We start from the raw sequence: 57,541 nt of genomic DNA, 5'->3' as shown, positions 1-57,541 counted from the left end.
GGCCACGAGCCGTTCTCGACTGCGTCCTCGTCGCCATGCATCTCGGATTCCTGTTCGATGGCGGCGTCGAAGACGTCGTTGTCCTTCATGATTCGCACGGCCAGCTCGTACAGGTCGATGACCAGCACGGCGGGCGCGGAATCGTCTGGCTCTGCGGGAGTCATGCCCTGCAGGCGGCTGACGAGCAGCGGTATGCGGCGCTCGACTTCCAGCTCCTTCTCCGGCAGATAGGCGTAGACATAGTTCGCCGGTTCGCCGCCGGTGTCCTCTCCGTTGCGGAAACGCCTGGACTGCATGTACCGGAACATCCCGTCGAAGTCACGTTCGATGCTGGCGGGACGTTTCCTCGCAGCATTGCCGACTGTCATTGTTCGCGCCCTCCTCTCGTCGCATGTCCGCTGCCTCTCAATGCTCGTTCGTCTCAATGCTCGTTCATCGGGAAGAACAGGAACGATTCCGGCCTGTGCTCAAGAATACCGGTCACGGTCCTTCCGAGCAGGGAAGGCAGGAGCGTGTTGTCGACGCCGTCCACCAGCTCGCCTTCGGCCATGGCCCTGAACACGTTCGAACGCAGCTTGAGCGCCGTGGTGCGGCTGACGTCCTCAAGCTCGGTATGCCACATGGCCTTGGCGAGGATGAACCGGTCGTAGTCGCCGTGGTCCACGGTCGACATGCCCAGCAGATACCGGTCGCGCAGCACCTCGTTCGCGAACTCCCCCACCAGCGCGTAGTAGCGGCACATCGCCACCCACATGAGCGCCTGGCAGTCCCTCGGCGGCGTATCGGCGTCGGCCAGATGGCGCAGCTCCCGCATGGTGAGCGCGCTCAGCCGCTTGATCGCCTCGCGCACCATGCGCACGTTCGCCGCCTGCGTGCGCACGGCCAGCACGTTCTCATCGACGGCGCGCCGGCGGACCTGCGCGATGCGATCCCCCAGCTCGTCGTCCGGCGCAGCATCGGCGCATTCGCCGTCGGCCATGAACAGGCCCGCGACGAGATGGCCCTGGGACGCAAGCAGGCCGCCGACCGTGAACGACAGACGATATCGCTCATTCCCCCGCGGCTCGGTTCCGTACGACGTATTCGTCATCGTCCGGGCCTCCTTCCATCATGCGTGCGACGAATGTTTCAGTCTAACCTTCCGGCACGATATTCCAGGGTCCGGCGCCCTCCATCACAATGGACAAGAGGGAGATGCAGGGGATTCAGCGCAGCGGCATGGCCGCATTGCCCTATGAGATGGCAACGTCCCAGAATCCGCCAATCCTTAAGACGAGGTTGGCGGCTGTGCCAGACCGGCTACGCGGTCGGCGAATCTGAGGCATTGCGCCCGCCGGAGGCCGTCGACCATGCGGGGGTACGCACGTCCGCCATTTCTCGCATATTTCTCGAACTGACGATTCAGTGTCCTGAAGAACACGGCCCTGTCCTCCGTCAGGGAACACAGGAACATGTCCGCCGTCATGACCTCATAGCCGAGTTCCGCCTGCTGCGCCTCGCTGAGCCAGCCGTAGATCCCCTTGTCGTTCGTCAGCAGACAGGTGCATTCCCCTCGTATCATCGCCGAGTGCAGGAACAAGTCGCCCCGATCGTGGCCAACGAAGCTGTCCCGTTCCAGACGGGAGTCCATACGAGGAAGGAGCTCTCCGATGCCCTTCAGCAGTTTATACACCTTTTGACTCTCCTCGGGCGGAATCTTCTTCAGCTGCTTCTGCTTTCCCTGCTTCCCCTTGTACCGTTCTTTGCGCAGACGAAACAGCACGTTTCCAGTCTCCTCCGCAAGCCAATGACTGACGTAGGGCTCGAACCGGGCATCTTCCCGATAGAAGGCGTAGACCCAGTCACGCTGGACCGGGTTGATGAGCACGTTCGTGTCGATCAACACCCTGCGCACAAGATCATCATGATTGCCGTAGTCGATCACAGATCCCACTCCTTCAGCATCCGGTCAAACTCCTCCAGCGCCTCCAGCTTCTTCCGCCGCAGCCGATTGCGCAGTTCCAATACCTCATCGACCGGATAGGACGGCTCGTCATCCCGCATGACCGGATCGATGCCGCGCTTCCGCATGCAGATGCTGATGGTATGACGCTGCAGACCGGTCATCTCGGCGGCGTCGGCAAGACCCACGAGGACCGGGCTCGGATGATGCTCAGTTCCTTCGAACCGTTCGGGACGAGGTCCGCCCCGATCGCGTCGCCGGCACATGGCGTATGCACCGGCGGCAAGCGATGCCACCCCTGCGGCCATGACCCCGATCAACGACAAACGTCTCATGCCCCGATGATAGGCCGACCGCAACCCGGCATTGTCGGTATCGGTAATCCGAAGCGGCGCGGTTTCGCAGGCCGCTTCACGGTGCCGTTTCACCGATTCGAGGGCTACTTCTGGTCGGCGTCTCTGATGACGATATCGAAGGTCTTGCCGAGCGCCGCGCAATAATCGGGCAGCAGATCAAGCAGCCCCGCACGCTGCAGATCGTTTTCGGCGCGCCAGAGGGCCGCGGCACTCAGACCGGTGCGTCTCGCCATCTCATCAAGGCTCACTCCCGCTTCCTTGCGCATCGCCTTCAACTTCCTGCAGACGCCCCAGTAGATGTTGCGGTTCCTCATGCCCAATGCCTCGGCGTCCGCGTCGTACCGTTCCAGTTCCTTCCAGCCGAGCATGTCGCTCAGCACGCTTTCGACGCTCTCCGCAGGCTCGTGGTCGCCGATGAGGCCACGCATATGCTCAGCGATCTCCTCGCGTGTGTAGCATACCGTCCAGTCGTTCGGTATGACACCTCGCTCCGCGGCTATCGAACTCCTCATATGTGTTCATCGGAACGTCCCGTCGTACAGGAGCGGAACGGTTGCCATTCTAGTGGGCGCGACGCCGGCAGAGGTATGTTGCCGCCGAGGAGCACGGCCGTGTTGATCGTGCGAGACGCGGCCGACGAATCCACCGCTTTTCACCGAGGCCGGCTCTGCCCCATACCCGCATCCATTGCCGGTCAGCCCCGGCCACCGGACATCCCGTCATATGATTTCATATGCCGAATGCCCCCGACGGCATATGAGAGTCATAGCTTGTGCGCCATTTCTGCGCCTTTTACAGTTTGTGAGCATGATCAACAACATGCATTCCACATTTGGCAACGGTTCCGAACACGGCGACGCACATGGCCACTCCCCCAGCATCGATGACCTTTATGCCCTGCTCTCCGGCTCATTTCCGCGAGGCGACGGCATTCCGCAGGAGGTAGAGATCGCGCAGGATCTCAGGGACGACGATTCCGCCCCCGCTCCCAGTGCCGAGGACAATGCGGGGTATGCGGACACTATCGCCTGGCTGCGTGAGGGCGACACGTTCGGCGATGCGCGCTCAATCGACTCGGTCGCCATATCCCAGATCATCCGCGAACAGGCCGAGATGCTGTTGAACGACAAGCTCGACTATTGGGCCTATCTGCTGGTCCGGTTCGCGAAAAGCCAGGGATTCCCTCTGGACGAACGACTCTCCCGCGTGTGGCTGTGCAGCCAGCTGACCGGCGTGATCAGGGACATGCTCGAGGAACTGGCGGGCGTAGCCCTTGGCGCCGGGCACACGCTGACCAACATCGCGCGCGCCGGCGGCACGTCCCAGCCAAACGTACGCACCAAATGGCCGCACATCCGCGACTACGCCGACGCGTATCGGGCGATGCGGCAGGACGGTGAAGCACATGCCGTCATGGTCGGCGACCGACTGGCGACGTTCCGCCCCTCGGGAAGCAAAGAATACATGGATCGCGCGGAACGGATCTTGGAGGAGCATCGGAAAGCCCACGAGAAGACGGACAAGGACACGGAACCGGCGTTCGTCCGTTCGCTCCCCGCACGGATGATCGATGGGCTGAAGGTACTGACCGATCTGGCAGACCCCGATCAGATGCTTCACATCGACGAAGCGGACATCAACGGACTGGTGAAGCAGGGCGACTGCCTCTGGTCCCATTGCGCGGAAGCGCATGGCGAAGACGCGCTTCGGCGGGCGTTGGAACAGACCGTGAAGGAGCTGGCGGCGGATCCCGACGTGGGCACCGTACACGGCATATTGATGACCATCGTCACATCTGCAGTGATGGATGGGGAGCAAATGACGAAGGACATCAATGCCGCCATGGGCAGGGTGAACGACAAATGGCCCGAAGCGACGTATACCTTCCGCTTGGAACCGGACGACGGGGAAAACGGTCTGATGGCACGCGTCACGCTGCTTGCGGCAGGCAGCAAATCCTGATGCACTGACGACAACGTCCGACGGCACGCATGGGCGTTCCTCCGGATACGTAAGGCGTCATGCCGCTATACTGTATAGCGGCATGACGCCGAGCGGAAGGAGCGGTCATGGCGATGGTGCAGATGAACGTGCGCATCGACGCGCGGCTGAAGGATGATGTGGATGACGTGCTGCGCCGCGACGGCGTCTCGGCGAGTGACGTGGTCAGGTCGGTGTGGGCGTACATCGCGGACCGCGGGCAGGTGCCCCACTTGGAGACGTCCGCCGAGGAGCGGGCGCGCGAGGAGGAGCGGCGGCGCAGGATGGCGCTCGTCGACGGTTCCGCGGGGCTGGTGCCGCGCGAGCTTGCGAAGGTGGGAATCATCGGGGAGCACAATGCCCAGTCCGCATCCACGCTCGGGGACGCGTCGCCTCGGCGGGAACGCGACGCCATGTACGACCAGCTGCTCGACGACTACCTCACCATGGAGCGGAGCGAATGATGCGGGACGTCGCAGATTCCGCAGCCTCCACCGTCTCCCCTGTCCCCGGCGCAGAACCCCGGTCCCCCGGTCACGTCGACAGTCCGAACCCGCCGCGCAGCGTCCTGCTCGACACCAACGTGCTGCTGGACCATCTCATGCGCCGGGACGGCAGGGCCGGCCATGCGACGGCGATGCTGAAGGCGTGCATCCGCCATGACGTCACCCTGCAATGCGCATCCACATCGCTGAAGGACATCGCATACATCTCGGCGGCGGCCCTGCGCAGGGAATTGAGCAGCCGCGAGGCACTTTCGCCGGACTCCCTGCTGGAAACCGCGACGATGCGAGAGCTCCTCCATCGGATCCCATGGCAGTGCGTCGAACAGGTCCGCGCCCTGTGCGGCATCGTCGCCGTCGACCGGGAGACCTGCGACCGGGCCATCGCACTGCGCGACCGCCACGACGACTTCGAAGACGATCTCATCGTCGCCGCGGCCCAACGCTCCGGCAGCGCATACGTGGTCACCTCGGACCGGCAGCTCATCAGCCACTTTCCCGGATACTGCATCACTCCGAGCCGTCTCACGGCACTGCTCGACGAAGACCGCTGACACGGCACGTCGCAAACGACTGCCGCCGCCGCATCCGCCAGACAACGGCAGCACAACGCCGCCCCCGCGCGTCCCGTCGCCGAGCCTGTGCTAGGCTCGCTGCCAACGGCGGCAACGGTGCCGCCCCAGCCGCGGGAGCGCCCGGCCGCAGCGGTCGCTGGCCGCCCCGCACGACAGAACGGAGGACCCTATGGCAGACGCCTCGATCTTCGACCAGTATCCGCTCGACCAGTGGAAGGATCCGACCCATCGCATCATGGACCGGTTCTCGCTCAAGGGCAAGAAAGGCTTCATCACCGGCGGCGCGGGCGGGCTCGGACGCAACGTGGCCGCCGCATGGGCGGAGGCGGGCGCCGACGTGGCGATCGTCGACCTGCCGCGCACCAAGGACACGCTCGAACCGCTCGCCGCCGAGCTCGCCGAACGGTACGGCACCGCCGTGGTGCCGCTCTACTGCGACGTGTCGGACCGCGAGCAGGTCGCCGCGCTCAAGGACGCGCTCGTCGAATCGCTCGGCACGGTGGACGCGGCGTTCATCAACGCGGGCGTGAACGTGCCCGGCGATGACGCGGACGAGCCGTACGAGGTGTGGCAGAAGACGATCGACATCAACCTCACCGGCGCGTACCTCACCGCGCAGATCGCGCAGCACATCATGCGCGAGCACGGGCACGGCGGCTCGCTCGTGTTCACCTCGTCGCTGAGCGCGCACAACGCGAACTTCATCGCCGGCGGCCCCTCACCCGTCGCTGCCTACGGCGCGTCCAAGGCCGGCATCTACGAGTACGCGCGCTACCTCGCGGCCGCGCTCGCCCCGTACGGCATCCGCTCGAACGCCGTCTCCCCCGGCTACGTGTGGTCCGGCATCTTCGAAGGGCGCATCGTGCCCGAAGCGCACGACGTGATGACCGCGCCCGTGCCGATGCGCCGGTTCGGCACCAACGAGGAGATCGCCTCGGCCGTGCTGTTCCTCGCCAGCGACGCCTCCTCGTACGTCACCGGCACCAACCTGCAGGTCGACGGCGGGTATTCCGTGTACTGAGCGCCGGCTACTGAGCGCCGGTCGCGCAACCGCGTAACAGCGCAGTCTGTGTGACCGCAATCCGCGCGACGCATACCGCATAACCCGCGGAATGAGCGAATCCAGTCCTACAGAGCACGAAATGAGCAGATCCCGTCCCGCAGGGCGCGATTTAGGCCCGTGCGGAACTGGATTCGCTCATGCTGCGCCGTCCGGGACTGGATCCGCTCACTCTGCGCGCGGATCGTCACGATCGCCGGCCCGCAGCCGCTCCCGTCCGCGGCGCGCGTTCTCCAGCGCCTTGCCATACCAGTCGAGGCCGCCATCCACCGCAGTCTCGAACAGGTTCGCCGACCGCGCGTACAGCTCCTCGGCCAGCTGCATGCTCTCGTCCGACGGCCTGAAGCGCTCATGCCACTCCGCGAGCCGCAGGAAGATGCTCGCCAGCACCGCGGCCTGATCGGGAACGTCCGGATCGCAGGTCTGCTGCGCGATCGCGCACACGCGATGGTACAGGTCGACGGCCTTGTCCATGTCCTTCTCACAGCCCCTGCCCGCCCTGTACAGGTCGCCGAGCTTGTAGCAGCTCTCCTCATTGCCGAGCTCCGCACCGCGGGAGAACCACGCGAACGCCCGATCCGCATCCACGCTGCCGATGCGGCCGTACAGGTACACGTAGCCAAGGTTCGTGGCCGCCTGCGCATTGCCCAGCGAGGCGCTGCGCTCGTACCATCGGCAGGCCTTGCGAAACAGCCTGTCCTTCTCCTGCGGATCCTGCACATGCATGGCGTCGCCGTATGCGACCGTGCCCACGTGCAGCGAAAGCGCACCGCCAAGCTCCTCGTCCTCGGCGGCATAGTCGAAGCTCGCATCCATCATTCGCCCCCTTTCGATGCGATATCGTTTCCTTCCGACGCGATGCCCGGACAGGCCTGCCCGCCCGCATCCGCATCGTCGATCAATTGCCGCAGCGCGGCGCGCAAAGCCGGACGCCGCCGATACATGCGTATGAGCCGCTCCGCCTCCAAGCGCATCCGCTCGGCGCCGGCGACATCGCGCAGACGGCTGAGCAGTGCGACGATCCGCTTCACGCCGGATTCCGAATCGTCGCGCATCAGACTTGAGTCCGCGTCATGCAGCGGCGCCGTCAGCAAGGCGCACGCAGCGTCCATGTCGGCGCGCGCCGTCAGTTCAAGCAGATCCGAAGCCACGATGTCGCCATGACGGCTGTCGCGCATGCGCCTGCAGTAGCGCAGCGCCTCCTGCGCCAGACCTTCCTGCCGCAGCAGCTCCTCGAACGTCGTATTGCGGCCATACGAGACCGGCTCGTCATAGCAATGCCGCTCATACGTGTCGACGATCCTCGCGCGCATCTGCGGCCAGCGCTCGCCGCACAGGTCGCGCAGCCTGCCGATGTAGCGGACCGCATGCCCCAGCCCGCGGGCGACGGTGCCGCCCTCGGTGTCATCCTCGTCGGCATCGGAGGCATCGGTGACGATGTAGTACGCGTAGAGCGTGCGCAGGCCGTCCGTGTCGCCCAGACGCTCATACGCGGCCTCCAGCAGCGTCAGCCATCCATACGGCAGTCCCGGCGCCGTCTCTTCGACGTCATACAGCTCCTCGCATTCATCCGCCCAGTCAAGCGATTCCTCATACCGTCTGCAGAACCGCTGCACGGCGGCTTCGAGATCGTCCATGCACGTCAGCCGCTGCAGCGCGTCACGTAGCGCACGCCACTCGTGCTCGCTGAGCCAGCCGCATTCGCCGTCGCCTGACGCATCTGCGCCGGGCGTGCCGAACCGGAGCCGAGCATACGCCCGCACCGCGCTGACGGCTTTGCCCGTATCGGCAGCCTTCGGCGCATCGCCGCCGTCACATTCCCTGCTCATTCGCTTCTTCCTCGCCTTCATCCGTCGCATCCTCTGCGTCCGTCACGCCTGCCGCGTCCGTCGCATCCGCCGCGACATCCGCACCGACATCCGCATCGTCGTCCGCCTGCTCCGCGTCCAGATAGTCCGCGAGCGCCTCGCGCAGCAGCTGCCTGCGCGGGAACATGTCGCATGCCTGCTCGGCCAGCGTCTTCGCCTGCTCGTACCCATACACGAGGTCGACCTTGCGTATCCAACGGGCCACGCGCTGGGCGCCGGACTCAGTGTTCTGCTCGAACACCGGCGAATCCGGGTCGCCCAGCACGCTCTCCACGTAGCGCAGCGCTCTGACGGCATTGGATTCCTTCAATGCCACTACGTCCAGCATTCTGATCAGGATGTCCCTGGACTTGATGCGGCAGTAGTCCCATGCCTCGTCGGACAGCCCGTCCTCGCGCAGCAGCCGCTCGTATGCGGGGTTCGTCGGCGCCTCGCCTCTGCCGCCGAAGCGATGCCGCTGCATGAACGCGACGATCGCATCGCGGTCCTCCTGCCAATGCTCCCCGCTCAGGTCGCGCAGCTTCTGCACGTAGACGGCTTCGGGATCGGTCTGGGCGATGGCGATGTAATACACGTACAGCCGCCGCAGTCCGACCGCATCATGCAGATGCTCGTACGCCGCCTCCAGAATCGTCATCCACGTGTGCGGCAGCTCGTCCAGATGGCATGGCGTGACGAACGGGACCAGCAGGCGCATGTTGTCGAGCGATGCGCTGCCATGCCCGGTTCTTCCCATCGCGCCCCGCGCGCCTGCTCGGTACCGGGACTCATGCTGCTGCGTCAGCGTCTCGTGCCTTGGCTCGTAGTCGTTCTGCATCTGCGCGTAGAGTCGGCGGCGTTCGCGCGCATCGTCGGGAGCTGAACGGTCCTTGCGATCGGCTTGGCCGCCGGCTTGGTCGTCGTCTTGGCCGCGGAAGAACGTCCGTTCGTACAGCAGCCGCATCTCCTCGCTCATGAACGTCTTGTCAAGGTCCGGCAGGCAGAACAGCGCTTCGAAGATGCGCTTGACGGCTTCCCAATCATCATCCGTCAGCTTCGGCACCTGCGGGAACTGCGCACGCACGTACCAGCGCACAGCCATGCTCGCATCCCAGGGAAAGCCGTCATCCACCGGCATGGAATCCGAGTCGTCGTTCCGGCGAGCGCGGTCGCTGCGCCGCCGCATGTCGTCCATGGCCAGCAGCACGGCGGCCATGTGCTTGCAGAACGCCGACCGCTGCGCATACGGGCACGTGCATGCGGCCGAGACCACCGTGCCATACCGCAGACGCACGTCCACCTCGTATACGCTCTCTGCGCTGCCGAATACGGCGGCATGCCACAGGCCGGGCGCGATCATGCGCGGCGCGTGGACCTTGCCTGCCGCGAAGTACGCTGAGCCGCGATCGAGGATGCGCTGCTCGAACAGGTCGACGTAATGGTCGTTCAGGCGCGGAATCTCGTTGATGTCCTCGTTGCCGCCGTTCATGATCCCTCCTCATCTGCGAGCAGTGCCGTGTCGCATATGCGGTTTCATTATTCCTCTTCCGCAACCGAAGAATGAGCGACCCCAGTTCCGTACAAGCCGAAATCATGCCGTACGGAACTGAATTCGCCCAGTTTGCGCCATGACCTTCTCGTTCGCCTCATCCATCACGTCGGATTCGACGAGAGTGCCATGGGCCCCAGCCATCGGAGCCGTCGGATGCTCCGTGACATGCCTCAGCCGGCCGCACTCATATGTCTTGTTGCCGTCGAGCAGCAACCGGTTCTTTCCGACGAAATCCACATCTCCTTCGAACAGCAGACTGAATTCCGTCACCTTGGTCGGTTCGACGTCGAAGACCCTGACCCCATCGTTGCCCATGACTTCAGTCTAGTCCTCCCGGGCTCCGCGACCGGGAATCAGCAGCGGGAATCAGCGGTATGCCGACGAACGGCGTGGTTTCTGCATAGTCAGGGGCACTTTTCGCCGTCTGCGCGAAGATATCTGCATAGTCAGGGTACCTGTCGCATCGGCATCGTCCGTGCGAGTCCGGCAGTCTTGTCACGGATTTGGCGGCATCAAGCCGTTTCTCCGGGTTCCGCCGCATTCCGGATACGCTTGTTGCAGCCCCTCGATGCCCCTCACTCTGCAGATACCTTCCCGCAGAACGCAAAAAGTACCCCTGACTATGCAGATACCTCGCGGAGATGCCGGACGGACCGGCCTGAGGCGTGTCCGCCCGGCCACGCGACATGGCGAAGACCGAAATTCGCGAGCAGACGGCCGGACCGAAACGGGCAGGCGCGTCGAGGAGCGGATCTCCGCGTCATCGAAGTGGCCGCGGAAGCGGAAGCGGAGATGCACCACCCGTGCCAGTACGGCAATGCCGCTCTTACCCCACCAGCCACGTGAGCTTCGCCACCGAATACAGCGGCACGAACGGGATGAGGATCGGCGTGGAGGCGGCGTAAGCGCGGTAGTCGGGGTCGTCGCCGTAGTTGCGGGTCTGGCGGATCTCCAGACGCCGCGCGCCGCCGAACATGATCCACGTGATGACGAGCCAGCCGGCCGTCATCGCCAGCCACTGCCAGAATCCGCGCGCCGCGCTCCAGCCAGACACGAACACGCCGGTCCACGCGAGCACCTCGCCCAGATAGTTCGGGCAGCGCACCAGACGGTACACGCCCACGTCGCAGAACCGGCGCGGATGATCCCGTTTGAACGTGCTCTTAGTATGGTCGGCCACGGCTTCGAGCGCGATACCGCACGCGCAGATCGCCGCGCCCGCGACGCCCGCCCAGTCGTCGCGCATGCCGGAGCCGACGCGGAACAGCACCGGCGACGTCTCGCACGCATACAGTAGCGCGCACGCCAGCCACGTGCCGATCTTCGCGACCGTCGGCACGCCGGAGCCATCCTTGATCTCGCGGCGCATGGCGTCGCGATAGGATGCGCTGCGGCGTTCGCGCGCGAGCAGGAACCCGCCGAGCCGCACGCCGTAGACGACGAGCAGCGCGCACAGCACGGCGCCCAGCGGCGTCAGCGCGGCCGCATCGTGCGAGTCAGAGGCCAGCCCCGCAAGGCCGACGGCCGCGAGCGCCACGCCGATCGCCGCCACGGAGAACCCATAGCCGAGCGATATGAACCAGACGAACTTCCTGAAACCGATGGCGCTGACCGCGAGCGCCGCGGCGAATGCTGCGAGAAAGAGAACACCCATGCGCCTCATCATGGCATCGGGCACGTACTCGAGTACGTACGCGGGCGGTGTCCGGGGCGGGATTCCGCGGTCAGGCGGACTATATAGGCCGTGTTCGCAGGACAGGCGGCGCAAACTATACGATTCGACACACAAACGGACGCTCACATCACCTGAGCGGCGCACAATGTACAGACCGGTACACAATCGGACGTCCACGCCATCTGGGCGGCGCAAAACGTATGGCCCCGTACGAAAACGGACACCCGCATCACCTGAGCGGCGCACAATGTACGAATCCGCACGAAAACGGACGCAGAGAAACCTTCAGCGGCACAAAATGTACAGACCGGTACACAATCGGACGCAGCCACCGACTCAGCGGCGCACAATGTACGGACCCGTACGCAAACGGACGCCCACATCACCTAGGCGGCGCAAAACGTATGGATCCGTACGAAAACGGACGCCAATCCGCGCAGACGGACGGACGCACAACGACGAGGACGCGCGGAGGCTCGAACTCGCGGGGAGCGCAGGCGTCGGAGACGCGCCCTGCGTCACACCGCGTAGGCGGACCAGCGGCCGTGCGAACGTTCCACCTCGATGGGCATGCCGAACAGCTCGGTGAGGCGCTCGTCCGTGAGCCCCTCCTCCAGCGAGCCGGAGTACACGATCGTGCCGGCGGACGGGTTGCCGTGCGCGTCGATGCCGTCGCCGCGGCCGTCGGCGTCGTTCGGCGCGGCGGTGGCGTCCTCCACGCTCACCGGCTTGCGGCCCATGATGGCGATGCGGTCGAATCCGGCGGGGATCTCCTCGAGCCGGTGCGTCACCAGCACGACCGCGCGGTTCGAATCCTCCCGTCCGATGCGGCTCAGCGTGCGCATCACCTGTTCGCGTCCGCCGAGGTCCAGGCCGGTGGTCGGCTCGTCCATGATGAGCAGCTCCGGGTCGCCCATGAGTGCGCGGGCGATGAGCACGCGCGTGCGCTCGCCTTCGGACAGTCGCCACATCTGCTTGCCTTCGAGATAGCCGACGCGGAAGTCGCGCAGCAGGGTGCGGGCGCGCTCGTACTCGGCGTCGGTGTACGTGTCCTGCCAGCGGCCGGTGACCGCGGTCAGCCCGGTCACCACCGCGTCCAGCGGATCCTCGAACGGCGGGAACTGGCGGGCCAGGTCGGCGGAGGCGAGGCCGATGCGCTTGCGCAGCTTGAACACGTCGTACTTGCCGAGCTGATGGCCCAGGATGAACACGCGACCTTCGGAGGGGAACGTGCGCGTGGCGAGCATGCCCACGGCCGTGGACTTGCCGATGCCGTTGGGTCCGAACAGCACCCAGCGCTCCCCCGCGCGCACGGTCAGGTTCACGTCGGTGATGATGACGCGGCGGTTGCGGCGGAACTCCACGTCCTCGAGCTGCAGTACGACGTCTTCGTTCACTGTGGTTCCTTTCCGTGGAGGTCTCGGGGTGCGCGCGGAAGCGCCTGAGCGTACGCGTCGCGTGCCGCGGCTGCATGCGACGGCGGGCTTCCCCTCATTGTAGGGGGAAGCCCGCCGTGTCGTGGAAGGCGTCCGTCATCGCGAACGCGAATGGGCCGCCTGTTCGTCGGACTACTTGCGCTCGTCGAGCACCGACTGGTACACGGCCACGGTCTTATCGGCGATCGACTCCCAGCTGAAGTGGTCGCGGGCGCGCTCGTAGCCGGCCTGGCCCATCTTCTTCGCAAGCTCCGGGTCGGCCATGATCCTGTCGATCGCGGCGGCCATGTCGTGCACGAACTTGTCCGGGTCGGTGGGCGTGCCGGTGCCGTCGCGCAGCTGGTCGATCGGCACCAGATAGCCGGTCTCGCCGTCCACGACGACCTCGGGGATGCCGCCGGTCGCGGAGGCGACGACGGGCAGGCCGCACGCCATGGCCTCGAGGTTCACGATGCCCAGCGGCTCGTAGATCGACGGGCAGATGAACGCGTCGCAGCCATGCTCCAGCGCGTTGAGCTCCGGGCGGGGCAGCATCTCCTCGATCCAGATGATGTTGCCGCGCTCCTCGTCGAGCTTGGCGAACGCGGTCTTCACCTCCTCGGCGATCTCCGGGGTGTCCGGGGCGCCGGCGCACAGCACCACCTGAATGTCCTTGGAGATGAGGTGCAGCGCCTTGAGCAGGTACGGCAGGCCCTTCTGGCGGGTGATGCGGCCCACGAACAGCAGGGTCGGCTTGCTGCGGTCGATGTGGTAGCGGTCGAACACGCCCCAGCCCGGATCGTCGGGCGCGGGGGTGGCGAAGTCGCTCATCGTGATGCCGTTGTGCACCACGACCACCTTGTCCGGGTCGAGGTTCGGGTAGGCGGTGAGAATGTCCTCGCGCATGCCGCCGGACACGGCGATCACGCGGTCGGCATGCTCGTAGGCGTCCTTCTCGGCCCAGGAGCTCAGGTTGTAGCCGCCGCCCAGCTGCTCGCGCTTCCACGGGCGGAACGGCTCGAGGCTGTGCGCGGTGATGACGAGCGGGGTGCCGTGCAGCATCTTGGCGAGGTAGCCGGCGAGGCAGGCGTACCAGGTGTGCGCGTGGATGATGTCCGCGTCAACGTCGTTGGCGATCTGCAGGTCCACGCCGAAGGTCTTCAGGGCGGCGTTCGCGTCGGCCAGTTCGGACGGGGTGTCGTAGCCGACGACCTTCAGGCTGCCCTTGGCCTCGGCCGCGTTGGGGATGGCCGGCACGTCCGCGGCGGTGCGGGGGCCGTCGAACGCGCGCACGGTCACGTCGATGCGCTCCGCCAGAACCTTGCTCAGCTCCTCGGCGTGCACGCCGGCGCCGCCGTAGACGTGGGGCGGGTATTCGCGAGTGAGGATATCAACCTGCATCCGATCAGTGCTCCTTCATTGGATTCCTTGACAGTTCCGAGGATACTACGGGGGTGGGCGACGCACGGGATTCCAACGGTTCCGAGGGTGTCGCGGAACGTTTCCCGGAAGCCGGACTGCAGTGGGCGCGTCCGCGACGCCCTGCCACGCCCATGTGCTATATTATGTATGCCATATTGAATGTCTGAATGAAAGAAGTATGACTTATGTTGATGGATACGAGCTGCGAAGGCATCGAGAACGGCATCGAGTGGCGTGTCACCGCGAACGACGCGTTCTTCTGCTGGACCGGCAGGGTGCGGCTGCCCGAAGGCCATCCGTGGCGCGCGTCGGACGGCTGGGACATCCCGGCCCGCGTGCACGGCGGCGTCACCTACGGCCCGGACGAGGACGGCTGGATCGGCTTCGACACGCTGCACGCCATGGACAGCGTCATGGACCTCGTCTCCCGGAACCCGGACGGCGAGCTGGACGGCATCCGCGAGATGACCGGCATCCCCTACGCGCACGCCCGCTCCTGGACGTTCGACGAGGTCGTGGCCGAGACCCTGCGCCTCGCCCGGCAGACGGCGCGCGCCGCGAAGCTCCAGCTGCAGGCCGCCTGATCCCGGTCCTCCCCCGCACTCGCCCATCCTCGTCCGTCGTCCGACCGCGTACGGGGCACGACCAGCGTCTCCGAGCACCACGACGTCGTCCGGGCGGGAACGACGTACTTCCCCGGCACGGAGACGTCCGCCCGTCCCCGTTCCTAGAATCGACCATAGGGAACCACGGGGGAAGGAGACCGGATGGACGAGCAGCAGACGCCGTTCGACGAGCCGCGGCGCACGGATCCGGCGCGCCCGGCGCGGGAGGACGCGCGGGATAGGGAACGCGATCAACGGCAAGGCCGAGGCCGGGCCGATCCCCCGAATGCGATCGGGGCCCCCATCGCGCTCGGGGCCACGGGACTGGTCATCGCCGTCGTCGCGTGGAAGTTCTCGATGGGCGCCTCGCAGACCGCGTTCCAGGCGGTACTCGCCGAGAACGTCGGTCTGCTCATGATGGCGCTGGCGGCGCTCACCGCCGCGATCATGACGATCCGATCCCGGGTCGTCGCCGCGGTCGTACTTCTGCTCGCCGCGGTCGGCTTCGGCTACTACGGCGTCCGCGGCGCCATGGACTGGACGCTGGATCAGCGGGACGGCGTGCGGGACGCCACCGCGTCGGTCATGTCGCTGGAGCTCGAATCGTCCGACGAGGGCGACTTCGAGTACTACAAGCTGACCGTGCGCATGCCCGAAGGCGGCAGCAGGGAATGGAATCTGAGCAAGGAGCTCGCCGCCGGATGGGAACCCCGGGTGGGCGACGAGGTCGACGTCACCTACTATCCGCGCACGGACGTCCTCACTTCGCTGAGCCGACGATGACGGCCTCCGGACCGGACGAATGATGGACGGCGAACGCAGAGAGGGGCGGGACCGCAATCCCATCGGATCACGGTCCCGCCCCTCTCCTAGATACGGATGCACGGACGCACGGACACGTCTGACGGCGAGGTCAGACCGCGGTGCCGTTGGCGTCGAGGTTCGGATTGTACTTCGCGTCCCCGGCGGTGAAGAACAGGCTGAGCACGCCCACCACGAACACGGCGGACACCGTGATGATGAGCCACAGCGGATGGCTGGGCAGCCACATCACCACGAAGAACCCGATGATGGACAGCGCGATGAGCACCCAGCTGACCAGGCGGAACCAGCCCTTGACGTCGGAGGGCGCGGACAGGCCCTTGGACGGGTTGCGGTAGTCCGGGTTGGTGTTGTACGCGGTCTCCGTCTCCTCGTCCTCCACGCGGGCGGTGGGCTTCCAGGGGCCGGAGTCGTCGATGCCGTCGCGCAGGCGCTCGGACTTGGCCTGCAGCGCGTACTCGTCGATCATGCCGGCGCGCTGGCGGCCGCGGGTCTGATCGTACTGGGACGGGATGCCCCTCTTCTCCCTCTTCGCGGCGGCACGGCGTTCGGCGCGGTTCGGCATGACTGTAACTCCTTCATCGATGCGACATACGGGAAATCCTGCGGCAAGTGTACCGCAGGATTCCGGTTCGGGGTCGATCACGCGCCGTGGCGTGCGGCGCGTGATCGGCAAGGGACGCCGCGGCGGCTCAGCGCGGCAGCATCATCGGACGCTGCGAGGCGACGATCGGCGCCGGCAGCTCGGTGGAGCCGGTGAGGTACTTGTCCACGGCGGCCGCGCAGGAACGGCCCTCGGACATGGCCCACACCACGAGGCTCTGGCCGCGTCCGGCGTCGCCGCAGGCGAACACGCCGTCCTGAGAGGTGGCGAACTCGTCGTTGCGCGCCACGTTGCCGCGGCCGTCCAGCTCCACGGGAAGCTGGTCGACGAGCGTGGTGGTGTCCGGGTGGAGGAAGCCCACGGAGATGAGCACCAGATCGGCGGGCAGCACGCGCTCGGTGCCGGGCTGGCGGGTGAACGGGCCGTTCTCGCCGGGGGCGACGGACACGACCTTCAGGCCGGTCACGTGGCCGTTCTCGTCGGACACGAAGCCTTCGGACGCGGTGGAGTTCTCGATCCTCACACGCGCCTGCTCCTCCTCGGAGCCGATGAAGTTGACCGAATCGGTGCTGTACACGTAGGTGCCGCCCTCCTCCATCGAGGAGGTCTTCTGGTAGAGGCGCGCGAACGTGGGCCACGGGGCGTTATCCGGGCGGGAGGTCGGCTCCTTCGGCATGATCTGCAGGACGGTGACGTCCTTCGCGCCCTGGCGGATCGCGGTGCCGAGGCAGTCGGAGCCGGTGTCACCGCCGCCGATGACGATGACGTGCTTGTCCTTCGCGTCGATGTCGTGCACGGGCTTGACGCCGTACACGCGGCGGGTCGCGTCGGGCAGGTACTCCATGGCGAAGTGGATGCCCTTGAGCTCGCGGCCGGGGATCTTCATGTCGCGCGGCACGGTGGAGCCGATGGCCACCACGACGGCATCGTAGCGGGATCGCAGGTCGTCCCACGAGATGTCCTTGCCGATCTCCACGCCGGTGCGGAAGCGCGTGCCCTCGGCCTCCATCTGCTCGACGCGGCGGTCGATGAGATGCTTGTCGAGCTTGAAGTTCGGGATGCCGTAGCGCATGAGGCCGCCGATGGCGTCGTCGCGCTCGTACACGACGACCGTGTGGCCGGCGCGGGTGAGCTGCTGCGCGCAGGCGAGGCCCGCGGGGCCGGAGCCCACGACAGCGACGGTCTGGTCGGTCAGTCGCTGGGGCGGCAGCGGCTTGACGTAGCCGAGCTCCCACGCCTGGTCGATGATGGTGACCTCGTCGTTCTTGATCATGGTGGGCGGCTGGTGGATGCCCAGCACGCACGCCTGCTCGCACAGGGCGGGGCAGATGCGACCCGTGACCTCGGGGAAGTTGCTCGTGGTGGACAGGCGGTTGTAGGCGTCCTCCCACTTCTCCTGGCGCACGAGATCGTTGAACTCGGGGATCAGGTTGCCCAGCGGGCAGCCGGACATGCAGAACGGGGTGCCGCAGTCCATGCAGCGGGCCGCCTGCTCGGTGGTCCACGGCTGCAGGCCGGACTCGGCGTGCACGTCGAACCAGTCCTTGATGCGCTCGGCGACCGGACGCTCGGCCAGCTCGCGACGGGTGCGGACCTTCAGGAATCCTCTGGGATCTCCCATGTCAGTGGGCTCCTTCCATGACGTGTTCGTAGGTCTTCTCCCACACGCCGGGCGCGGAGAAGTCGAGATGGTTGGCCTCGGCGTCGGCCAGCGCGGCGAGCATGGCCACGTAGTGGGCGGGCACGACGTGCGTGAAGCGCTTCGCGGAGGCGGTCCAGTCGTCGAGCAGGCCCTTCGCGAACTCGGAGCCGGTCTCCTCGGCGTGCTTCCTGACGAGCTCGTGCACGAGCTCCTCCTTGCCTTCGAGCGGCTGGAACAGCAGCGCGCCATTGTGCGCGGCCTCGGGGTTGACCTTGGCCATGTCGAGGTCGAGCACGTACGCGTTGCCGCCAGAGAAGCCGGCGCCGAAATTGCGGCCCGTGGGTCCGAGCACCACCACGGTGCCGCCGGTCATGTACTCGCAGCCGTGGTCGCCCACGCCTTCGACGACGAACGTGGCGCCGGAGTTGCGCACACCGAAGCGCTCGCCCGCGCGACCGGCCACGAACAGCTCGCCGGAGGTGGCGCCGAAGCCGGTCACGTTGCCGGCGATGACGTTCTCGTGCGGGTCGAACGTGACGCCGTCCTCGGCGCGGACGATGAGGCGTCCGCCGGACAGGCCCTTGCCGGCGTAGTCGTTGACCTCGCCGTAGACGCGCATGGTCTCGCCGCGCGGGATGAACGCGCCGATGGACTGGCCGCCGGAGCCGTGCAGGGTCATGTCGATGGTGTCGTCGGGCAGGCCCTCGGCACCGTAGCGGCGGGTGATCTCGTAGCCGACCATCGTGCCGAGCGTGCGGTTCACGTTGCGGATCGGCACCTCGATGCGCACGGGCTCGCGGCGCTCCAGCGCCGGCTCGGCCATCTTGATGAGCTCGTTGTCGAGCGCCTTCTCCAGCTCGTGGTCCTGAGGCTCGGTGTTGTGCAGGATGGTGCCGGGGACCGGGCCGGGCTGCATGAGCACGTTCTTCAGGTCGACGCCGTCGGCCTTCCAGCGCCTGATCGCCTCGTCCTGGTCCAGACATTCGACGTGGCCCACGGCCTCCTCGAGCGTGCGGAAGCCGAGCTCGGCGAGGATCTCGCGCACCTCCTCGGCGATGTACATGAAGAAGTTGATCACGTGCTCGGGCTTGCCGCGGAAGCGGGCGCGGAGCTCCGGATCCTGCGTGGCGATGCCCTGCGGGCAGGTGTTCTTCTGGCAGGCGCGCATCATGACGCAGCCTTCGACGATCAGCGCGGCGGTGGCGAAGCCGAACTCCTCGGCGCCCAGCAGCGCGGCGATGACCACGTCGCGACCGGTCTTGAGCTCGCCGTCGCACTGCACGACGATGCGGGAGCGCAGGCCGTTGAGGATCAGCGTCTGCTGCGTCTCGGCCAGACCGATCTCCCACGGGGTGCCCGCGTGGCGGATCGCGTTGAGCGGGGCCGCGCCGGTGCCGCCGTCGTAGCCGGAGATCAGCACCACGTCGGCATGGCACTTGGCCACGCCGGCCGCGATGGTGCCGACGCCGAACTCGGAGACGAGCTTGACGTGGATGCGGGCCTTCGGGTTCGCCATCTTCGCGTCGTTGATGAGCTGCTTGAGGTCCTCGATGGAGTAGATGTCGTGGTGCGGCGGCGGGGAGATGAGCTCCACGCCGGGCGTCGCGTGGCGGACCTTGGCGATCCACGGCGGCACCTTCGCGCCGGGCAGGTGGCCGCCCTCGCCGGGCTTGGCGCCCTGGGCGAGCTTGATCTGCAGGTCGGTGGCGTGCACCAGGTAGTCGGAGGTGACGCCGAAGCGCGCGGACGCGATCTGCTTGATGCGGCTGTAGCGCAGCGGATCCTCGATGCGGTCGTCGGACTCGCCGCCCTCGCCGGAGTTGGAGCGCGCGTCGAGCGTGTTCATGGCGATGGCGAGCGTCTCGTGCGCCTCCTGCGAGATGGAGCCGTAGCTCATCGCGCCGGTGGAGAAGCGCTTGACGATCTCGCTGGCCGGCTCGACCTCGGAGATGTCGATCGGCTTGCGGTCGTGCCTGAACTTCATGAGGCCGCGCAGCGTCATGATCCTGTTCGAGGTGTCGTTGATGTGGTGCGAGTACTTCTTGAACATCTGGTAGTCGCCGCGCTGCGTGGACTGCTGCAGCAGGAAGATCGCCTCGGGATCGTTGAGGTGGTCCTCGCCGGTGCGGCGCCACTTGTACTCGCCGCCGGTCTCCAGGTTCATGTGCGGGGTGGCGGTCCACTGGTTCGGGTAGGCGACGCGGTGGCGGATGGCCACCTCCTCGGCGAGCTCGTCGAGGCCGACGCCGCCGACCTGCGAGACCGTGCCGGTGAAGTACTTGTCCACGACCTGTTGGCTCAGGCCCACGGCCTCGAACAGCTGCGCGCCGCGGTAGCTCATGATGGTGGACACGCCCATCTTGGACATGATCTTGAGCACGCCGGTGGACAGCGCCTTGGTGAGATTCCTCACGGCGGTGGGGCCGTCGACCTTCACGTAGCCGGTGCGCGAGAGGTCCTCGACGGACTCGAACGCGAGGTACGGGTTCACGCAGGCGGCGCCGTAGGCGATGAGCAGCGCGACGTGGTGGATCTCGCGCACGTCGCCGGCCTCCACGGCCATGGAGATCTGCGTGCGCGTGTGGCGGCGCAGCAGGTGGTGCTGCACGGCCGCGGTGAGCAGCAGCGACGGGATCGGGCCCCACGTGTGGTTGGAGTCGCGGTCGGACAGCACGATGAAGTTGCTGCCGTTCTCGATGGCCTCGTCGACCTCGGCGAAGATCTCCTCGAGACGCTCCTCGAGCGCCTTGCCGCCGCCGGCGACCTGATACAGGCCCCTGACGACGAACGGCTTGTAGTAGCCGCCGAGCACCTTGGCCCTGTCGAGGCGCTTGAGCTGGGCCATCTCGTCGGAGTTGATGACGGGCAGCGGGATGAGGATCTTCTTGGCATGCAGCTCGGTGTCCTCGAGCAGGTTCGGCTCCGGGCCGATGGCGGACTCAAGCGAGGTGACGATCTCCTCGCGCTCCCAGTCCAGCGGCGGGTTGGTGACCTGCGCGAACTTCTGGTGGAAGTAGTCGAACAGCATGCGGCTGCGCTTGGAGAGCACGGGCAGCGGGTTGTCGTTGCCCATGGAGCCCAGCGGCTCCTTGCCGGTGTTGGCCATGGGGGCGAGCAGGAGCTTGAGGTCCTCCTCGGTGTAGCCGAACGCGCGCTGGCGGCGCTGCACGGATTGGCCGGAATGGCTCACGTGCTCGCGCTGCGGCAGGTCGCTCATCTCGATGGAGTTACCCTCCACCCACTGGCGGTACGGGTGCTGTGAGGCGAGCTGGCGCTTGATCTCCTCGTCCGGGATCATGCGGCCTTCGGCGGTGTCCACGAGGAACATCTTGCCGGGCTCCAGACGGCCCTTGGCCACGACCTTGTCCTGCGGGATGTTCGGCAGCACGCCGGCCTCGGAGGCGAGCACGAGGTAGCCGTCGGCGTCGAGCTGCCAGCGGCCGGGGCGGAAGCCGTTGCGGTCGAGCAGCGCGCCCACCTGGGTGCCGTCGGTGAAGATGATGTCGGCCGGGCCGTCCCACGGCTCGATGAGCGTGTTGTTGTACTCGTAGAACGCCTTGACGTCCGGGTCGAGCGAATCGTTCTTCTCCCATGCGGGCGGCAGCATCATGCTGATGGCGTGCGGCAGGGAGCGGCCGGCGAGGTGCAGCAGCTCGAGGCACTCGTCGAACGTGCCGGAGTCGGAGTAGCCAGGCGTGGTGATGGGCAGCAGCGGCTTGAACTCGCCGAGCAGCTCGGAGCTCAGGCGGCCCTCGCGGGCGGACAGCCAGTTGCGGTTGCCCTGGATCGTGTTGATCTCGCCGTTGTGCGCCAGCAGGCGGAACGGCTGGGCCAGCGGCCAGCTCGGGAACGTGTTGGTGGAGAAGCGCGAGTGGACGATCGCGATGGTGGTCTTCATGCGCTCGTCCGACAGGTCCTTGAAGAACGGAGTGAGCTGCATGGTGGTGAGCATGCCCTTGTACGTGATGGTGCGGGCGGACAGCGACGCGAAGTAGACGCCCACCTCGTGCTCGACGCGCTTGCGGATGCGGAACGTCCTGCGGTCCAGGTCGATGCCGGCGAGCTCGCCGTCCGGAGAGGCCACGATGAGCGTCTTGAAGCTCGGCATGGTGGCCAGGGCCTGCAGACCCAGCCCGTCCGGATTGGTGGGCACGACGCGCCATGCGAGCACCTCGAGGCCCTCCTCGCGCACGATGCGGGCGATGGCCTGCTCCTGCTGGCCGGAGGTGGCGATGTCGCGGTCGAGGAACGCGATGCCGGCGGCATAGTGGCCGGGCTCGGGCAGCTCGACGCCGGCGGTGGCGCGCACGAACTCGTCGGGCATGCTCATGAGAATGCCGGCACCGTCGCCCGTGTTCTCCTCTGCGCCCACGGCACCGCGGTGGTTGAGGTTGACGAGCACCTCGATGGCGTCGTCGACGATCCTGCGCTCGGGTCGCTTGTTGAGGGTCGTGACCATACCGACGCCGCAAGCGTCGTGCTCGCTGTTCGGGCTGTACAACCCTTGGGAATCATGGATCGTGAGATCTAGCGGAGCGTGGAAAGTCACCGAAACCACCTTAATGCTCGTTTTGGCGGATTGGTCAAGAAACGGTCTTGACAATCTGCGGTTCTTTGGATAATGCGCTAGTCAGCGTACAACCCGGGTATGTCAAACACGTTTCGGCGTCCATATAACGGCTGAACGGAAAAGTCAATACCCTTGCCGCCATCGCGCTCCCCCGGCGTTTCCTGCCTCCCCGTGCCTCCCTCACGCGCAATCGCCGCATCGTCGCATCGTCGCACCACCGACGGCGTCCTCGATCGAGAACACGAAATCACGGGCGCAAATGGACGAAATCCGGAATTCCAAGCGCCAAACCCCCGCATTCCCGTCCGTTTGGCGCTTGGAATTCCGGATTTCGTCCATTTCGGCCCGTCAATTCAGTGCGCGGGCAGCACCAGTGGGCCTCATCGCGCGAGCCACGCCCGGAAAATCAAGTCGCCGGAGTCCCCGTCTCAGCAGGCATCCGTGCGGCGGCCGGTCAGGACCATCGGCCTGCGGTTCGGCGCGATGGCATGGCCAGTCACGCTCCCGTCCGCGGCGACCGATGCCTCAAGGCGCACGTCCAGCACGCCGAAGGGCAGTCGCACCGAAACGCCGAATGCATGCAGCGCGCCGTCGCGGCGGCCGTCGAACCGCGAGACACGTCCCATCACCTTGGCCTTGCCGTGGAACGTGGCGCGCGTCGCATCGTCATAGCAGATGATGACGGGAACGGCGATCGCGCCGACCGGCGAGTCGATCCGCACGGCGTAGCGGGCGGTGAGCGTCGGATCGTCGCCGGGGTCGGGTGCGAATCGGACGGAGGCCGCCTCGGCTGCGGCTGCGGCGATCCTCGGCATGGCCTCGCGCGGCGGAACGGGCACCGGCACGCTGACGCGTCTGCGCGGGAAGAGATCGCGCAGCAGCCGAATGTGCCAGCGCTCCTCGCGGCGCCTCTTCTCACGCTCCGCTGCACGCTCTCCCGCACGCTCTCCCGCGGCCTTGTCCGCTCCCCCGCGCTGCGTCCGCTATTCCACCGACTTGAGGGCGGCGAGCATGTCCACGTCGCGGAGCCTGCGGTACACCACCCAGCCGAGCGCGGCGAGCACTGCGGCCACCACCGCGAGCGGCAGGGCGAACGAGGGCCATGCCAGCGCCGGGTCGAACATCACCTCGTCGGGCGGCACCTCGGCGATGATGTAGCGGTGGAGCCCCGCGCCGAACCCGTAGCCGGCGAGGATGCCCAGCGCGGAGAGCACGATGGTTTCGCGGTAGATGTACATGGCGGTCTCGTTCGAGTGGAAGCCGAGCACCTTGATGGTGGACAGCTCCCTGATGCGTTCGGAGACGTTGAGGTTGGTGAGGTTGTAGAGGATCACCACCGCCAGCAGCACGGCCACGAGGATGAGCACTTCCATGATCTGGTCGAGCGAGTCGACGATGGTGGCCACCTGGTTCTTCTCGGTGGTGTTCTGCACCACGCCGCGCACCCCGTCCACGGCCATGAGCGCCGCGCCCTGACGGTTGGCGTTGTTCGCGGACGGATCGACGAGGCGGACCATGTACGCGTTGGACTGGTAATCCCTGCCGAACGTGCGCTCGTAGCCGCCGGAGGTCATGACCATGAAGTGGCCGATGTACATTTCGGTCACGCCGTCGACGCGCACCTCGCGCTGAACGCCGTCCGGGTCGGTCACGGCGATGGTGTCGCCCGGCTTCGCGCCGAGCATGGCGGCCATGCGCTCCGAGATGACGGCGCCGCGGTCGGTGAGCACCTGCGGCCTGTGCGTGGCGCGGTCGCGCAGGGTGATGTAGTCGCCGAAGTTGTACGCGTCGTCGGTGACGATGAGCGTGATGGACTGCTTGTCTCCCTGCTTGCCGGCGGTCTTGGTGAGCTCCTCGTAGCGGATGGGCATGGATGCGCGCACCGCGTCGTTGCCGCCGTTGTCGCCGTCGCTCGCAGCGCTGCCGCCGTTCGCGGTGTCGTCGGCGGCGCGCACGGCCTTGGCCACTTGATCGCGCTGCTCGGCGTTGTTGTCGGATTTCTCCGCCACGATGAGGTCGTAGTGGATCACCTCGCCGAACTGCCGCTCCTGGATCTGCCCGATGGACGCCTGAACGCCGAGTCCCGCGGTGAGCAGCGCCACCGCGCCGGCCACGCCAATGATGGTCATGAGCCCGCGCGACTTGTAGCGGAACAGGTTGCGGGCCGTCACCTTGCGGGTGAAGCTCAGACGGCTCCACAGCGGTGTGACGCGTTCGAGGAGGATCTTGGAGCCCTTGGCGGGCGGCTTGGGCAGCAGCAGCGCGGCGGGCTTCTCCCTGAGTTCGCGGGCGGCCACGAGCCATGCGGGCACGACGGCGCTCAGCCATGCCAGCACGAACGAGACGGCGGCAATGGCCGGGTGGAACTCCAGCGCGATGCGCGGCATGGTGAATCCGGAGTCGTAGGCGTGGTACACGATGAGCGGCAGGATCGTGTGCCCGGCCGCGACTCCGATCACGGTGCCGAGCGTGGAGGCCGCGAACCCGTAGACCGTGAACTTCTTGAGGATGTCGCGGTCGTCGTATCCCAGCGCCTTGAGGGTGCCGGAGTTGCCGCGCTCCTCGTCGACCATGCGGCCCATGGTGGTGAACGTGACGAGCGCGGCCACGAGGTACAGGAAGATCGGGAAGATCATGGCAAGCTTCTGCACGATGGTCGCGATGATCTCGTAGACGCGGTAGCCCACGGAGGTGAGGCCTTCGCGCCGGCCGTCGATCGAGTACGCCGGCACTTCCAGCGTGTCCACCTTCTCGCTGGCCAGTTCGATCTCATGCTCCGCGTCGGCGATCTTCCGCTCCGCCTCGGGCTTGGCGTCGTTGAATTCCTTGAGCTTGGCGTTGTACTCCTCCTCGGCCTTCTCGAGGTCGCGCTGGCCTTGGATGAGCTGCCGCGCGCCGGATGCGGCGGATCCTGTGGAGGATGCGGCGCTGGATGCGGCCTGCCCGAGCTCCCGCTGCTTGGCGGCGAGCTGGTTCGAGGCGTCGGCGAGCGCGGCGGCGTTCCTCTGGTACTCTTCGCTGCCTTGGTCGAGCTGCGCGGCGGCGTCGCGGTAGTGTGCCAGCCCCTCGTAGTAGGCGGCGAGGCTCTGGTTGTACTGCGCCACGGCGTCGTTGTATGCCGTGACCACTTCGCCGTAGCGGCCGGAGACGGTGTCGTACAGGCTGCCGGTCAGTCCGGTGGCGTTCCATGCGTCGAGGAGGCGGCCGGTCTGGTCGAGGATGGGCTTGACGGCGGTGAGGACCGCGCGGGCCTGATCGAGCTGCGTGCGGGCGTCCTTGAGCTGGTCGGATGCTTCGGCGAGCTGGTTCTGGCCGTGCGCGAGGGTCTGAGCGCCGGCGGCGAGCTTGGTCTGCGCGCCGTCGATGGCGGTGCCTGCGGCGGCGATCTGCGCGGTGCCGCTGGACAGCTGGGCGAGCGCGGAGGACGCCTGGTCCACGGCTTCGAGTTCGCCGGCGGTCATCTGGTCCTTGCCGTTCTCGATCTGCGCCTTGGCCTGGTCGAGCTGGGTCTGCGCGTCTGCGAGCTGCTGCTTGGCGTCGTTGACCTGCTGGCGCGCCTTGTCGATCTGCTCGCGCCGGTCGGTCTGGATGGATGCGCGGCGGGCTTCGGGCTGGTTCGCGAGCCGGCGTTCGAGCGTCTCCTTGTGCTCCTGCACGCGGTCGCGGTAGGCGGCGTCCCAGTAGTCGAGCCCGGCGGTGTCGTCGAAGGTGACGCGGCCGATCATCCTGACGTCGGAGTCGAAGGAGGAGGCGGGCACGACCGCGTATCCGTCGAGCTCTCCGGTGCCTGCGGTGGACTGACCCATGTTGAGGTTGGAGACGGCGTCGCTCGCGTTGACGAAACCGACCACGGCGAACGTGCCGCGCGTGAGCACGGTGTCGCCGGCGATGTCGGGCAGTTCGGTCACGGCGATGGTGCTGTCGACGGCGTACTTGCTGCGTTCTGCGGAGTCGAGGGCGATTTCGCCGTCCGTCTGGGGCAGCCTGCCTTCGACGACTTCGTAGGTGGAGACGGTTTCGGGCAGCGAGTGGATGCGCAGGCTGTGGTCGCTGTTGGCGATCGTCACGTCCTTGAAGTAGCCGAATTCGGCGTCCTTCACGCCCGGGGTTTCGCGCACGATCGTCTCGTCGTCGTCGGTGAGCCCGTAGTCGCTCACGATGGTCACGTCGGCGAGGTTGTGCTCGGCGTAGAACGCGCGGCCGGTGGACTGCATGTCCGGCGCGGTGGCGAACAGGCCGACGAGGGCGAACGATCCGAGGGCCATGAGGCTCACGATGGAGGCGAATCGTCCCTTGGATTTGGCGAGGGTGACGCGGATGTCCTTCCACAGCGTGCGCTTGCGGATGGCGAATGGTCTGGTACGTACGTCCGTACGTCCACGGCGGTCGGTTCGACGATCGCTTCGACGATCGGTTCGGCGGCTGTGCACTGTCATGGGCCTCACCATTCCAGTTCCTTGATGTCCATCGGATGCTCGTTGACCTCGATGGCCTTGACGCGGGCGTCGTGCATGTGGATCACGCGGTCGGCGATGGGCGCGATGGCGGAGTTGTGCGTGACGATGACCACGGTGGCGCCCTTGGCGCGGCTCTGGTCCTGCAGGATCTGCAGCACCTGCTTGCCGGTGTTGTAGTCGAGCGCGCCGGTGGGTTCGTCGCACAGGAGGATCTTGGGGTTCTTGGCCACGGCGCGGGCGATGGCGACGCGCTGCTGCTCGCCGCCGGACAGCTGCGCCGGGAAGCTGTCGATGCGGTCGGCGAGCCCCACGTCGGTCAGGACCTGCACCGGATCCTGCGCGTCGGGCACGATCTCGGAGGCGAGCTCCACGTTCTCCTTGGCGGTGAGGTTGGCGACGAGGTTGTAGAACTGGAACACGAAGCCGATGTCGCGGCGGCGGTAGTCGGTGAGCTGGCGGGGCGTGTAGTCGGAGATGTCCTTCCCGTCGATGATGACCTGCCCCTCGGAGTTGGTGTCCATGCCGCCCAGGATGTTGAGCACCGTGGATTTGCCGGCGCCGGACGAGCCGAGGATGATGGCGAGCTCGCCCTTCTCGATGCCGAAGCTCACGTCGTTGTTGGCGACGATGGTGCTGCTTCCCATGTGATAGCGCTTGAAGCTGTGGGCCATTTCGATGTAGGCCATGCCGCGCTCCTTCCCTGTTTCCTGCCGCCGGCCATGAATTGCCGACATCCGATCGTTATTCAACAGATATACGTTTGACAACATGTGTCGTTTATGCGCTATCATGATGGCAAACGATCGGGGGTCGCGCAACGACCAATCCGCAGGCATTCCGACGGATAGCCGACACAACGAGCCGAAAGTGAGGGATACCGCACCATGTCCGATGCAATAGTCGCCAAAACCGCTACGGAAGCCAAGCCGTCGAAGCCGCTCGACCGCCGCGCCCGCCGCACGCGGGCCATGCTGCAGGAAGCGATGCTCAAGCTGCTGGAACGCAAGCCGCTCAACAAGATCAGCGTCACCGAACTCACCGAGCTCGCAGACGTGAACCGCGCCACCTTCTACGCGCACTACACGGACATCTACGACATGTTCGAGCAGATCAAGGCCGAGCTCATCGACACGCTGGGCGACATCATCGCCCGGCACGGCGAGGAGATCTCGCAGGCCGAATACCGGCCGCTCATCCGCGAGATCTTCGAGTTCGCCGACGCGCACGAGCATCTGTTCTCCCTGCTCGTCGGCAATCAGGGCGACGCGCTGTACGCCGACCTCATCGCCGCGGTCGAACGGCAGCTCGTCCGACTCGTCGATCCCATCGCCGCCGCGGAGCAGCACGACCGCAGCCTCGGCGCCGCCCCCGCCCACAACCGCAGCGCCGTCGAGACCGTGCGCACCTACCAGTTCGCCTATCTGGCCGGAGGCATCGTCAACGTGCTGCAGGCGTGGTTCCAGCGCGGACGGCGGGAACCCGTGGACTTCATGGCGAGCATGGTGGCCACCACCACGCGGATGGCCGGCATCGAGTCCCTGACCCTGAACCTCAGGCTCGTCGAAGGCAAGGAGGACATCCGCGCGTGACGCATTGCGCGCGCTCGCCCGCCCGGCGCCCCCTCCGCACCGCGCGCGGCCGCCTGCCTTCGCCGCCTTCGCCGCTCATGGGATTCGTTCTCAGGCTCCGGCGAACCGTCCGAAATCGTATCGCCCCATACAAAAACGGACGCTCGCCGATCCTCAGCGTCCGAAATCGTACAGCCCCGCACAATTTCGGACGCCCACCACCTCCCAGCGTCCGAAATCGTACCGGCCCGTACAAAAACGGACACTGACCTCCCCTCAGCGTCCAAAATCGTACGGGCTGATACAAAAACGGACGCTCATCCAACTTCAGCGTCCGAAATCATGCGCTCCCATACGATTCCGGACGCCTACCGCTTCCAAGCGTCCGAAATCGTATCGGACCATACAAAAACGGACGCTCGCCGATCCTCAGCGTCCGAAATCGTACGGAGCAACACGCCTTCGGACGCCGAGTGCGTAGGACACACCAACCGCCCACGTTCCGCCCATGTGCTGACGACGTACCGATAGATAACGAACCGACAACGAAGCGGCCTCATCCCGATCTGGGGACTCCGGCATCGACGAGCTTCCGCACAAGTCGACCGGGGCGCAGAATGTCCTCGAACTCGAACCGCACTATGGCGGCGACGCCCTGCGCACGCAGATGGTCCTCCCGACGGCGCTCGGCATGGACGACCGTCTGTATCGCGCACCGATCCCCGTTCTGCGGAATCGCATACTTCGCCATGCCGTCATATTCGCCTACGACGATCCCGGAGCGCAGATCCCAGCTGAAATCGGCGCGATACGGACCGAGCGGATTGTCGGGGTTCTCGAACCGACGCTGCAATTGGGGCTTGAGAAACCCATTGGAGATCATCAGCGCACGAAGCGCGGACTCACCGCCGTTGTCGCTGAGTCCGTCAGCATGGTCGCACAGCATGGCGATGCGCGCCACGTCCACGCCCGGCAGCGCACGGCCGCGAGGGCAGGCCGCAGCCAGCACGTCATCGATACGAATCCCCTGCCGCACGGCGGAATCGAATATTGCCAGAGCCTCCTCGAAGGCGAACGCACTGCCGCAGTCCAGCAGCGTGCGCACGGGATCGGTGACCGACAGCCCCGCAACGACGACCGACGGCACATCCTCCATGCGTATGCGCTTCAGCTTGCCGCAATCCCCCGGCCGCGACGCGCGCGAGCTGGCGATGGCGACGGTGCCGTCGTGCAGCGAGGTGGAATGATCGAATCCATGGACGGTCGCCGCGGTGAGCCCCGCGAACGTCCAGCGTGGATGCAGCAGGGCCAGCCCCTTGGCCACATGCATGGCGCGTCGCATGACCGTCAGATCGTTCCATGATGCGACGCGCATGTACAGATTGGGGTAGGGATTGATCAGCTCGCCCGCAGCCACACGACGGTTCAGCGCCTTGCGGTCGGCATCGGATCGCCCGGTCGCGCAGCGTTCATCGCGCTGCGCCTCGTCGAGCAGGCCTTCGATTCTTGGATGTCTACGCATGGTTCGCACCGTATCCGGCCAGCGCGCCCAGGGCCAGCCGAACGGGGCGATGTGGTCGAATGTGGCGCCGTTACGGCGATTTCGGGAATGTCGCAGGACGAATTGTGGATAACGCCGTTGATAAGCGCGCAGCCTGTGGTCGAAGGAGGGTGGATATCATCCGCATCTAGGCCGCAGGACACGATCGCCCGCCGCTTCCCAGCGTCCGAAATCGTACAGACCGGTACAACAACGGACGCTCGCCCGCCTTCAGCGTCCAAAATCGTGCGGATCCGCATATTTCCGGACGTCCAATGGCGCACAGCGTCCGAAACCGTGCGCACTCATACGATTCCGGACGCCTGCCGATCCTCAGAGGCCGAAATCGTACGGTCCGATACAACAACGGCCACTCATCCGCCATCAGCGTCCAAAATCGTGCAGATCCGCATATTCCCGGACGCCTGCCGATCCTCAGAGGCCGAAATCGTGCAGACCGATACAACAACGGCCGTCCGCCCGCCATCAGCGTCCGAAACTGTGCGCACACATACGATTCCGGACGCTCGCCGATCCTCAGAGGCCGAAATCGTACGGTCCGATACGAGAACGGCCGCTCACCCACTTTCAGCGTCCGAAATCGTACGGGAGCATATGATTTCGGACTCCCGCCCGCAGCCTCAGTCCTCCGCGACCCTCATGGCACCCCTCTTGGCATCCCCCACAGCGCCCCTCACGGCGGCCCTCATGCCAGACGTTCAAGCCACGCGCCCATGCGCCGCAGCCCCTCAGCAGTGGCCTCGGACGTGCCCACGTAGCTCAGGCGCACGTAGCCGGCGCCGCGCGAGCCGAAGCCCGAGGCGGGCGTCACCACCACGTGCGCCTCGTCGAGCAGCCGGTAGGCGAACTCCCAGTCATCGAGCCCCGTGGCCTTCACGTTCACCAGCACGTAGAACGCGCCGTCGGGCACATTGCAGCTGACGAGCGGCATGCGCGCCACCTCGCGCGCCACAAGGTCCCGGTTCGCGCGGTACGCGGCCTTCATGGTCGACAGGATGTCCGCCGCACCTTCCAGCGCCGCGACCGCGCCGGCCTGCAGCGCGCCGGGCACGCACGAGACCACATTCTCCTGCATCACGGTCATCCGGCCCACCGCCTCCTCGGGCCCGAACACGCAGCCGATGCGCCATCCGGTCATCGCGTACGTCTTGGAGAAGCTGTCCACCACGAGCGTGCGCTCCTTCGTGCCCGGCACCTGCGCGATGGAGCGGCACGGCGCGGCGTCGTCGTACACGAACGCGCGGTACACCTCGTCGCTGATCACCCACAGGTCATGCTCGCGCGCCACCTGCGCGATGCGCTCCAGTTCATCCGAGCCGATGATCGCGCCGGTGGGGTTCGACGGCGAGTTGAGCAGCAGCGCCCGCGAGCGCGGAGTGATCGCGGGCTTCAGGTCCTCGGCGCGCATGCGCCAGCCGTGCTCCTCGTGCAGCGGCACGGGCGCGACGCCCACCTGCGCCATCTGCGCCTGGCCGAAGTAGTTCGCGTAGCCGGGGTCCGGGATGAGGATGTCGTCGCCGGCGTCCATCGTGGCGATCATGGCGAGCAGCACGCCCTCCATGCCGCCGGCGGTGACGATGATCTCGCGTTCCGGGTCATAGCTGGTGCCGTCGGCGCGGTTGCGCGCGTCGCACCATGCGCGGCGCAGCGCGACGGCCCCGCGGTTGGGCGTGTAGTGGGTGTCGCCGGCGAGCGCGGCGCGGTAGGCGGCGTCGATCATGGGGCGCGGGGTGTCGAATCCGGGTTCGCCGATCGCGAAGGAGATGGCGTCCGGCACGCGGGCGGCGCGTTCGAACATCTCGCGCACGGACGGGTACAGCGCCTCCTGGGCGCGGCGGGACACGACTGGCATGGACGAACCTCCTTCGCGGCCGTGCGGGGACGCCGGCCGTCGTCCGCCGATGGTAGCCGTCCCGTGTTTCCCGTGGGGCGCGATGTCCGTCTCCGTGGGGCGCGATGTCCGTCTCCGCGCATCCGCACATCCGAGCGGCCTCGAACATCCGTCCTGCGATGCGAGGCGGCCGGGAGACTAGAATGATGCGTCATGGTTGGAAATGGAGTCCGCGGCGAGGCGATGGGCGGCAGCGGCATGCCGATTCCCGTGGCCGCGCTGGACAACGACCGGATGGCGCTGATGGCGATGCGCGGGATCCTGCCGCAGCTGCTGCCGGGCGCGCAATGGCTGTGGGGTGTGGCGGAGGCGGGCGAGGCCGTACGCCTGGCCCTTGCCCCGGACACGCGCCCGCGCCTGATGCTGGTGGACATGTCGTTGGACGACGGCACGGGCGTGGGCGTGTGCCGCCGCATCCGCCGCCGCACGGACCGGGTGCTCCTGCTCGCCGTCACCGCGTTCTCGGTGGACACGTACGCGGACCGGGCGGCGCAGGCCGGCGCGCAGGGCATCGTCTCCAAGGCGGATGTGCCGGCGATGGCCGCGGCGTTGCGCACGGTGGCGGCGGGCGGAACGTTCGCACCGGCCGGCGTGAAGGCCCCATTCGGAAGCGCCGAGACGGTGCACCGGCGTCTGGAGGACGAATCCGAGGGATCGTCGTCCGGGACAGACGGCGGCCGGGCAAAGCTGGGGGCCAAGGAGACCGAAACGCTGCGGCTGCTTGCGCGGGGATTGAGCTACGAGCAGATCGCCGCGCAGTGGGGCATCGCGCCGGCCACCGTGCGCACGCACGCCCACCGCGCCGTGGACAAGCTCGGCGCCAAGTCGCTCGCCCACGCCATCGCCATCTACCTGAGCCGCTGAGCGACGCCCTTTCCTCGTCATTCCGATCGGAGCTTCCCGTCATCCCGGGGTGCAGCGCAATAACCTCCCTCGTCATCCTGAGCGCAGCGCAGCGGAGTCGAAGGATCCCTGACCATCACGGCCGGACCGGGGATCCTTCGACTCCGGGCTACGCCCTCCGCTCAGGATGACGAAAGAAGAAACCGCTCGGAATGACGAAAAAAGAAACCGCTCAAGGCGACGCCGAGGACAGCGGGATCTCCGCGGCGATGGTCCATGTGCCGTCCTGCGCGGCGGCGTTGAGCGTGCCGCCGAGCGATTCGATCGTTTCGCGCCGCAATGCCAGTCCCCTGCCGTGCCGGGTGCCGCGGATGGCGACCGATGCACCGTCGCCGATCGCGTTGACCTCGGCGATGCGGACGCGGTGCGGTTCCACGGTGACGAACAGGCTGTAGGCGTCCTCCTCGCCCTGCTCTTCTCCGTCGCCTAGCTCGCTCCACGCGGCATGACGCACGATGTTCGCGTAGACTTCCTCCACGAATCCGAGGATGGCCTGACGCACCTGTGGAGACGGAACCGTACGGCCGGGGCCGTCGCCCCCGACCGTCACGCGCGAGATGCCGGGCATGCCGACCATGGCCATGACGCGATCCTGATCCTCGAGATACCGTTCGAGCTCGGCGACGAACCCGGCCAGCCCGGCCGGCCCCGAGACGCCGGTTGACCCGTTTTCGGCTTGCATGCCGGTGCCGGAACCGCCGGAGCCGTCCAGATCGGCGAGCGCGCGCTTGCCATCCAGCACGTCGATCACCTCATGCACGCGATCGAGAGCGTGATGCGACCGCTCGTAGATCGCATCCAGCGCGACCGCCAAATCCGCACCCGAGCCAACGGCTCCATCGCTCGCGAACGCGTCCTCTCCGCCGCGCAGCCCAGCCTTGGCCCTCCACGCAAGCATGGCGATGACGGACATGTCGTTGGCCACCGAATCGTGGATCAGGTGCGCCAGCTGCTGCTCGCGCGTGAGCCGGCCGACCATGGCTTCGCTGCGGGCGAGCCGCTCCCCCGCCGCGGCGTTGCGGCGGAACGAGTGGCCGAACAGCGCCGCGAAGCCGCTGATCATCATGGACAGGACCATACCGAACGCCCACAGCGCCGCGGGCGGAACGTCGGCCGGCGTGACCGTGCGGCCATCCGCCGTCAGACCCGCCGTCAGCGCGCGCAACACCTCGATCGCCCCGCTGTGCGCTCCCAGCCCTCCCGGCCACGTGGCGGCCGCGGTTTCCAACAGCGCGTAGCCCGCCACGAACACGGCGACGATCCTCCCATCAAGCGCATATCCAGCGGTCAGGAACGTCGCGAACGCGGCGACGGACGCGAAGGCCACGCCCGTCCCATCCGGTGTGAAGCAGGCGGCCAGCGCCACCGTCAGACCGACGGGCACCGTCAGACGCGGCCGGACGGAAAGGACCGCGATCACGACGACCAAGGCGAGAGCCACAGCCCAGCCGATCGGGGTCCTGGGCGGCGAAACGAGCAGCACGAGCAGCCACGAGGCCACGCCGAACATACGCGCTCTGTCCTGAAAATGCGGTTCCCGCCGCCATGACCGCCACCGTTCGACCCAGACATGCACGCCGCGGGCGCCGTCAGCACCGGCCGCGTGACACATCCTTCGCTCCGAATCCGTTCCGCCCATGACGCTCACCTGTGCGCGCGTGGACCGTCAAAGCGCGTCCCACGCGGATCGGGCGGCAGGATGAACAGCACCACCTCGCTCAGCAGATACGCCACGACCAGCAGTGCGGTGGTGAGCAGTCCCATCACCGTGCCGGCCGCACCGCCGGCGAACATGGCGACGGCCATGGCGGCGATGTAGCCGATCTGGAAGACGGCCGGCAGCAGCACCCACCAACCACTCAGATTCGAGTCGTGCAGCCTGCGGACGGACACGGCGAGCAGGGGTACGATGAGCGTCAGATTGACGATCAGGTCGGTCCACGAACCAATCGGCCCGTCCCCGTCGCCGGCCACGTGGAACAACGCAACGTCTGCCGCAGTAGCCGCCGTGTCACACGCGAACAGGGCAAGAAAGCAGAACAGGGCCGCCCACCAGTACTCGCCGCGCGACGCCCGGCCGCGCCAAACGAACGCCTTGCCCCAGAAGCGCCGGACCGCCCGGCCGAATCCAACGCCGTAATACGGTTCGTCGGGCCCGGGTTCGCCGCCTTGAACGGGATCCGGTTTGACGAGCTTGGAGTTCGCATAGGACGTGTATGGGTTCGGTTTGCCACTATGACTGACGTTGTTGCCGGGGTTGATATTGTTCATGATCGCTCCTTCGCGGATCGCTTTCGATCGGGTTGCCGTCGATTCCCCATGCAACCGTGCTTTGCATCCCGTGTCCAGTATCGCGCCCGGCCTGTCCACGGGCGTGTACCGATGGGAGGAGGGGCATGACACCGCCGATATGGTGGGAGGCATGGGCAACGAATATGGATCGTCCGCCGCGGATGCGGGCGGAACGGCAACGGAACGTGACGACGACGCACGACGCGGGGATGCCGCGTGGCATGCGCTGCCGCGCCGGGTCACGCGGGTGTGGACGGCCGACGCCGTCATCGAGTCCCTGATCGTCTGGGCCGTGTGCGGGGCGGTCGCCGCGATCGGCATGGCGTACGACTGGTGGGGCGCGTGGCCGTGGCCGGCGATCGCATTGGGGTTGGTGGTGGCGTACGGCGTGGCGGGATTGGCCGCGCAACCGCTGCGGAACCGCTACGCGTACGCGTTCAGCCGGTTCTCGATCGGCGAGCGCGACCTGCGCATCCGCAAAGGATGGCTGTTCCGCTCCACCACCGTCGTGCCGTTCAACCGCATCCAGCACGTGGACGCCAGGCAAAACCCGGTGCTCAGGCATTACGGGCTGACGGCCGTCACCGTGCACACGGCGGTGGGCGCGCACACGATCGAGGCGTTGGACACCGCCGAGGCGGAGCGCGTGACGGACCTCATCACCCGTCGCGTGGCGCGTTCGAGGGAGGACCTGTGATGATGGCGGACGGGCGCGCGGAGCAGGACCTGCGGCACGAGCTGCAGTGGCGCCGGCTGCATCCCGCGGGGCTCATCGTCGCGCTGGCGCGGTCCGCCAAGGCGTGCGCGGGCATGATCGTCACGATCGCGATCATCGCGGCGCGCGGGCCATCACGTCCCGGTCCGGGTGCCGGCGCGTTCGCCGGAATGCTTCAGGGAGCCGCGATCCTGATCGCCGCCGCGGTGGGCATCGGCTGCGCGATCGCGCTGGGACCGCCGGTCATGCGGTGGATGACCACGCGGTATGCGCTGGGCGCGCGGGAGCTCGCATGGACGAGCGGCCTGTTCTTCCGCAAACGCCGCGCGTTGGCCTACGACCGCATCCACGCGATCAGCAGCGCGTCGCCGTGGTACCTGCAGCCGTTCCATGTGGTGACGGTCACGGTGTCCGCGGGCGGCGGCGAGGCGGACATCACGCTGGACGCCGTGGACGAGCGTGTGCAGCTCGAATTGGAGCGACTCAGGGCGACGGCGTTCCGCAAGGACACGGAGGTTTGCACAAGCACGGCATCGAACACGTTCGAGAATCGTGCTGCCAATGACCGCGACGACGGTATCGAACACGTTCGACCCACAGAGCGGCCGGAATCGAAGGTATCCTCCGAGCCCAATGCCGAGCCCAATGCCGAGCCCAATGCCAAACTCAATGCCAAGCCGGGCGCCGTGCCGGACTGCGAGCCGGTCTTCCGCGCCACGGCCCGGGACATCCTGCTCTATGCGCTGAGCGACGTGACGCTCCTCGCCTCCGCGCTGGTGGTGTGGGGCTTCTGGCAGAGAATCAGCGACGTGCTGCCCGAACGCGTGGCGCATGCGACCGCCGATTCCGTCATGGGCGTCATGACCCGCGGCGCGATGGCGGTCGCGATGGCCGTGCTGTTCGTCGTGATCGTGTTGCTCATGGTGTCGGTCGCGAGCGCGTTCCTGCGCTTCCAGGGCTTTGCGATCTGGCGTCGCGGCGACGATCTGGTCATCGTCCGCGGACTGGTCACGCGTCGGGTGACCACGCTGCCGGTCAGCCGCATCCAGAGCGTGGAGATCCGCCGCAACGTGCTGCGACGGCTGCTGGGCCTGTGCTCGGTGCGCGTGGGGCTGAGCGCATCCGGCATGGTCGGCGGGAACGGGGATGACGATGACCGCGACGACGACCAGTCCGCTTCGACGCTGCTGCCGGTGGTGGGCGCGACGCAGGTGTATGACGTCATGGCGCGGATCCTGCCGGAGTGGGGACTGGCTCCGGTCCGCACGCACAGGACCGGGCGCGGGCTGGGCCGCTACTATCTGACGGTGCCGGCCGTGGCGTTCGTCGCGTCGGCGGGCGGTCGCCGCGTACGCGTGGCTTCATCCCGGCCTGCACATGCCGCCTCTGCCGCTGGTCTTCGCGGCCACCCTGCTGCCGGTTGCCATGCTGTGGTGGTTGGCCACGCGCGCGCTGAAATGGCGCGTCGACGGATTCGCGATCCCCCGGCCAGCCCCCGGTGCGCTTCCCCATCGCATCGTGGTGACCTGCGCCGAGCAGCTCACTCTGATCACGCTCTGCACCCGCCGGCAGCGCGTGCAGAGCCTCACGCGCACTACTGCGCTCTGGCGCGAGCGGCAGGGCGTGGAGCGCGTCGGCATGCCACTGTTCGTGCTCAACGGCACCAGCGCCATCGACTTCCACGCCATCCGCCGTGCCGACGCCAGCCGACTGGAGGATTGGCTGGAGGGAACGGCGGAGGCATCGAGATAATTCACGTCGCGTTTACGATCGTCTCGCACGGCATGCGAACGGCGCGGGGATAATCGAATCATGATCGAGGCAGCCGAAAGCACTTCCACCGGCACATGGCACGAGACGCCGGTGCTCATCGCGTCGCTCGTCATGATCGTCGTCGCGCTCATCGTCCTCGGCGTCTGCCTGCGGCTCATGCGCAAGGCGAGTGACTCCCGCCGGCGATGCACGGCCGAAACGACCGGCACCGTGAGCGAACTGCGCGAACGCCACGACGACGACGGCACGCTGTGGTCGCCCGTGTTCTCCTACACGGTCGGCGGCAGCGAATACGAGCTGAAGTCGGGCATCTGGTCGCGCCCGAGCAAATTCCACGTGGGTGACGAGGCGACCGTCCTGTACGATCCGTTCGAGCCGTCCCACGCATACATGCGGAAGGACCATAGCCGCATGATCGTGCTCGTCGCGTTCGCCGCGGCCAGCGTCGTGGACTTCATCGCCGGCGTGGTCATGCTTGCGCTATGGATGCCGCGGTGACGGCGCCGTTCCGAGGCGGAGCCGCGGCTCCGCCCGACTTCAGACTGGTCACGCGGACGGCAAGCGCGGAGGGCGCCAGCTTGGCGAATGCCCGGTACAGCTTGTAGAACGCCAGCGGCGTGTACGAGGCGCATCCGCGTTCCGCACGGGTCAGCGTCCGCACGGTCTCCCTCCTCAGATCGAGATACGGCAGCCGGGCAAGCTTGCCGGACACGGCGCCGCGCACGTTCATCTCGGTGTCCATGTTGCCGGGGTTGAACAGCAGCACGTTCACGCCCCGCTCGCGCTCCTCCTCGTGCAGCGCGCGGGCGAGAAACCGCACGTACGCCTTGCTTGCGGCATACACGGCCTGCCACGGGATCGGCGCGAAGGACGACACCGATCCGGTGACCACTATGAAACTCCCCCGGCCCATGTACGGCAGGCAGGCGCGACTGACCATCGTCATGGCCGTCACGTTGAGATCGATCATGGCGCGAATGTCCGCGGGGCTCATGTCGCGCAGCACACCCTCGCGCTCGTATCCGGCGTTGTTGATCAGCACACGGACGTTCGGCCGTTCATCCTCCAGCAGCCCCGTCAGCGTCCCATATGCGTCAGGACCGGTCAGATCCAGCGGAATGGCGCGGATGCGCGTATGCGAGTTGCCGTACTTCCCGGCGAGCGCACGCAGCCGCCGCTCGCGCCGGGCGACGATCCATATCTCATCGAGATTGCGGTAACGCGCGACGATCGCCTCGAGGAACGCCGCGCCGAGGCCCGACGACGCGCCGGTGACGATGGCGATGGTTCTGGTTTGAATCCCGTTCATTCGACGGCTCCTTCGATTCGTGTGGCTTCCGATGTGGTTGCTGATTCACTGCCGGCCCCTGCGGCGGCGCGGGGCGAGCGCGGCGGGACCGTGCTGTCTGACGGCGAACAGGAGCGCGCGAAGGCCGCCGATGCGTGGATCGGGGCGCTTGCCGCGTCCGATGCGGTTCATCTGCACTTCGAACCAGCTGATCACCAGAATGCCGCCGAACGCCTTGTCGAGCGCCGTGATGCCGGTCGTCACGCGCGGCAGGTCGACGGAGCCCCGCCAGCCGTCGCGGATGATGCGGTTCGGCAGGTCGGGCACGAGCGCGAGGGGACGCGCGATGCCGATCATCTGCGTGATGCCTTCGCCGAGCGCCCGCTCCATGTCCCCGGCGTTGCGGAAGCCGCCGGTCAAAGCGACCGGCACGGTCAGTTCGCCCTTGACGCGGCGCGCGAAGTCGGTGAAGTAGACGCCACGGCGGCGGTCCTCGGCCGCACCGGCATTGGTCTGGATGACCGGCTTGGCATAGGTACCGCCGGAGATGTCGATGAGGTCCACGCCGCGGGTCTCCAGCTGCTTCATGACCCAGATGGATTCCTCCTCGCTGAACCCGCCGGGCACACTGCCCTTCTCGTTGACCTTGACGGCGATCGGCACGTCGGACGAGTTGAGTTTCACCGCGACCGGAAAGTCGGGGCCGACCGCCTCGCGCACCGCGTCGAACACGTCGAACAGGAATCGGGCGCGGTTCTCCAGGCTGCCGCCGTATTCGTCGGTGCGGCGGTTGTCGAGCGGCGAGAGGAACTGGTTGATGAGGTAGCCGTGCGCCGCGTGGATCTCCACGCCGGTGAAGCCGGCCTTCTTGGCGATGCGCGCCGTGGTGGCGAATCGGCGCACGATGTCCCGGATCTGCTCGCGCGTCAGTTCGGTCGGTTCGGCGAAGAACCTGCCGTAGCCGCCGTCAACCGTGCCGGCGCTGGGCGCGAGCGGATGCGGATTGATGGTGATGGGCGACTGCCGGCCGGGATGGTTGATCTGCATCCAGCAGTGCGTGCCGTTCTCGGTGCCGGCGGCGGCCCAGCGCCGCAGCATGGCGAGGTCGCGCTCGTCCTCGACGGCCACGTTGCCGGGTTCGCCGAGCTGCGTGCGGTCGACCATCACGTTGCCGGTGACGAGCACGCCCGCCCCTCCCCTCGCCCATGTGCGGTAGAGGCGCACGTGCGCGTCGGTGGGCGCGCAGTCGCGTCCGGCGAGCGCCTCGTTCATCGCGGATTTGTAGAACCGGTTCTTCACCGTCGCACCGCAGGGCAGGGGCAGGGGTTCGGCGAGCAGCGTCGCCGTTCCGTTCGTCTCATGTGCCATGGTTTCCAACTTTCCAATCGTCCAGATTTTTACAGTTGTCTAATATACGCATGATTTTGGACAACTGCAAAATTCTGGACATTGGGATATGCTGAAGCCGAACGATGTCGCGCATCGCAGCGGGCACGCAGCCAGTGGATCCAACGGATCGCCCGCGGCAACCATGCGCACAGCACAGCAGCGTCACCAAGAACGCCACGAGCGAGGAACGGAAACGGACGGAAACGGCATGAAGAAGGATCTCAACGGCAAGCTCACGCGCGGCACGCAGCGCACGCTCGACGCGTTTCTCGGCGCAATGACCTCGCTGCTCGCCGAAAAGCCGCTCATCGGCATCAGCGTCAACGAGCTGTGCGAGCGCGCCGGATACCCGCGCGCCACGTTCTACAACTACTTCGAGGACCGCGACGATCTGGTCGTCTACTGCTGGACCGCTCTGGCGGGCCCGGTAAGCGCAGCGGAGCTCGCATCGGTCGAGTCGAAGCTGCGCGTGGACGCGGCGCTCGACGCCATGGCCGACGCAATGGAAGCGCACACGGACCTGCTGCGCGCGATGCTGGAGCACAATCCGCCCGAAGGGCCGCTGTTCTCCAGCCTGCACACGGTCATCCGGGACGAGGCGCGCGAGCTGATGCGCACCTGCGTGGAGCAGGACCGCTGCGACCTGCCCGCGGAGCTCGTCGCCGACCAGTACGCGAACACGCTGATGCTCGTGCTCGACTGGGCGTATCTGCGCGGCCACACGCTCACCCGCGAGCAGCTCCACACCTACGCGCACACGCTGCTAGGCGGGGTGGAGTAGCTGATTTCGATTCCTCTATATGCCGGTTCGTCGATGATCAGATGCGTTCCAGCTCGGCCATCGCGGCATAATGCAGCACCTCGAACCGTTCCGGGGCGATGCGTTCGAGCAGCGCCCTATGCTCCCGTTCCCACGCAGCGATCTCATGCGCTGAGAGAGATGCGCCGACGCCCCGGCACGCCTTCACCCGCCCGTTCCAACTTTCGCGTGTGAACGACACGGCGAGTCTGTATTCCTCATGATGAACGAGCTTGAAACCGTCCTCGTAGCAGGCGGGAATGTCGATCGGACGCATCCGCTCCCCCGCACCGCTCCAGTTCGGATTGTAGTGCAGAATCAGTCGCTCGCTCGTCCCCGCGATCGGGTCCTCGAACGGCAGCCATGCCATGTACAGCACGAGGAGACGCCCATTCGGCTTGAGGATGCGATGCAGCGTGCCGTGGATCGCCTCATGGTTGAAATACCAGAAGCATTGGCATGCCGTGATCACGTCAAACGTATCGTCGGGGAAGTCAATCCGTTCCGCCGGCATCGCCTGATATGCGATGCCCATGCCGTCGGAAAGCCGACGTGCCTGGGCGATCTGCCGTTCGGAAATGTCGACGCCAACCCATGTCGCGCCATACCGTGCCATGGCCCGCGGAATCACGCCCGTACCGGTGCCCAGATCAAGAACATGCTGTCCGTCACAGCACAGGCCACGGTCAAGGATCCTCCGGTAGAAGCGCACCGGATAGATGTCGCGGTACCTCGCATATTCGTCTGATATGCGCCCCCAATCAAAGGGAACGCCATGATCGATGCGCTCATCGACTATCATCCGGCCGCCTCCTTGGCGAACATGTTCTCCGGGCTCTGAATGCCGCCCGCCATCATCGGATATACCGACTTCAAGCGCTCGAAGTCAAGGCCCGGAATGAAGCGGCCGTTGCGCGCTCCGGCGTCAACGCAGCGGTCAGATGCCGGCGAGGTCGAAGAAGCGCTCGATGACGGCGTCATTGAGCAGCCGCCCCTTGCGAGTGGGGACGATGCGGCGGCGATTGTCGGAATCGGCTTCGACGGCGATGAGCCCATCATCGACCATCGGCTGCAATTGCGCGACGTCGATGGGCTGCAGCGGCAGCGAGGCGTCCGATTCGCGCGCGGATGCGATGGCCTGGTTGATGCGACCGAGGTCAAGGCCTTCCCGCAACCGCAGACCCAGCATGATGAGCTCTTCGAGGTTCTCCCCCGGCGTGATCTCCTCGCTGCCGCCCCACGGCACGCGGCCTTCGCCGATCGCCATGCCCCACAGACGCGGATGCGCGATGTCCCACGCGCGCAGCGCCTTTCGAGGGGCGCCGCTCGCGTCAAGGCCGGCGTTGACATGCGAATGCGCCCCCGGGCCGAGTCCCGCCCAGTCAGCATTGCGCCAGTAGCCGAGGTTGTGCCGGCTCTCATAGCCCGGCTTCGCCCAGTTGGAGACCTCGTACCATTCGAGGCCCGCTGCCGTGAGCAGATCGTCGGCGATCTCGTACTTGGCGGCTTCGTCGTCATCATCCGGCTTGGGCAGCGTGCCGGCGGCGATCTGCCTGCCCATCTTGGTGGTGGGTTCGACGGTCAGGGCGTAGGCGGAGATATGGCTGACGCCCAGATCGATGGCCGTGCGCACGGAGGCTCGCCAGTCGTCGAGGCTCTCCCCCGGCGCTCCGTAGATGAGATCCACGCTGGACCGCAGCCCACAGGCGTCCGCCGCGCGCACGCCAGCCTCCACGTTCGCCGGCGTGTGAGTGCGGTCGAGCGTGCGCAGCACGTGCGGCACGGCCGACTGCATGCCGAAGGAGATGCGCGTGAAGCCGCCGTCCGCAAGCTCGCGGATGTAGTCGGCGTCCACGGTGTCCGGATTCGCCTCGGTAGTGATCTCCGCGCCGGGCGCGATGCCCCACGTCTCGCGGGTCGCATGCAGCATGGCGACGAGGTCGCGCGCCGGCAGGATCGTCGGCGTGCCGCCGCCAAAGAACACCGTGGACGCGGGCGGCTCCTCGATGCCGTGGGCGAGCTGCCAGTCGCGCACGAGCCGCATCTCGCGGATCACCATGGCCGCATAGTTGCCGCGCGACGCGCCTCCGCCGAGGTCCGTGGCCGTGTACGTGTTGAAATCGCAGTAGCCGCAGCGCCTCATGCAGAAAGGAACATGGACGTAGACCTCGAACGGATCGCTGGACTTCATGCGAATGCCTCCCCGGCGCTGCCTTCGCGGCCGCAAGGCCGCTCACCTCGGCTACGGACAGTCCACCGGACTGTCCGCTTCACGCCTCGGCGCCTCATGCAGAACGGGACGTGGACGTAGACCTCGTATGGCATGGCGTTCTTCCTCCCCTCAGTCGGCTGCGCCGACAGCTCCCCTCAGCGAGGGGAGCCATCAGACGCAGAAGCCGAAGGATCCTTCGACTCCGCCCTAACGGGCTGCGCTCAGGATGACGTGGACCGATCGTCAGCCTTCGGTCTTCTGCGCGGCGCGGATCTTGTCCTTGGTGTCGCGGTCGTTGCCGCCCTCGCCGGTCGACAGCGCGGCGATGAACGCCTCCTGCGGCACCTCCACGCGGCCGAGCATCTTCATGCGCTTCTTGCCGGCCTTCTGCTTTTCGAGCAGCTTGCGCTTTCGCGTGATGTCGCCGCCGTAGCACTTGGCGAGCACGTCCTTGCGCAGGGCGCGGATGTTCTCGCGCGCGATGATGCGCGAGCCGATGGCCGCCTGGATGGGGATCTCGAACTGCTGGCGGGGAATGAGCTCGCGCAGCTTCTTCGTCATCATCACGCCGTAGCTGTACGCCTTGTCGCGGTGCACGATCGCGCTGAACGCGTCCACCTTCTCGCCCTGGATGAGGATGTCCACCTTGACGAGGTCGGCGGACTGCTCGCCGTCCTCGTGGTAGTCGAGCGACGCGTAGCCCTTGGTGCGGGACTTGAGCTGGTCGAAGAAGTCGAACACGATCTCCGCCAGCGGAATGCGGTAGTGCATCTCCACGCGCTCGGTGCCGATGTACTCCATCGTGCCCATGATGCCGCGGTGCTCCTGGCACAGGTCCATGACCGCGCCGATGAACTCCTTGGGCGTGATGATGTCGGCCGCGACCATCGGTTCGACGATCTTCTTGATCTTGCCGTCCGGGAACTCGCTCGGATTGGTGACGTGATGCACCTTGTTGTCTTCGCTCGTCACGTCGTAGGTGACGTTCGGCGCGGTGGAGATGAGGTCGAGGTTGAATTCGCGGCTCAGGCGCTCGGAGACGATCTCCATGTGCAGCAGGCCCAGGAAGCCGCAGCGGAAGCCGAAGCCCAGCGCCACCGACGTCTCGGGCTCGTAGACGAGCGCGGCGTCGTTGAGCTTGAGCTTGTCGAGCGCGTCGCGCAGTTCGGGGAACTGCGCGTTGTCGATCGGGAACAGGCCGGAGTACACCATCGGCTTGGGATCGCGATAGCCGGGCAGCGCCTCGGTGGCGGGGCGCGCGGCGGAGGTGAGCGTGTCGCCGACCTTGGACTGGCTCACGTCCTTCGCGCCGGTGATGATGTAGCCGACCTCGCCGGCGCCGAGCGCCTTCGTGGGCGTCATGTCGGGGCTGATCACGCCGATCTCGATGGGCTCGTGCGTCATGCCGATGCCCATCATGTGCACCTTCTCGCGGGACTTGAGCTCGCCGTCGACCATGCGGATGTAGGTGACGATGCCGCGGTACGAGTCGTACACGGAGTCGAAGATCAGGGCGCGCGCCGGCGCCTTGGGATCGCCCTTGGGCTCCGGCACCTCCAGGACGATGCGGTCGAGCAGCTCGGCCACGCCTTCGCCGGTCTTGCCGGACACGCGCAGCACGTTGCTCGGCTCGCAGCCGATCAGGCCGGCGATCTCCTCGGCGTGCTTGTCCGGCTCGGCGCTCGGCAGATCGATCTTGTTGAGCACGGGGATGATGGCCAGATCATGGTCGATGGCCATGTACAGGTTCGACAGCGTCTGCGCCTCGATGCCCTGCGTGGCGTCCACGAGCAGCACGGCGCCCTCGCATGCGGCCAGCGCGCGCGACACCTCGTACGTGAAGTCCACGTGGCCGGGGGTGTCGATCATGCCGAGCGTGTATTCGGTGCCGTCGAACGTCCACGGCACGCGCACGGCCTGCGACTTGATGGTGATGCCGCGCTCCTGCTCGATGTCCATGCGGTCGAGGAAGCGGTCGCGCATCTCGCGCTCCGGCACGATGCCGCTCAGCTGCAGGATGCGGTCGGCCACGGTGGACTTGCCGTGGTCGATGTGCGCGATGATGCAGAAGTTGCGGATCAGCGACTGATCGGTGTATCCCGGCTGATTGTGCTGTGCGGCCACCGACTGTTCCTCCTCGATGCGATTTCTGGGGCAAACTTCATCCATGCTAGCCGGATCCCCCGCCAGCGCACGAAACGCGGTGTCGCACGCGCACGTTGTCCGGGAAGGCGTGCTATCATCACAGTTTTGTATGTCCTTGTAATTACACGTTCACGTCGTTTGGAGAAACAGTGGCAAACATCAAGTCGCAGAAGAAGCGCGTGCTGACCAACGAGAAGTCGCACCTGCGCAACGTCCAGGTCAAGTCCGCGGTGAAGACCGCCATCCGCGCCACCCGTGAGGCCATCGCCTCCGGTGACAAGGCTGCCGCCGAGGCCGCCTACAAGGTCGCCGCCCGCAAGCTCGACAAGGCCGCCAGCGCCGGCGTCATCCACAAGAACCAGGCCGCCAACCGCAAGTCCGGCCTCGCCGTCGCGATCAACGCGCTCTGATCCTTCACGGATCGCAGACCTCCAACAAGCCCCGCAAGCGTTCGCAGCCTGCGGGGCTTGTTGCGTATTGCGCGCATACGCGCGGGCGTGCGGGGGTTGTCAGGCATCGCCCTTTCCACGCACAGTCAGTCCGACTTGGTCCCAGACGGCTGAGTCTCGGACGATTGAATCTCGGACGGCTGCGCCTCCGAATCGTCGCGTCGCACGGCCCCGGGGAACGTCAGATCGCATGCCACCGACAGCATGCGCATGGCGACCACCACCGCCACCACCGCCACGTCGAGCACCATCTCGGCTTGGGACGACACCACGCCGGCATGCACGCCCTTGTCCACCAGCACGGTGAGGATGCACCCCACGAACGACGGCACAGCGTACAGATGCCGGTCCCTGATGATCATCGGCACCTCCCCCAGCATCACGTCGCGGAACAGTCCGCCGGCCAGCGCGGTGAACATGCCGAGGAACACGGCGGTCACGCCGGACGATCCGAACGCCAGCGCCTTGGCGGTGCCGTTGACCGCGAACAGGCCAAGGCCCAGCGCATCGATGACATCCATGGTCCAGCGCATGCGCCTGATCTCGGGGTGCGCCACCGCCACGATGAGCCCCGAAACCAGGCAGGTGAGGATGTAGCCCTTGTCCGTGATGCCCACGGGAGGCAGATCGCCGAGCAGCACGTCGCGCACCAATCCGCCGCCAAGCGCCGTCACCCACGCGCACGTGAGGATGGAGAACAGGTCGAACCCCTTGCGGATGGCGGAGAGGCCCCCGGACAGACCCCACACGAAGATGGCGAGATACTCGATCCCCACGAACACCGCGTTCGATTCCAGCGCCACGCCCACGGCGTCTCCTCTCCCCCTTGTGCATCAATCGAAGCGATGATACCGCACATCGCACGGCGTGCTCTGCCGCTGGGCGCCATCGCGAAACAGTTGCGTCCACGCCGGCTTCTCTCAGCTACATTCGATCGCAACTATCCGTATCTGTCCGCAACCAGCGTGCGGGACAAGCTTGCTTACCGAACCATGCGGAATTAACATGGGTATCACTCCTTGGGTTGGGAGTTACGCGAACTCTTGTTCGCGCCGTACCTTGGGCCCGCAAAGCGCGGCAACGTTTGCGGGCCCTTCCGGCACGCCCATTGGCGCAGCCACACGGGCGCGTCCGTGCCCCACACACGCCATAAAGACACGCATGAGGCCAGCGGCGAACAACACCCACGCCGGGCGTTAGGTCTCACACACGCTGCTAAGCGACGTTGTTACCTTTCGGCACGTCGTCGAACAACTGGCGAATGTCGCTAGTGCCTAGTGCTTCCATCATTCGCAACGCCGTTCTCACGCGCATATCGCCAACATCGCGCTTTCCAAGCTCATACTCGCTAATGCGAGTTTGGCTGAGACCAACGCGTTCGCTAAGCGCGGTCTGAGTCAAACCGCGGCGACTGCGCAAATCCTTGATGCTCATACAGATCACCCCCACCTTGTTCAGTAAACTCGATTATACATCATTTGTGGACTATTTTAGACATAAAACACTCTTTGATTCTCAGGCTTACGGATGCACCATGTTCGGCATACGTCTTGGCGGGTTCCGCTTCGACATCCCTCATTTCACGTTGTCATGCTCAGTCCGACCCATCCCCCACGAGAACCTGACGGATGCAGCTTGTTGACGATTATTGACGAATGGGATCTGCGTCCTTCCTCCAGATGGTCCGCAGCATATGAGAAACCCCTTGCAATCATTGGGATTGCAAGGGGTTCTACAGTCCTATGCCGAACAGTGAATCAGCACACCTTCCACATCCAGTTGTGCGGGTCCTCGACCTCGCCGAGCTGAATGCCGAGCAGCTCGTTGCGCAGGTCCAGCGTCAGCTTGCCGGACTCGCCGTTGGCGACGGTGACGTCGAACTTCTCGGACTTGAAGCGGCCGATCGGGGTGATGATGGCGGCGGTGCCGCAGGCGAACACCTCGGTGACCTCGCCGGACTTGATGTCCTCGAGCAGCTGCTCGAGCGGGATCATGGTCTCGACCACGTCGATGCCGCGGTCCTGCATGAGCTGGATCAGCGAGCGACGGGTGACGCCGGGCAGGATGTTGCCGGTCAGGGACGGGGTCTCCACGTGGCCGTCCTTGTGCACGACCATCATGTTCATGCCGCCGAGCTCCTCGAGGTAGGTCTTGGTGGCGGCGTCCACGAAGCACACCTGCTCGCAGCCGTTGGCGATGCCCGTGTACTCGCCCAGCAGGGAGGCGGCGTAGTTGCCGCCGCACTTGGCGAAGCCGGTGCCGCCGGGGCCGGTGCGGAACCACTTGTCCTCGACCCAGATGCTCACGGGCTTGACGCCGCCCGGGAAGTACGGGCCGGACGGGGAGGCGATCACGCAGTAGTCGACCTCCTGCGGGGCGCGCACGCCCAGGAACGGCTCGGAGGCGAACATGAACGGACGCATGTACAGCGTGTACTCGCGACGGGTGGGTACCCAGTTCGCGTCGCGCTTGACCAGCGCGGCCACGGAACCCAGGAAGTCGTCGATGCTCAGCTCGGGCAGGTACAGGCGCTTGGCGGAGTTCTGGAAGCGCTCGGCGTTGGCGTCCGGGCGGAACAGCCAGGTGGAGCCGTCGGCGTGACGGTAGGCCTTGAGGCCCTCGAAGCACTCCTGCGCGTAGTGCAGCACGGATGCGCCCGGATCCATCTTCAGCGGCGCGTACGGCTCGACGCGACGGTCGCCCCAGCCTTCGCCCTTGGTCCACGTCATGTGGGTCATGTTGTCGGAGAAGACCTGACCGAACGCCGGCTTGTCGATGAGCTCCTGGCGCTTGGCGTCGGAGGCCGGGTTGTCGTTGGGCAGAACGGTGAACGCCTCGGTGAGCTTGTCGAGCGCCGCCGGGTCGTGATGTGATGCTTCAGTCATAACTATTTACTTCTTTGACGCATGCCCCGCACGCCACCGCGGCGGGGTTTCGGAATGATTCGCCAGTGCGCTTGTGGCGCTTGGCCTAGGTGGCACTATGGCACATCCGCATCGGTGCGGGGTGGCGAAGTTCACATACTGAAAGCCGCGGCGCCGCTCCGGTGAGAGCGCTCACGAAGCGGCTCGGAGCCGCACCGAGGAGCGCGCGGACGGCCGGAGACGACGATGGGGAGCCGATGCGTTCGGACACATCGGCTCCCCCATCGGGAACGACGCTGCGGCGTGCGCTGGTCGCGCCTTCGCCGTCGCGAGGAAGGATCAGGCCTTGGCGGCGTCGGCGGCCGGGGCAGCGGCGGCGTCCGCGGCGGCCGGGGCAGCGGCGGCGGGAGCCTCGGCGGCGTCCTCCGGGACCTCGACGGACACGACGGAATCCTCGAGATCGTCGATGACGAGCTCGGAGCCCTCGGGCAGCTTGACGTCCTTGGCGAGCACCTTGTCGCCGTCGGCCAGGCCGTTGACGTCGATGACGATCTTCTCGGGCAGGTTGGCCACGTCGGCGCGGACCTCGAGGTGCTGCATGTCGACGAACGCGACGGCGGCGCCCTTGGGCATGCCCTCCACGAACACCGGCACGGTCACGTTGACCTTCTCGCCGGCGCGGACCTCGTAGAAGTCCACGTGCTCGATGATGCGCTTGACCGGGTTGCGCTGGATGTCCTTGACGATGGCCATCTTGCTGTCCTCGCCGAACTTGATGTTGAACAGGGCGTTGCGGTTGCGCAGCGCGTTGGTGGTCTCCTTGAGCGGGAGGGTGATGAAGGCGGGCTCGGCGCCGCCGGCGTAGATGGTGGCCGGGATCAGGTTGGCGACGCGCAGGCGGCGGGCGGCGCCCTTGCCGAACTCGTTGCGGACGTTGCCCTCGAGCACGATGGTGTGAGCCATGATGGGTTCTCCTTGCGATGGATGTATTGCGTTTCCTCTGCCCCGACGCGCCGACGCGCCGCGAAACGCCCCGCAGGGAGCGATGAATTCACGTCGAGTCGATTACGGAAGCAAGCTTCCCTCGCCAAGACAACAATCGATCACTATACCACGGCCCCGGACGGAACATACCGGCGACGCGCCCCGCGGAGCCGTCCGCGCACCGCGTTCCCTACGGTCGCGTAAGGTGACGCCGGACCGCGAAACGGCTACACTGCATTCGAGAAGAAGACGTTCAGGACCGGCTCGACATATATAAGGAGATCCTCGTGGCATTCATGAATTCGCTGAGGGAACAGGTCACCAGCATGACGCAGAAGGCCCTGCGTCTGGGAGGGGACTTCGCGCATCCGGTCAGCGACGATTCCTCCGACCTTCCCGACTACGTCACCGACGACGAGGTGAACGCCCGCGAGGAGGACATCGCCCTGCCGCACACCGACGAGTGGGGGCCGGGATACCCCACCACCACGTACATCGATCCGGAGACGGGCCTGCTCACCAGCGAGACGGCGGGCAACCCCCCGCTGGACGAGGGCATGTCCATCTATGACATCTACGCCGACCGCGCCGCGCGCATGGGCGACGACCCGCTGTACACCTTCAAGGTGGGCGACGAGTGGGTCACGAAGACCGCCAACGAGTTCCTCGCGCAGGTGCGCGCCGTGGCCAAGGGCCTGTTGCACTACGGGCTGAGGAAGGGCGACGGCGTGGCGTTCATGTGCCGCACCAGCTACGAGTGGGACGTCACCGACGCCGCGGTGATGGCGTGCGGCGGCGTGCTCGCCACGATCTACGACACGGACTCCGCCGAGCAGATCCGCAACATCGTCAACAACTCCGACGCGCGTCTGCTCATCGTGCAGACCACCGACATGCGGGACAAGGCCGACGGCGCCGTGGACGAGTGCGTCTCGCTCGAGCATGTGATCTGCCTGGAGACCGGCGGTCTGGACGAGCTGGCGGCGTACGGCACCTCCGTGAGCGACGAGGAGCTCGACGCGCGCATCGACTCGGTGAAGAAGACCGACCTGTGCTCGATCGTCTACACCTCCGGCTCCACCGCCGCCCCCAAGGGCGTGGAGATGACGCACGAGCACTACTGCCAGACGGCGCTCAACCTGCCGGACTACATGCCGCAGCTGCTGCACGACAAGAGCAACTCCATCCTGCTGTTCCTGCCGCAGGCGCACTCCTTCGCCCGCGCCATCAACTACATCGTGGTCGCCTCCGACCTGCACATCTACATCGCCAGCGGCATCAAGACGCTCATCGCGGACATGCAGGTGGCGCGGCCCAGCGTGATGATCGTGGTGCCCCGCGTGCTGGAGAAGGTGTACAACGCCGCGTCGCAGAAGGCCGGCCACGGCGCCAAGGGCATGGCGTTCGCCGCCGCCGTGGTGGCCGCGCAGGACTACATGGCCGAGGTGAGCGACAAGGGCAGGGCCGGCGTGCTCGCCTCCATCAAGCGCGCCTCGTTCGACCCGATCGTCTACCAGTCGATCCGTCAGGCGCTGGGCGGACGCGCGCAGTGGATCGTGTGCGGCGGTGCCCCGCTCGATCCGGAGCTCATGGCGTTCTTCCGCGGAGCCAACGTGCCCGCCTACGAGGGATACGGTCTGACCGAGACCACCGCGCCGTGCGCGTTCAACCCGCTGGGCGTCCCGTACCATCAGGGCTCCGTGGGCGTCGCGTTCCCCGGCTTCAAGCTGCGCATCGCCGAGGACGGCGAGATCCAGGTCAAGGGCGCGGCCGTGTTCCCGCGCTACCACAAGAACGAGGAGGCCACCGAGAACTCGTTCACGCACGACGGCTGGTACGCCACCGGCGATCTGGGACGTCTGGACGAGGACGGCTTCCTGTACATCACCGGACGCAAGAAGGACCTCATCATCACCGCCGGCGGCAAGAACGTCTCGCCCGGCCCCATCGAGGAGGTCATCCAGCGCTGCGAGTTCGTCTCCCAGGCGCTGGTGCTCGGCGACAAGCGCCCGTTCATCTCCGCCCTCGTCACGCTCGACGAGGAGACGCTGCGCCCGTGGCTGGAATCCAAGGGACTCGACCGCGACATGCCGCTCGATCAGGCCGCGGAGAACGCCGCCGTGCGCGCCGAGGTGCAGAAATACGTGGATCTGGCGAACGAGGGCGTCTCCCGCGCCGAGTCCGTGCGCAAGTTCATCATCCTGCCCGAGGAGTTCACGCAGGAGAACGGGCTGCTCACCGCCTCCATGAAGGTGATCCGCCCCAAGGTGATCGCGCGCTACACCACGCTGCTCAACACCCGCATGTACACCAAGAAGAAGTAAGGCCAAGCTCCCCATCAGAGCCTTCGGCGCGTTGTTTTTCTCAGCTCCCCTCCCCGAGGGGAGCTGTCCGCGAACGCGGACTGAGGGGAGCACCCATCTCACTGCCGCATCCGCTGCTCCACTGCGGCATCAATAACAGCGCACACGCCCTCGAAATTGCGATCGACATCGCGGTTGGAAAACCGCAGCACCAGCATCCCCAATGCCGTAAGATCAGCGTCGCGCGCAACATCCCGCTCATGCTGATCCGCATGATAATGGCCGCCGCCGTCGAGTTCGATGACCAGCTTGGCCTGTTCGCAGCTGAAATCGACGATGTATCCGCCGATGGGCTTCTGCCGTCGAAAATGCTCGGGGCGACCGCGCAAATGGCCGTACCACAGTTTGCGCTCCCATGGCGTCATATTGGCGCGCAGACGTCTGGCGGGCTTGATGTTGCGCTGATCGTATGCAGGTGACATACGGCAAGCCTATACGTCGAACACGCGACGGCGTTTGGCGGCGTGGCATGACACGGATGTGATTTGGGTGCTTGCGTGCGGTTCTGGCTCGATGCTCCCCTCAGTCGGCATTCGCCGACAGCTCCCCTCGGAGAGGGGAGCCAGGAAAAGTATGCATTGTATCGATGGCTCCCCTCTTTGAGGGGAGCTGTCCGCGAACGCGGACTGAGGGGAGCCTAGAAAAACCGCGCCGAAGACTCCATCCGAGGAGCCGTCGACAGGCCGCATGAATCAGCTAGAAGCCGAGCCTTTCGAGCTGCTTGGGGTCGGACTGCCAGCCCTTGGCGACCTTGACGTGCAGGTCGAGGCGCGCCTTCCGCCCGACGATGCGGTTGACGGGCGTACGCAGCTTCTTCTTCACGTACGTGAGGTTCTCCGCTCCCCTGCCGATGATGATGGGCTTCTGCGAGTCGCGCTCCACGTAGATGGACACGTTGACCTGCGCCTTGCCGTCGTAGGCCTCGCCGGTCTCGTTGTCGGACGGATAGTCGATGGAATCGACGACGACGGCCAGCGAATGCGGCAGCTCGTCGTCCAGACGCTCCAGGAACGCGCCGCGGATGAGTTCGGCGATGGTGTCCTCGGGACGCTCCTCGCTGATCTGGTCGTCCGGGTACATCTGCGGGCCTTCGGGCGTGTGCTCGACGAGCACCTTCTTGACTTCGTCGACGTTGTCGGCGCCGAGCGCGCTCACGGGCACGATGTCCGCGAAGTCGGCGAATTCGTTGAGCTCGATGAGCTTGGCGACGAGCTCGTCGCGGCCGAGGGTGTCGATCTTGGTGAGGATGGCGACGACGGGCACCTTCCACTGCCATGTGCCGTCGTCGCGCTTGACGGCGAAGTCGGAGCGCAGACGGGACAGGATGCGCTTGTCGCCGGGGCCGATCTTCTGGTCGGCGGGCAGCAGGAACGCCACCACGTCCACGTCCGCCAGGGATTCGTCCACGACGTCGTTGAGACGCTGGCCGAGCAGCGTGCGCGGGCGGTGGATGCCGGGCGTGTCCACGAGCACGAGCTGCGCGTGGTCGGTGGTGAGAATGCCTCGGATGGCCTTGCGCGTGGTCTCCGGGCGGGACGAGGCGATGGCGATCTGCGAGCCGATGAGCGCGTTGATGAGGGTGGACTTGCCTACGTTCGGGCGGCCCACCACGGCCACGAACCCGGAGCGATAGGGCGTCTCCCCGCCCGCGGTCTGGGTGCCGGTCTCGGTTGCGCTATCGCTCATCATGCTCCTTGTCGTCATGGCCGTCGCCGTTCTGTGCGGCGGAATCCTCGGAATCATCATTCAATCCTGCGGGCTCGACGAGGATCGTGGACACCTTCTTGCGGCGTCCGGCCGAATCCACGGCGGTGAGCCGCAGGCCGCGCGTCACCGCGGACGCGCCGACGATCGGCACGCGGCCGAGCGCCTTGGTGAGCAGGCCGTACACGGTGTCCACGTCGTCCTCGTCCATGTCGATCTCGAAGAGCTCCTCGAGATCGGCGATGGGCGTGCGCGCGGGCAGCTTCCACTTGCGCTCGCCCACCTGTTCGGGTTCGGCGTGCTGGGTGCGGTCGTGCTCGTCCTCGAGCTCGCCCACGATCTGCTCGAGCGTGTCCTCGATGGTCACGAGGCCGGCGATGCCGCCGTACTCGTCCACCACGACGGCGACGTGCTGGCGCTGCTTCTGCATCTGGTGGAACAGGTCGTCCACGGGCTTCGACTCGGGCACGAGCAGGGGGTCGCGCGCGATGGTGTCCACGGTGCGGCTCATCGCGGACGGGTTGAACGCCGTGGCGCGCACCGCGTCCTTGAGATAGGCGATGCCGATGAGGTCGTCCACGTCGTCGCCGATGACCGGCACGCGAGAGAAGCCGGAGCGCGAGCACAGCTTGAGCATGGCGGACAGCGTCTGGTCGCGCTCGATGCAGATCATGTCGGTGCGCGGCACCATGATCTCGCGCGTGAGCGTCTCGGACAGGGACAGCACGTTGCGCAGCATCTCGGAGACCTCGGGATCGATGTCGCTCGATTCGGCGAGGCGGTCGATCATCGCCCGCCCCTGCTCGAGCTGCATCTTCTCCAGCTCCTCCTCGTCCGAGAGCTCCGCCTCCTTGGCCATGCGGCGGCTGACGTTGTTCGTGCCGATGCGCGCGAACGGCGTGAGCGCCACGGCGATGCCGATGATGCGGTGGTGGCGCAGCATGGCGTCCAGCGGCTTGAACGATCCGGTAACGCGCGGACGCAGCAGCACCGACAGCACGCCCACGACCAGCGCGAAGACGAATCCGGCGAGCACCTCCGCCCAGATCGGCGCGTCGAACAGCGCCGCGATGACCGCGACGAGCACGCCGTCCATGACGTTGCACACGATGCGGAAGAACGCGCACGAGCCGGAGGTGGCGGAGCGGTCGACGATGTAGCGCTGCACCTTGTGGATGGCGTCGAGCTTCTTCATGCGCAGGAACTGCGACAGCTCGGCGTCGGTCTGCACCTCGAGCGCGAGGTTGTTGAGGCTGGCGCGCGTGACGCGGGCCACGGCGCCCTCCGCCGAGGCCATGGACAGCGACAGCCACACCAGCAGTGCGGCGACGATGATCAGCGATGCGGTCAGGGCCAATATGGAAGGGTCTAACATCGAGTGTTCGTCAACTCCGGTTTCTTGGATTCTGGTGGTTCGTTACGGTCGGTGCGTCATTTGGCGCGCGTGGCGTCCTCGTCGTACTGCGCGAGCAGGTCGGGGGCGTCCTGCGGCAGCGTGGCCGCGGGCAGCGCCCCGGGACGCAGCGCGAGGAAGGTGAGCAGGAGCTGGCGCTGCAGGCCGAACATCTGGCGCTCCTGGTCGGCGGTGACGTGGTCGTATCCCAGCAGGTGCAGCATGCCGTGGATGGTGAGCAGGAGCATCTCCTCCATCGTGGAGTGTCCCGCCGCCGAGGCCTGCTGTGCCGCCACGTAGGGGCAGATGACGATGTCGCCCAGCATGCCCTCGACCGTCGTGCGGCCGTCGCCGGGACGCAGCTCGTCCATCGGGAAGCTCATCACGTCCGTGGGGCCTTCGAGGCTCATCCAGCGCATGTGCAGCTCGGCGATCGGCTCCGGATCGGAGAAGATGATCGTCAGGTCGGACTGGGTGCTCACGCGCATCTGGTCCATCACCCACACGCCGAGATCCGAGAAGATCTTGGGATCGATCTGCCACGAGGTCTCATTGGTCACGTCAACGCTCATCCGAATCCTTGTCTGTGCTCGCTGTGCTGTCTGCGGTGCCGGTGCCGTCGGCGGCGCGGCCGTCCGAACCGCGGCCGGCGCGGCGCATCCGGCTGTGGTCGCCGGCGATCGCCGCATGCCTATCGTACGCCTCCACGATCTGGCCGACGAGCCGGTGGCGCACCACGTCGCCGGCGTCCAGATGCACGAACGCGATGTCGTCGATGCCTCCCAGGATGCCCTCGATCGTCGCCAGACCGGACCTCGGCACGGTCAGATCCACCTGCGAGACGTCGCCGGTGATGACCATCGTCGTGTTGAAGCCGAGGCGCGTGAGGAACATCTTCATCTGCTGCTCGGTGGTGTTCTGCGCCTCGTCGAGGATCACGTACGCGTCGTTGAGCGTGCGGCCGCGCATGTAGGCGAGCGGAGCCACCTCGATGGTGCCGTCGTCCAGATACCGGCGCATCTGGTCCGAGCCGAGCATGTCCGACAGCGCGTCGTACAGCGGCCGCAGGTACGGGTCGACCTTCTCGGTGAGGCTGCCGGGCAGGAAGCCGAGGTTCTCCCCAGCCTCCACCGCGGGACGTGTGAGGATGATGCGGCGGATCTTCCGGTCCTGGAACGCGCGCACGGCCTTGGCCACCGCCAGATACGTCTTGCCGGTGCCCGCGGGGCCCACGCCGAAGGTGATGGTGTGGGTCTCGATCGCGTTGACGTAGGCGATCTGGCCGGGCGTCTTGGCCCGGACCGGCACGCCCAGCGCGTATGTGATCACGCCGGGCACGCGCGGCCTGTCGCGGCGGGCGGAGACGGGGCCCCGCGCGTCGCGCATCGCGGGCGCGATGGGCGACGCCAGTCGGGCATCCGCGGTCGCCTCGCGGCGGGCGACGCGGGATTCGGCCGGCGCCGTGGGCGGGACGGCGTGGTGCTGGCTGTTGGGCAGGACGCGACGGTCGAGCATGCGCCGCACGGTGTCGGCGTCCATCGGGGCGGTGTATGCCGCCTGGATGATGGTGTTCACCACGTCCTCGGCCTGCGCGGCCTGCGCCTCGGCGGCCCTGGACCGGCTCAGGATCGCCACGCGGTTGCCGCGCACGATGATCGTCAGTTCGGGGAAGGCCCGTTCGACCTCCCGGATGACCTGGTCGACGGGGCCGAGCACCGCGACCGGATCGAGCTCCGGGGGAAGCGTGATGGTGCGTGTAGTCGTGGCCACGGAGTCCAGCCGCCTCCTACTCGTCGAGCGTCTCGCCGGTCAGCACGTGCGCATGCACGTGGAAGACCGTCTGTCCGGCGTCGAGCCCGGTGTTGAACACCAGACGGAACGAGCCGTTGTAGGCGTCCCGGGCGATGGACGCGGCCACCTCGGCGATGTGGGCCAGCTCGGCGGGATCCTTCTCGGCGAGTTCGGCCACGTTGGCGTAGTGGCGCTTGGGCACCACGAGCACGTGCACCTTGGCCTTGGGGTTGATGTCCTTGAACGCGTAGGTGGTCTCGTCCTCGTACACCTTGGCGCTCGGGATCTCACCGGCGATGATCTTGCAGAACAGGCAGTCGTTGGCTTCGTTGGCTTCGCTCATGGCGCTCCTTACCGTTGCGCTCCGGCCGGGAGACCGAAGCATCAGTTGCTATGGCTCTATGCTATTGCGTTCCGCCGCGGTTGCGCG

The 57,541-nt window shown here is 66.5% G+C and carries 51 protein-coding genes (1 of these 51 only partly in view); 14 read left to right on the top strand and 37 right to left on the bottom strand.

The window, feature by feature from the left end; genetic code table 11:
• The 5 genes from G1C96_RS01290 to G1C96_RS01270 form a co-directional block, all read right to left on the bottom strand.
• On the bottom strand, nt 1-368 hold the 5' portion of the coding sequence (locus G1C96_RS01290; RefSeq protein ID WP_169274835.1) for a DUF1788 domain-containing protein. Its footprint begins 358 nt before the window's first position; the window shows 368 of its 726 coding nt (coding positions 1-368); it begins with the start codon at nt 366-368; its stop codon lies off the left edge, out of view.
• Between the two features lie 53 nt (nt 369-421).
• Nucleotides 422-1,090: a DUF1819 family protein gene (locus tag G1C96_RS01285; protein ID WP_169274834.1), complete on the bottom strand. Its 669-nt coding sequence runs from the start codon at nt 1,088-1,090 to the stop codon at nt 422-424.
• 177 nt (nt 1,091-1,267) lie between these two features.
• Nucleotides 1,268-1,924, bottom strand: coding sequence for a type II toxin-antitoxin system VapC family toxin (locus tag G1C96_RS01280; protein ID WP_169274833.1), 657 nt, complete (start codon nt 1,922-1,924; stop codon nt 1,268-1,270).
• The gene (locus tag G1C96_RS01275; protein WP_169274832.1) at nt 1,921-2,370 is read right to left on the bottom strand and encodes a hypothetical protein; all 450 of its coding nucleotides are present in this window, start codon (nt 2,368-2,370) and stop codon (nt 1,921-1,923) included. The genes G1C96_RS01280 and G1C96_RS01275 overlap by 4 nt, the downstream gene beginning before the upstream one ends.
• 11 nt (nt 2,371-2,381) lie before the next feature.
• On the bottom strand, nt 2,382-2,726 hold the full coding sequence (locus G1C96_RS01270) for a helix-turn-helix domain-containing protein (protein WP_205831988.1): 345 nt from the start codon (nt 2,724-2,726) through the stop codon (nt 2,382-2,384).
• A gap of 379 nt (nt 2,727-3,105) precedes the next feature.
• Between G1C96_RS01270 and G1C96_RS01265 the strand changes: the two genes are divergently transcribed.
• The 4 genes from G1C96_RS01265 (at nt 3,106) to G1C96_RS01250 (ending at nt 6,377) form a co-directional block, all read left to right on the top strand.
• Nucleotides 3,106-4,260 carry a hypothetical protein gene (locus G1C96_RS01265; protein ID WP_169274831.1) on the top strand — a complete coding sequence of 385 codons (1,155 nt, stop codon included), beginning with the start codon at nt 3,106-3,108 and terminating at the stop codon, nt 4,258-4,260.
• 107 nt (nt 4,261-4,367) lie between these two features.
• Nucleotides 4,368-4,742 (top strand): type II toxin-antitoxin system RelB/DinJ family antitoxin, encoded by a 375-nt coding sequence (locus tag G1C96_RS01260; RefSeq protein WP_169274830.1) that lies wholly within the window; start codon nt 4,368-4,370, stop codon nt 4,740-4,742.
• A complete protein-coding gene (locus G1C96_RS01255) occupies nt 4,739-5,335 on the top strand; it encodes a PIN domain-containing protein (RefSeq protein WP_240945038.1) in 597 nt (198 codons plus the stop codon). The genes G1C96_RS01260 and G1C96_RS01255 overlap by 4 nt, the downstream gene beginning before the upstream one ends.
• A 190-nt stretch (nt 5,336-5,525) precedes the next feature.
• A complete protein-coding gene (locus G1C96_RS01250; protein ID WP_169274829.1) occupies nt 5,526-6,377 on the top strand; it encodes an SDR family NAD(P)-dependent oxidoreductase in 852 nt (283 codons plus the stop codon).
• 207 nt (nt 6,378-6,584) lie between these two features.
• Here the strand turns inward: G1C96_RS01250 and G1C96_RS01245 are convergent, their stop codons facing one another.
• The 7 genes from G1C96_RS01245 to glgA all read right to left on the bottom strand — a co-directional run bounded on the left by G1C96_RS01245 (nt 6,585) and on the right by glgA (nt 14,306).
• Nucleotides 6,585-7,235, bottom strand: a complete 651-nt coding sequence (locus G1C96_RS01245; protein WP_169274828.1) for a tetratricopeptide repeat protein — start codon at nt 7,233-7,235, stop codon at nt 6,585-6,587.
• A complete protein-coding gene (locus G1C96_RS01240; RefSeq protein WP_169274827.1) occupies nt 7,232-8,245 on the bottom strand; it encodes a hypothetical protein in 1,014 nt (337 codons plus the stop codon). The genes G1C96_RS01245 and G1C96_RS01240 overlap by 4 nt, the downstream gene beginning before the upstream one ends.
• Complete coding sequence (locus G1C96_RS10080; RefSeq protein WP_205831987.1) at nt 8,229-9,752, bottom strand: SWIM zinc finger family protein; 1,524 nt, start codon at nt 9,750-9,752, stop codon at nt 8,229-8,231. The genes G1C96_RS01240 and G1C96_RS10080 overlap by 17 nt, the downstream gene beginning before the upstream one ends.
• A 102-nt stretch (nt 9,753-9,854) precedes the next feature.
• Nucleotides 9,855-10,130 (bottom strand): hypothetical protein, encoded by a 276-nt coding sequence (locus tag G1C96_RS01230; RefSeq protein WP_169274826.1) that lies wholly within the window; start codon nt 10,128-10,130, stop codon nt 9,855-9,857.
• A 511-nt stretch (nt 10,131-10,641) separates the two neighbouring features.
• On the bottom strand, nt 10,642-11,469 hold the full coding sequence (locus G1C96_RS01225) for a DUF1295 domain-containing protein (RefSeq protein WP_169274825.1): 828 nt from the start codon (nt 11,467-11,469) through the stop codon (nt 10,642-10,644).
• 539 nt (nt 11,470-12,008) lie between these two features.
• Nucleotides 12,009-12,887, bottom strand: a complete 879-nt coding sequence (locus tag G1C96_RS01220; protein WP_169274824.1) for an ABC transporter ATP-binding protein — start codon at nt 12,885-12,887, stop codon at nt 12,009-12,011.
• A 171-nt stretch (nt 12,888-13,058) separates the two neighbouring features.
• Nucleotides 13,059-14,306: a glycogen synthase gene (gene glgA, locus G1C96_RS01215; protein WP_169274823.1), complete on the bottom strand. Its 1,248-nt coding sequence runs from the start codon at nt 14,304-14,306 to the stop codon at nt 13,059-13,061.
• A gap of 206 nt (nt 14,307-14,512) precedes the next feature.
• Here glgA and G1C96_RS01210 point away from each other — a divergent pair, with 206 nt between their 5' ends.
• Together G1C96_RS01210 and G1C96_RS01205 are read left to right on the top strand one after the other, a co-directional pair.
• Nucleotides 14,513-14,911 (top strand): TroA family protein, encoded by a 399-nt coding sequence (locus G1C96_RS01210; RefSeq protein WP_169274822.1) that lies wholly within the window; start codon nt 14,513-14,515, stop codon nt 14,909-14,911.
• Nucleotides 14,912-15,094: 183 nt separating this feature from the next.
• Nucleotides 15,095-15,715, top strand: a complete 621-nt coding sequence (locus G1C96_RS01205; RefSeq protein ID WP_169274821.1) for a hypothetical protein — start codon at nt 15,095-15,097, stop codon at nt 15,713-15,715.
• Nucleotides 15,716-15,845: 130 nt separating this feature from the next.
• Here G1C96_RS01205 and G1C96_RS01200 read toward each other — a convergent pair whose 3' ends face one another.
• From G1C96_RS01200 to G1C96_RS01175, 6 genes are all read right to left on the bottom strand, one after another.
• Complete coding sequence (locus G1C96_RS01200; protein WP_169274820.1) at nt 15,846-16,319, bottom strand: tripartite tricarboxylate transporter TctB family protein; 474 nt, start codon at nt 16,317-16,319, stop codon at nt 15,846-15,848.
• 127 nt (nt 16,320-16,446) lie between these two features.
• Complete coding sequence (locus G1C96_RS01195) at nt 16,447-17,979, bottom strand: glutamate synthase subunit beta (RefSeq protein ID WP_169274819.1); 1,533 nt, start codon at nt 17,977-17,979, stop codon at nt 16,447-16,449.
• 1 nt (nt 17,980) lies between these two features.
• A complete protein-coding gene (gene gltB, locus G1C96_RS01190) occupies nt 17,981-22,549 on the bottom strand; it encodes a glutamate synthase large subunit (RefSeq protein ID WP_169274818.1) in 4,569 nt (1,522 codons plus the stop codon).
• Nucleotides 22,550-22,998: 449 nt separating this feature from the next.
• Complete coding sequence (locus G1C96_RS01185; RefSeq protein ID WP_169274817.1) at nt 22,999-23,415, bottom strand: hypothetical protein; 417 nt, start codon at nt 23,413-23,415, stop codon at nt 22,999-23,001.
• A 138-nt stretch (nt 23,416-23,553) separates the two neighbouring features.
• Nucleotides 23,554-27,006 (bottom strand): ABC transporter permease, encoded by a 3,453-nt coding sequence (locus tag G1C96_RS01180; RefSeq protein ID WP_205831985.1) that lies wholly within the window; start codon nt 27,004-27,006, stop codon nt 23,554-23,556.
• Between the two features lie 5 nt (nt 27,007-27,011).
• Nucleotides 27,012-27,713, bottom strand: a complete 702-nt coding sequence (locus tag G1C96_RS01175; protein WP_169274816.1) for an ABC transporter ATP-binding protein — start codon at nt 27,711-27,713, stop codon at nt 27,012-27,014.
• A gap of 198 nt (nt 27,714-27,911) precedes the next feature.
• Between G1C96_RS01175 and G1C96_RS01170 the strand changes: the two genes are divergently transcribed.
• Entirely contained in the window at nt 27,912-28,616 is a 705-nt protein-coding gene (locus tag G1C96_RS01170; RefSeq protein WP_169274815.1) for a TetR/AcrR family transcriptional regulator, read from the top strand.
• 535 nt (nt 28,617-29,151) lie between these two features.
• On the opposite strand, the gene G1C96_RS01165 is transcribed toward G1C96_RS01170, so the two are convergent.
• The gene (locus tag G1C96_RS01165) at nt 29,152-30,117 is read right to left on the bottom strand and encodes a hypothetical protein (protein ID WP_169274814.1); all 966 of its coding nucleotides are present in this window, start codon (nt 30,115-30,117) and stop codon (nt 29,152-29,154) included.
• 724 nt (nt 30,118-30,841) lie between these two features.
• A complete protein-coding gene (locus G1C96_RS01160) occupies nt 30,842-32,008 on the bottom strand; it encodes a pyridoxal phosphate-dependent aminotransferase (RefSeq protein WP_169274813.1) in 1,167 nt (388 codons plus the stop codon).
• Nucleotides 32,009-32,200: 192 nt separating this feature from the next.
• On the opposite strand from G1C96_RS01160, the gene G1C96_RS01155 reads away from it, so the two are divergent.
• A complete protein-coding gene (locus G1C96_RS01155) occupies nt 32,201-32,911 on the top strand; it encodes a helix-turn-helix transcriptional regulator (RefSeq protein WP_169274812.1) in 711 nt (236 codons plus the stop codon).
• 211 nt (nt 32,912-33,122) lie between these two features.
• Here G1C96_RS01155 and G1C96_RS01150 read toward each other — a convergent pair whose 3' ends face one another.
• Both G1C96_RS01150 and G1C96_RS01145 read right to left on the bottom strand, forming a co-directional pair.
• Nucleotides 33,123-34,589, bottom strand: a complete 1,467-nt coding sequence (locus G1C96_RS01150; RefSeq protein WP_169274811.1) for a sensor histidine kinase — start codon at nt 34,587-34,589, stop codon at nt 33,123-33,125.
• Nucleotides 34,590-34,594: 5 nt separating this feature from the next.
• Nucleotides 34,595-35,221: a DUF805 domain-containing protein gene (locus tag G1C96_RS01145; protein WP_169274810.1), complete on the bottom strand. Its 627-nt coding sequence runs from the start codon at nt 35,219-35,221 to the stop codon at nt 34,595-34,597.
• Between the two features lie 151 nt (nt 35,222-35,372).
• Between G1C96_RS01145 and G1C96_RS01140 the strand changes: the two genes are divergently transcribed.
• The 3 genes from G1C96_RS01140 to G1C96_RS01130 are packed head-to-tail and all read left to right on the top strand — an operon-like array spanning nt 35,373 to nt 38,228.
• Nucleotides 35,373-35,939, top strand: coding sequence for a PH domain-containing protein (locus G1C96_RS01140; RefSeq protein ID WP_169274809.1), 567 nt, complete (start codon nt 35,373-35,375; stop codon nt 35,937-35,939).
• A complete protein-coding gene (locus G1C96_RS01135; RefSeq protein ID WP_240945066.1) occupies nt 35,939-37,762 on the top strand; it encodes a PH domain-containing protein in 1,824 nt (607 codons plus the stop codon). Before G1C96_RS01140 ends, G1C96_RS01135 begins: the two co-directional genes overlap by 1 nt.
• Before the next feature lie 7 nt (nt 37,763-37,769).
• Nucleotides 37,770-38,228: a DUF3592 domain-containing protein gene (locus tag G1C96_RS01130; RefSeq protein WP_169274807.1), complete on the top strand. Its 459-nt coding sequence runs from the start codon at nt 37,770-37,772 to the stop codon at nt 38,226-38,228.
• Here G1C96_RS01130 and G1C96_RS01125 read toward each other — a convergent pair.
• Nucleotides 38,200-39,039: an SDR family NAD(P)-dependent oxidoreductase gene (locus G1C96_RS01125; protein ID WP_169274806.1), complete on the bottom strand. Its 840-nt coding sequence runs from the start codon at nt 39,037-39,039 to the stop codon at nt 38,200-38,202. The two genes, G1C96_RS01130 and G1C96_RS01125, sit on opposite strands and share 29 nt — an antisense overlap.
• A gap of 45 nt (nt 39,040-39,084) precedes the next feature.
• Nucleotides 39,085-40,386: an NADH:flavin oxidoreductase/NADH oxidase family protein gene (locus G1C96_RS01120; protein ID WP_169274805.1), complete on the bottom strand. Its 1,302-nt coding sequence runs from the start codon at nt 40,384-40,386 to the stop codon at nt 39,085-39,087.
• 229 nt (nt 40,387-40,615) lie between these two features.
• On the opposite strand from G1C96_RS01120, the gene G1C96_RS01115 reads away from it, so the two are divergent.
• Nucleotides 40,616-41,188: a TetR/AcrR family transcriptional regulator gene (locus tag G1C96_RS01115; RefSeq protein ID WP_169274804.1), complete on the top strand. Its 573-nt coding sequence runs from the start codon at nt 40,616-40,618 to the stop codon at nt 41,186-41,188.
• Between the two features lie 37 nt (nt 41,189-41,225).
• Here the strand turns inward: G1C96_RS01115 and G1C96_RS01110 are convergent, their stop codons facing one another.
• From G1C96_RS01110 to lepA, 3 genes are all read right to left on the bottom strand, one after another.
• Nucleotides 41,226-42,008, bottom strand: a complete 783-nt coding sequence (locus tag G1C96_RS01110) for a class I SAM-dependent methyltransferase (RefSeq protein WP_169274803.1) — start codon at nt 42,006-42,008, stop codon at nt 41,226-41,228.
• A gap of 135 nt (nt 42,009-42,143) precedes the next feature.
• A complete protein-coding gene (gene hemW, locus G1C96_RS01105; protein WP_169274802.1) occupies nt 42,144-43,397 on the bottom strand; it encodes a radical SAM family heme chaperone HemW in 1,254 nt (417 codons plus the stop codon).
• Between the two features lie 264 nt (nt 43,398-43,661).
• Nucleotides 43,662-45,542: a translation elongation factor 4 gene (gene lepA, locus G1C96_RS01100; RefSeq protein WP_169275211.1), complete on the bottom strand. Its 1,881-nt coding sequence runs from the start codon at nt 45,540-45,542 to the stop codon at nt 43,662-43,664.
• 170 nt (nt 45,543-45,712) lie between these two features.
• Here lepA and rpsT point away from each other — a divergent pair, with 170 nt between their 5' ends.
• Nucleotides 45,713-45,973, top strand: a complete 261-nt coding sequence (gene rpsT / locus G1C96_RS01095; protein ID WP_169274801.1) for a 30S ribosomal protein S20 — start codon at nt 45,713-45,715, stop codon at nt 45,971-45,973.
• A gap of 125 nt (nt 45,974-46,098) precedes the next feature.
• Here rpsT and G1C96_RS01090 read toward each other — a convergent pair whose 3' ends face one another.
• The 4 genes from G1C96_RS01090 to G1C96_RS01075 form a co-directional block, all read right to left on the bottom strand.
• Complete coding sequence (locus G1C96_RS01090) at nt 46,099-46,821, bottom strand: trimeric intracellular cation channel family protein (protein ID WP_169274800.1); 723 nt, start codon at nt 46,819-46,821, stop codon at nt 46,099-46,101.
• 406 nt (nt 46,822-47,227) lie between these two features.
• Complete coding sequence (locus tag G1C96_RS01085; protein WP_169274799.1) at nt 47,228-47,446, bottom strand: helix-turn-helix domain-containing protein; 219 nt, start codon at nt 47,444-47,446, stop codon at nt 47,228-47,230.
• A gap of 323 nt (nt 47,447-47,769) precedes the next feature.
• On the bottom strand, nt 47,770-48,897 hold the full coding sequence (locus G1C96_RS01080) for a branched-chain amino acid aminotransferase (protein WP_169274798.1): 1,128 nt from the start codon (nt 48,895-48,897) through the stop codon (nt 47,770-47,772).
• 318 nt (nt 48,898-49,215) lie between these two features.
• Nucleotides 49,216-49,839, bottom strand: coding sequence for a 50S ribosomal protein L25/general stress protein Ctc (locus tag G1C96_RS01075; RefSeq protein ID WP_169274797.1), 624 nt, complete (start codon nt 49,837-49,839; stop codon nt 49,216-49,218).
• 317 nt (nt 49,840-50,156) lie between these two features.
• Between G1C96_RS01075 and G1C96_RS01070 the strand changes: the two genes are divergently transcribed.
• Nucleotides 50,157-52,184: an AMP-dependent synthetase/ligase gene (locus G1C96_RS01070; protein WP_205832009.1), complete on the top strand. Its 2,028-nt coding sequence runs from the start codon at nt 50,157-50,159 to the stop codon at nt 52,182-52,184.
• Between the two features lie 98 nt (nt 52,185-52,282).
• Here G1C96_RS01070 and G1C96_RS01065 read toward each other — a convergent pair whose 3' ends face one another.
• The 6 genes from G1C96_RS01065 to G1C96_RS01040 all read right to left on the bottom strand — a co-directional run bounded on the left by G1C96_RS01065 (nt 52,283) and on the right by G1C96_RS01040 (nt 57,454).
• Nucleotides 52,283-52,645 (bottom strand): endonuclease domain-containing protein, encoded by a 363-nt coding sequence (locus G1C96_RS01065; protein WP_169274795.1) that lies wholly within the window; start codon nt 52,643-52,645, stop codon nt 52,283-52,285.
• Between the two features lie 274 nt (nt 52,646-52,919).
• Nucleotides 52,920-53,909 carry a GTPase Era gene (gene era / locus G1C96_RS01060; protein ID WP_417852155.1) on the bottom strand — a complete coding sequence of 330 codons (990 nt, stop codon included), beginning with the start codon at nt 53,907-53,909 and terminating at the stop codon, nt 52,920-52,922.
• A complete protein-coding gene (locus G1C96_RS01055) occupies nt 53,899-55,302 on the bottom strand; it encodes a hemolysin family protein (RefSeq protein WP_169274793.1) in 1,404 nt (467 codons plus the stop codon). The genes era and G1C96_RS01055 overlap by 11 nt, the downstream gene beginning before the upstream one ends.
• 56 nt (nt 55,303-55,358) lie before the next feature.
• Nucleotides 55,359-55,892, bottom strand: coding sequence for an rRNA maturation RNase YbeY (gene ybeY, locus G1C96_RS01050; RefSeq protein ID WP_169274792.1), 534 nt, complete (start codon nt 55,890-55,892; stop codon nt 55,359-55,361).
• Nucleotides 55,882-57,090 carry a PhoH family protein gene (locus G1C96_RS01045; protein ID WP_169274791.1) on the bottom strand — a complete coding sequence of 403 codons (1,209 nt, stop codon included), beginning with the start codon at nt 57,088-57,090 and terminating at the stop codon, nt 55,882-55,884. Before G1C96_RS01045 ends, ybeY begins: the two co-directional genes overlap by 11 nt.
• 16 nt (nt 57,091-57,106) lie before the next feature.
• Nucleotides 57,107-57,454, bottom strand: a complete 348-nt coding sequence (locus tag G1C96_RS01040) for a histidine triad nucleotide-binding protein (protein ID WP_169274790.1) — start codon at nt 57,452-57,454, stop codon at nt 57,107-57,109.
• Nucleotides 57,455-57,541: the final 87 nt, after the last annotated feature.

Source organism: Bifidobacterium moraviense, assembly GCF_012932365.1.
In the GTDB taxonomy this organism is placed as follows: Bacteria; Actinomycetota; Actinomycetes; order Actinomycetales; family Bifidobacteriaceae; genus Bifidobacterium; species Bifidobacterium moraviense.
This window is presented reverse-complemented; position numbering and strand designations above follow the sequence as displayed.

Coding starts and splice junctions, on each gene's coding strand:
- G1C96_RS01040 (WP_169274790.1), bottom strand. CDS start 57,454: ATGAGCGAAGCCAACGAAGCCAACGACTGCCTGTTCTGCAAGATCATC.
- era (WP_417852155.1), bottom strand. CDS start 53,909: ATGAGCGATAGCGCAACCGAGACCGGCACCCAGACCGCGGGCGGGGAG.
- G1C96_RS01140 (WP_169274809.1), top strand. CDS start 35,373: ATGGGCAACGAATATGGATCGTCCGCCGCGGATGCGGGCGGAACGGCA.
- G1C96_RS01165 (WP_169274814.1), bottom strand. CDS start 30,117: ATGCGTAGACATCCAAGAATCGAAGGCCTGCTCGACGAGGCGCAGCGC.
- G1C96_RS01155 (WP_169274812.1), top strand. CDS start 32,201: ATGGTTGGAAATGGAGTCCGCGGCGAGGCGATGGGCGGCAGCGGCATG.
- G1C96_RS01120 (WP_169274805.1), bottom strand. CDS start 40,386: ATGGCACATGAGACGAACGGAACGGCGACGCTGCTCGCCGAACCCCTG.
- glgA (WP_169274823.1), bottom strand. CDS start 14,306: ATGCAGGTTGATATCCTCACTCGCGAATACCCGCCCCACGTCTACGGC.
- G1C96_RS01150 (WP_169274811.1), bottom strand. CDS start 34,589: ATGGGCGGAACGGATTCGGAGCGAAGGATGTGTCACGCGGCCGGTGCT.
- G1C96_RS01240 (WP_169274827.1), bottom strand. CDS start 8,245: ATGAGCAGGGAATGTGACGGCGGCGATGCGCCGAAGGCTGCCGATACG.
- G1C96_RS01085 (WP_169274799.1), bottom strand. CDS start 47,446: ATGAGCATCAAGGATTTGCGCAGTCGCCGCGGTTTGACTCAGACCGCG.
- G1C96_RS01195 (WP_169274819.1), bottom strand. CDS start 17,979: ATGGGAGATCCCAGAGGATTCCTGAAGGTCCGCACCCGTCGCGAGCTG.
- G1C96_RS01170 (WP_169274815.1), top strand. CDS start 27,912: ATGTCCGATGCAATAGTCGCCAAAACCGCTACGGAAGCCAAGCCGTCG.
- G1C96_RS01145 (WP_169274810.1), bottom strand. CDS start 35,221: ATGAACAATATCAACCCCGGCAACAACGTCAGTCATAGTGGCAAACCG.
- G1C96_RS01250 (WP_169274829.1), top strand. CDS start 5,526: ATGGCAGACGCCTCGATCTTCGACCAGTATCCGCTCGACCAGTGGAAG.
- G1C96_RS01175 (WP_169274816.1), bottom strand. CDS start 27,713: ATGGCCTACATCGAAATGGCCCACAGCTTCAAGCGCTATCACATGGGA.
- G1C96_RS01225 (WP_169274825.1), bottom strand. CDS start 11,469: ATGGGTGTTCTCTTTCTCGCAGCATTCGCCGCGGCGCTCGCGGTCAGC.
- G1C96_RS01265 (WP_169274831.1), top strand. CDS start 3,106: ATGATCAACAACATGCATTCCACATTTGGCAACGGTTCCGAACACGGC.
- G1C96_RS01160 (WP_169274813.1), bottom strand. CDS start 32,008: ATGCCAGTCGTGTCCCGCCGCGCCCAGGAGGCGCTGTACCCGTCCGTG.
- G1C96_RS01245 (WP_169274828.1), bottom strand. CDS start 7,235: ATGATGGATGCGAGCTTCGACTATGCCGCCGAGGACGAGGAGCTTGGC.
- G1C96_RS01135 (WP_240945066.1), top strand. CDS start 35,939: ATGATGGCGGACGGGCGCGCGGAGCAGGACCTGCGGCACGAGCTGCAG.
- ybeY (WP_169274792.1), bottom strand. CDS start 55,892: ATGAGCGTTGACGTGACCAATGAGACCTCGTGGCAGATCGATCCCAAG.
- G1C96_RS01125 (WP_169274806.1), bottom strand. CDS start 39,039: ATGAACGGGATTCAAACCAGAACCATCGCCATCGTCACCGGCGCGTCG.
- G1C96_RS01055 (WP_169274793.1), bottom strand. CDS start 55,302: ATGTTAGACCCTTCCATATTGGCCCTGACCGCATCGCTGATCATCGTC.
- G1C96_RS01080 (WP_169274798.1), bottom strand. CDS start 48,897: ATGACTGAAGCATCACATCACGACCCGGCGGCGCTCGACAAGCTCACC.
- G1C96_RS01210 (WP_169274822.1), top strand. CDS start 14,513: ATGTTGATGGATACGAGCTGCGAAGGCATCGAGAACGGCATCGAGTGG.
- G1C96_RS01065 (WP_169274795.1), bottom strand. CDS start 52,645: ATGTCACCTGCATACGATCAGCGCAACATCAAGCCCGCCAGACGTCTG.
- G1C96_RS01130 (WP_169274807.1), top strand. CDS start 37,770: ATGATCGAGGCAGCCGAAAGCACTTCCACCGGCACATGGCACGAGACG.
- G1C96_RS01255 (WP_240945038.1), top strand. CDS start 4,739: ATGATGCGGGACGTCGCAGATTCCGCAGCCTCCACCGTCTCCCCTGTC.
- G1C96_RS01270 (WP_205831988.1), bottom strand. CDS start 2,726: ATGCGTGGCCTCATCGGCGACCACGAGCCTGCGGAGAGCGTCGAAAGC.
- G1C96_RS01070 (WP_205832009.1), top strand. CDS start 50,157: ATGAATTCGCTGAGGGAACAGGTCACCAGCATGACGCAGAAGGCCCTG.
- G1C96_RS10080 (WP_205831987.1), bottom strand. CDS start 9,752: ATGAACGGCGGCAACGAGGACATCAACGAGATTCCGCGCCTGAACGAC.
- G1C96_RS01260 (WP_169274830.1), top strand. CDS start 4,368: ATGGCGATGGTGCAGATGAACGTGCGCATCGACGCGCGGCTGAAGGAT.
- hemW (WP_169274802.1), bottom strand. CDS start 43,397: ATGAAGTCCAGCGATCCGTTCGAGGTCTACGTCCATGTTCCTTTCTGC.
- G1C96_RS01110 (WP_169274803.1), bottom strand. CDS start 42,008: ATGATAGTCGATGAGCGCATCGATCATGGCGTTCCCTTTGATTGGGGG.
- G1C96_RS01115 (WP_169274804.1), top strand. CDS start 40,616: ATGAAGAAGGATCTCAACGGCAAGCTCACGCGCGGCACGCAGCGCACG.
- G1C96_RS01285 (WP_169274834.1), bottom strand. CDS start 1,090: ATGACGAATACGTCGTACGGAACCGAGCCGCGGGGGAATGAGCGATAT.
- G1C96_RS01075 (WP_169274797.1), bottom strand. CDS start 49,839: ATGGCTCACACCATCGTGCTCGAGGGCAACGTCCGCAACGAGTTCGGC.
- G1C96_RS01205 (WP_169274821.1), top strand. CDS start 15,095: ATGGACGAGCAGCAGACGCCGTTCGACGAGCCGCGGCGCACGGATCCG.
- G1C96_RS01180 (WP_205831985.1), bottom strand. CDS start 27,006: ATGACAGTGCACAGCCGCCGAACCGATCGTCGAAGCGATCGTCGAACC.
- G1C96_RS01200 (WP_169274820.1), bottom strand. CDS start 16,319: ATGCCGAACCGCGCCGAACGCCGTGCCGCCGCGAAGAGGGAGAAGAGG.
- G1C96_RS01230 (WP_169274826.1), bottom strand. CDS start 10,130: ATGGGCAACGATGGGGTCAGGGTCTTCGACGTCGAACCGACCAAGGTG.